Raw genomic sequence first — 56,391 nt, forward strand, 5'->3', positions numbered from 1 at the left:
GCATCGTGCCACGCGTGGCACGATGCCGGAACTGACCCCCAATAAAAAAAACCGGCTAGTAGCCGGTTTTCTATTTTGTGAAACGCTTTACTTCAATTGCTCGTGCAGCAGCGTCAGGATCTTATCAGCGACTGGCGTGGCTTCCGTTTTACCGGCATTGCTCAACACGGTAACGGTGCTGCTATTACCCGCGCCGGCTTTAACCGAAATACGATAGCGCTGCGCTTCCTTATCGGCTTCCGACGACGAACCCCAGCTGAACAGCTTGCCGAAGAAACCCTTGGTTTCGGTGGCATCGTCAACGTAACGCACAAAGTAAGTACCCTGGGTACGGTCGCGGTCCTCGACGGTGAAACCGGCGCGGTCCAGCGCCAGGCCCACGCGGCGCCAGGCGCGGTCGAAGCCCTCGTCCACCTGCACGGCGCGGTCGGCGCCAGCGCCCACCAGCGATGCATGCTGCGGTTGCACAATGGCGGTATCGATGGCGGTCTTGGCTTGCGCCACCTCCGCACCGTTGCCCAGCTTGGTCATCAGACGCGCCAGGAATTCAGCCTCCAGGCCCGGATCGTTGGGACGCGGAGTCCAGGTGGTCGATTCCTTCTGGGCGCCGGTCACCACTTCCTGGGCGCCGCGGTGGCTGATGTAGATCTCGCTGGCGCCGTCGGCGCGGCGTTCGATGCGGGTGCGGAACTTGTCGCGCTCGCCGCTCGAATACACCGAGTCAAACACCTTGCCGATGGTGTTGCGGATGAAATCTTGCGGGATCTTCGCGCGGTTTTCATTCCATTCGGTTTCCATGGTGCCGGCGGTGGCGTTTTCCTTGCCCAGCACAAAGCCCGAATCTTCCCAGAACTGCTTCAGCTGCGGCCACAGTTGCTCAGGCGTCTGCTTGATCACCAGCCAACGCTGGTTGCCGTCGCGCTCGACCTTGATATCGTTGATGCTGGTCGGCACCACGGTACCGGCGGCAGGCGTGCCCGGCATGATGGCGGCAGGACCGCTGACGATGCCCTTGGAAGCGTTGTAGCCGGAAGCGGTGGCGACACCGTTGTTCGAATCAGGCAGCGAGTAGCGGTTATCTTTCTGCAATTGCGTCAGATCCGGCGGCACGTCCAGCGTGCTGGCCTTCTTGGCGGACTTGTAATCCACTTTATCATTACCGACTACGGAGCTGATCATGCCGCAACCGGTCAAACTGGCCATCAATGCGCCAACTACAACGGCGCGCTGCGAGGAAATAGAAGCTGTCTTGCGAATAGTCATGTCGTTACTGTTTAAGAAGCTGAAAAGCAGCAAATCAGGGATGATCCGAACCGAAGTCGGGGCTTGTTGCTAAGGTTTTTACAGCACGCCGGCTTCTCGCAGGGCCGCGCGTACCGCTTCGTGGCATTCGGCCGCCAGCGGCACCAGCGGCAGACGGATGCCGGCTGGCATTTTGCCCATTTCCGCCAGCGCCCATTTGACCGGCACCGGATTCGGCTCGATGAACAGTTTCTGGTGCAGCGGGAACATTTTATTGTTCAGCTCCACGGCCTTGGCGATGTTGCCGGCGATGGCAGCTTCGCACATGTCGGCCATGTCGCGCGGGGCGACGTTGGCGGTGACGGAGATGTTGCCGGCGCCGCCGGCCAGCATCAGGGCCATCGCGGTCGGATCGTCGCCGGAATACACGGCGAACGATTTCGGCGCCAGGCGCAGCAGGTCGTAGCCGCGGCCGATGTTGCCGGTCGCGTCTTTCACACCGACGATGTTCGGGATGTGCGCCAGGCGCAGGATGGTCTCGTTGCTCATGTCGGCAACGGTACGGCCCGGCACGTTGTACAGGATCACCGGCAGGTCCACCGCTTCAGCGATGGCCTTGAAGTGCTGGTACATGCCCTCCTGGGTAGGACGGTTGTAGTAGGGAACCACTTGCAGCGTGGCGTCCGCACCGGCTTCCTTGGCGAAACGGGTCAGCTTGATCGCCTCGGCGGTCGAGTTGGCGCCGGCGCCGGCGATGATCGGGATGCGGCCCTTGGCGTGGGCGACGGTCGCCTTGATCAGCGCGCAATGCTCTTCCACGCTCACGGTGGCCGATTCGCCGGTGGTACCGGCGATCACGATGCTGTCCGTACCTTCGGCGATGTGCCAGTCGATCAGCTGATTCAGACCCTCGAAGTCCAGACTGCCGTCTGCGTTCATCGGGGTGACGATTGCTACTATGCTGCCCTTAATCATAGGTAACCACTGCATAAAGTATTAAAACAACGATTGTAGACGATAGGCCGCTCATATGGTGCATTCAGGGCGACAAATCGGCCGTCAAAATGGCGGTAAAAGTGCCGCCACGCGGGGGAAATCAGGCTTCACGGCGCATAGACGTTGCACCATGGCAGCTTTTGGCGTATCGATGACGCCGTCCTCGAAGGCCACCACCCGCAAACCGTGGGTGAGCGCCCATTCCAGCAGTTCGCCGGCTTGCAGCAAAAAGGTGGGATTCGAGGGCTTGCCGAACTGCGCATTACCGTCCGCGAAGGTCTCGTAGATCAGCACGCCATTCGGCGCCAGGCTGGCCAGCATGTCTGCGATTAGCGGACGATGCAGGTAGTTTGTGACCACGATGCCGGCAAATCGATCCGGACCGAACGGCCAGGCCGCGCCCGCCTCTTCTAGGTCGATGGCGCTGGTGATGATTTCCGGTCCCGCCGCGGCGGCCAGCGCCTCGGCATCGCGGTCCACCGCCACCACGGCGTGGCCCAGCGCCGCCAGGTGGCGCGAGTGGCGGCCGCTGCCGCAGGCGAGGTCCAGCACTTCGCCGCCCGGTATCAGCGGCGCGTAACGCCGCACCCAAGGAGAAGTCAGGTCGCTCATGTGTAGGCCAGCCCCATCGCTTCGCGCACGTCGCGCATGGTTTCCAGCGCCAGCTTGCGGGCCGCGTCGTTGCCGTCGGCGACGATGGCGCGCACCAGCGACGGGTCGTCCAGGTACTGCTGGGCGCGCTCGTGCATGGGCTCCTGTTCCTTGACGATGGCGTCGATCACCGGCTGCTTGCATTCGATGCAGCCGATGCCGGCGGATTTACATCCTTTTACCACCCATTCCTGGGTATCGTTGTTGGAATACACCTGGTGGAACTGCCAGACCGGGCAACGGGCCGGATCGCCGGCGTCGGTGCGGCGCACGCGCGCCGGGTCGGTCGGCATGGTGCGGATTTTCTTTTCCACCGAGGCTTTGTCCTCGCGCAGCGCGATGGCGTTGCCGTAGCTCTTGGACATCTTGCGGCCGTCCAGTCCCGGCAGGCGCGAGGCGACCGTCAGGCGGGCTTGCGGCTCGACCAGGATCAGCTTGCGGCTGCCTTCCAGATAGCCGAACAGACGCTCGCGGTCGCCCATCGACAGGCTCTGGGCGTCGTCCAGCATGGCCTTGGCCTGCTCCAGCGCCTCGTCCTTGCCGTCCTGCTGGTATTCGGTACGCAGTTCGTTGTAGAGCTTGGCGCGCTTGCTGCCCAGCTTCTTGACGGCCTCTTGCGCCTTTTCTTCGAAGCCTTTTTCCTTGCCGTACAAGTGATTAAAACGTCGCGCAATTTCGCGCATCATCTCGATATGCGGCACCTGGTCGTCGCCCACCGGCACCTGGCTGGCGCGGTAGATCAGCACGTCGGCCGCCTGCAACAGCGGGTAGCCTAGGAAGCCGTAGGTGGCCAGGTCCTTGCTGGACAGGTTCTCGATCTGGTCCTTGTAGGTCGGCACCCGCTCCAGCCAGCCCAGCGGCGTGGCCATCGATAGCAGCAGGTGCAACTCGGCGTGCTCCGGCACCCGCGACTGGATGAACAGCGTGGATTGCGACGGGTCGACGCCGGCTGCCAGCCAGTCGACCAGCATCTCCCAGGTACTGCGCTCGATGACGGATGGATCGTCGTAATGCGTGGTCAGCGCGTGCCAGTCGGCCACGAAGAACAGGCACGGCAGCTCGGACTGCATCTTGATCCAGTTCTTCAAGGCGCCGTGGTAGTGGCCCAGGTGCATGGCGCCGGTGGGGCGCATGCCGGATACAACACGATCGGGATACATAGTCAGGCTCAGCTAAGAAGGAAAATAAGGGGGTACAACAGCACGTGGAAAATGCTCTGCAAGATGTGCATGCCGCCGATCAGGAAACCGGTCAGCATACCAAACTGCATCATCAGGATCAGACCGATGAACACATACATGCCATAACGCTCGATCTGCGCGTATTTGCGGGCCAGCGGCAACGGCAGGATGCCGGTGACGATGCGGCCACCATCGAGCGGCGGCAAGGGAATCAGGTTGAAGATGCACATGGCCGAATTGACGCCGATGCCGGCCTTGCTCATCTCGATGAAGAAGTCGTCCTGTGGCACGCTCAGCGCGTAGGTCAGCACCACCCACAGCGCCATCCAGGCCAGGCCCATGGCGAAGTTGGCCGCCGGGCCGGCCGCCGCCACCAGCGCCATCTGCTTTTTCGGATTGCGCAGGCGGCCGTAGTCGACCGGCACCGGCTTGGCGTAGCCGAGCGCCGGCAGGTGCAGCAGGCTGAGGATCAGCGGCAGGATCACCGTGCCGAAGGGGTCGATGTGGCGCAGCGGATTGAGGCTCAGCCGGCCTTCATTGGCGGCGGTGGGGTCGCCAAAATAGCGGGCGACGTATCCGTGTGCGGCTTCATGCAGGGAAATTGCAAAAAGAACAGGGATCAGGTAGACCGCGATGGTCTGGATAATACTGTCGGTTTCGTTCATGAGGGGGATTTTACCAGAGGCTACGGAGTGCTCTTGCTGCGCCGTCGAGGGCCGGCGCACGTGCCCAATTGAAAGCCTGACAATGACAGCCCAGGCTTAGGCCAGGCTTACAGCCCGAACATGGCCGCGTCGCCCCTGCCCTGGCGCACCAGTTCGGCGCCCGTCCCGCTCAGGTCGATCACCGTGGTCGGCTCCAGGCTGCAGGCGCCGCCGTCGATGATCAGCTCGATCTGCTTGCCGAGCCGCTCGCAGATGGTGTCGGCGTCGTTCAGCGCATCGGTCTCGCCCGGCATGATCAGGGTCGTGCCCAGCAGAGGCTGCTGCAATTCTTCCAGCAAGGCGTGGACAATGGCGTCTTCCGGCACCCGCAGGCCGATGGTCTTGCGCGATGGGTGGCTGAGCCGGCGCGGCACGCACTTGGTCGCTTCCAGGATGAAGGTGAACGGCCCCGGCGTGGCCGCCTTGAGCAGGCGGAACTGGCGATTGTCGACCCGCGCGTAGACGCCGATCTCGCTCAGGTCGCGGCACAGCAAGGTCAGGTGGTGCTTCTCGTCGATGCCGCGGATGCGCCGCAGCCGTTCGACGGCAGCCTTGTCGTCCAGATGGCAAACCAGCGCGTAACAGGAGTCCGTCGGCACGGCGACGATGCCGCCGTCGTGCACAATCTGCGCCGCCTGCTTGATCAGGCGCGGCTGCGGATTGACGGGGTGAACCTGGAAAAATTGACTCATATGGCCGCTGCCGGGGCTTGCTGCCGGCCGCTGTTATTAACGGTTAGGATTGTACGCTACGCAGGGCGGCAATACGCTGCTCAAACGGTGGATGGGTAGAAAACAATGCCGTCCAGCCACTACCGGCCGTGATGCCGGACGCAGCGATCGACTGCGGCAAGGCGCCCGGCTCCATGCCGTTCAGGCGCGCCAGCGCGTGTTGCATCGGCACGCTGCTGCCCAGCAGCTTGGCGGAACCGGCGTCGGCGCGGAATTCGCGCTGGCGCGAAAACCAGGCCACGATCAGCGAGGCGGCCAGGCCGAAGATGATTTCGCACACAAACACCGTCACCATGTAGCCGATGCCGGGGCCACGGCGTTCGCTATCGTTATTTTTCAGCAGCATGTTGTCAACGAAGAAGCCGACCACGCGCGCCAGGAACACGACGAAGGTGTTCACCACGCCCTGGATCAAAGTCATGGTCACCATGTCGCCGTTGGCGATGTGGGCGACCTCGTGGCCCAGCACGGCCTCCACTTCGTCGCGGTTCATGTTTTCCAGCAGGCCGGTGGAGACGGCCACCAGCGCCGAATTCTTGAACGCACCGGTGGCGAAGGCGTTCGCTTCGCCGTCGTAGACCGCCACTTCCGGCATGCCGATGCCGGCGCGCTCGGACAGCGCCTTGACGGTGTTGACCAGCCACAGCTCGGTCGACGACGACGGCGTGGCGATCACGCGGGCGCCGGTCGACCACTTGGCCATCGGTTTGCTGATCAGCAGCGAGAAGATGGCGCCGGTAAAGCCGACCACCAGCGAAAACGCCAGCAGGCTGCCCAGCTGCAGCGTGTTGCCCGATCCCGGACGGCCGATGCCCAGCAGCGACAGGACGATGGACAGCACCAGCATCACGGCGAGGTTGGTGGCGATAAACAGGACGATGCGTTTCATTAGAGGTCTCCGGTACGGACAAAATTTGCCCAAATAATAAGGTAGGACCGTGCCAACGCAAATTCAAGATACAAGCTATTACATCGCGCCGGTAATCGACGCGGTAATCTACCGCTTAGAGGTCATTTTCTAAAACCAGTCGTGCCAGACGGGGGTTACGCTGGCCGGCAGCGGCGGCAGCAGAGCGAAATCGACGCGGGACTCGCCCGGCGCATGGAAATCGGTGCCGCGCGAAGCCAGGAAGCCGTAGCTATTGGCCAACTGCGCGTACACCGCATACTGCTCCGGCGTGTGGCTGCCGGTGACCACCTCGATCGCCGTGCCACCCAGCTGCTTGAACTCGTCGAACAACTGGCCCTGGGCCAGTTGGCTGAACTTGTAGCGGCCCGGATGGGCGATCACGGCCACGCCGCCGGCGCCGCGTATCCAGTTGACCGAATCGGCCAGGCTGGCCCAGCAATGCGGTACGTAGCCCGGTTTGCCTTCGGACAGGTACTTCTTGAACACGTCGGGAATATTGGCGCAGGCGCCGATTTCCACCAGATAACGGGCAAAGTGCGTGCGCGACATCAGGTCGGGATTGCCGACATATTTGAGCGCGCCCTCGTATGCGCCGGCGATGCCGACCTTGTCCAGCTGGTTGGCGATCTCACGGCCACGGTTGTCGCGGCCGGAGCGGGTGCGGGCCAGGCCGTTGACCAGCCCGGCATTGTTTTCATCGATCTGCAGGCCGACGATGTGCACGGTTTCGTTGGCCCAGGTAATCGAGATCTCGACCCCGGTCACGAAGCGCATGCCCTGCTCCTGCGCGGCGACGCGCGCGGCCGGAATGCCGCCCACTTCGTCATGGTCGGTCAGCGCCCACACGTCCACCCCCGCCTTGCGCGCGTGTTGCGCCACGGCGGCCGGCGCGAGGACGCCGTCGGAAACGTTGGAATGGCAGTGCAGATCGACTTTCAACATATGGCTCTATGGTTACGGCAATGAAGTGATCATTGTACGCTGCCTGCGCAAAAGCCATCCATCGCCACATCAAGGCCGGTGCCACGGACCCGCGCGCCGCGCGCCAGCAGCTCGGCGAAGCGCACCGGATCGATGTTCGAGCCGCACACCAGCAGCGCCACGCGCTTGCCCGCCAGCCGCTCGCGCAGCGGTCCGAACAGAGCGGCCGTCGCCACCGCGGCGGCCGGTTCCGCCACCAGCTTGGCGTCGCGGAACAGATGCAGCATGGCCAGGCAGATCTCGTCGTCGGTCACCCGCACCACCTCGTTGACGAAGCGCCGGCAGACGCCAAAGCTGTAGGCCATCGCATACGGCGCGCCCAGGCTGTCGGCCACGGTGTCGACCCGCTCCAGCGCTTCCGGCTGACCAGAGGCGAAGCTGCGGTAAAGCGCGTCCGCGCCGAAGGGCTCCACGCCGTACACCGCGCAGGCCGGATTGATCTGCTTGACGGCGGCGGCGATGCCGGCGCACAGACCGCCGCCGCCCACCGGCACCACCACCGCGTCGAGCTGAGGCACCTGCGCCATCAGCTCCAGGCCGACCGTCGCCGTGCCTTGCGCCGTCAGCGGTCCCTCGTAGGGATGGAGCATGGTGCGCGCCTCGTCGCGCTCGATCTCGCGCCCGCGCGCGAACGCCTGGTGTACGTCGGGCATCAGCAGCACTTCGGCGCCCAAGTCGCGGCACGCCGCGATGCGGGCCGGGCTGGCGTGCTGCGGCATCACCACCTTGGCGCTACACCCGGCCAGCTTGGCGGCGTAAGCCGCGGCGATCGCGTGGTTGCCGGCGCTGACGGCGACGATGCCGCGCTGCCGCGCCGGCTCATCCAATGCTTCGATGCAGTTGATGGCGCCGCGTAGCTTGAAGGTGCCGGTCTTTTGAAATAGCTCCAGCTTGAGCCAGACTTCGCCGCCGGCAAACTGCTGTTCGACGACGCCGGTCTGCCAGCGCCACACCGGCGTTTCAAGGATTTTGCCTTCCAGACGACGGGCGGTAGCGCGGATCTCGGCCAGCGAAGGATAGAGTTGGGTCATGGTGCTGCTCCATAGAATATTCGAGGGAATGCGGCTCAGCCGCGTGATGGGCTGGGGGCGCCGAGCACCGGCGCAGCCGCAGCTCAGCGACCCTGAATAATTCGAATAATGGAGACGGCGGACAGGCTCCGACCGGCAAACGCGGCAGCGCCAGCGTCGGAAGCGACGTGGCGGCGGGTTGGCAAGATGGTCGGATAAGAGGTCATGTGTTTAATCATGCCAAATACGCAAAGCCTTGGCAAGCGTTTCCTGCCGATTCCTCTGCTAGCGCGCCAGGAAGGCTTCGATCAGGTGCGCCAGTTCCTCCGGCTGGTCGTGGTGCAGCATATGGCCCGCATCGGCCAGTACTTTGCACTCAACGTCGCGCAAATGACCAAGGCGACGTTCCAGCTCGGCGCGCCCTTCCTGCTCGCCGCCCATCCAGGTCCACATATTGGTCTGTTCGGCCTCCACCCACAGCGTCGGCGCCGTGATGGCGCTCCAGCAAGCCATGATGTCCTCGACGTGGTAGGGCAACGGACCAGGTTGCTTGTGGGCGGGATCGCCGAGGATTTCCCATTCGCCCGCATCGTTCTGCGCCGACCAGTGTTGCGCCAGGAAGGCAGCGCGCTCATCGCTCAAGCGCGGATTGGTCTTTTGCAGGCGCGCGGCGACGGCGGCCTGCGACGGATAGTTGCGCATTTCCTGTTGCTCCAGCAGCGCGTCCATCCACTTGGCGTAGCGGCCCGGCGCCTGCTCCGGCTTGCTGGAACGCAGGCCGCCGCCTTCCAGGTTGATCAGCTTGCGGATGCGCTCCGGCCGCGCGCCGGCGTAGATGCCGACCACGTTGCCGCCCATGCTGTGGCCCAACAGGTTGACCGCCTCGTCCGGCGAGTAGTGGCGCAGGATGGCGTCCAGGTCGGCCAGATAGTCGGGGAACCAGTAGGTATCGGTGCCGCAGCGCTGCGACAGGCCGAAGCCGCGCCAGTCCGGCGCGATCACGTGCCAGTCGCCCTGCAAGGCGTCGACCACGAACTGAAACGAGGCGCCCACGTCCATCCAGCCGTGCAGCATGAAGATCTTGGGCGCGCCGTCCCGGCCCCAGTGGCGCAGGTGGCAGCGCAGGCCGCGGATGGTCAGGAATTCGGAACGAGACGAAGTGAAGGTCATGATGGTCCTTGAAAATGCGTAAGCCGGCGCAATATCAGTTGCTTGCTGGCGATGAAGTAAAATAATAGCACGACCGTTCGATAGCCGCTCAAGCGTAAAATAGCACCATCCCACCGCTCATCAGCGCTGCATTCAGCACTTTCAGCTCAACTAAGCAAGGTTTCCAATGTCTATATATCAACTGGGCGAACATGCGCCCGAAATCGATGCATCGTCATTTGTTGCCGACACTGCCACAGTGATCGGCAAGGTCAGCCTGCACGCCAACACTTCGGTGTGGTTCGGTGCGACGCTGCGCGGCGATAACGAACGCATCACCATCGGCGAAAACAGCAATGTACAGGAAGGCACGGTCATGCACACCGACATGGGCTACCCGCTCACGGTGGGCAAGAACGTCACCATCGGCCACCAAGCCATGCTGCACGGCTGCACCATCGGCGACGGCGCCCTGATCGGCATCCAGGCCGTGATCCTCAACGGCGCCAAGATCGGCAAGGGCTGCCTGGTCGGGGCCGGCGCGCTGGTCACCGAAGGCAAGGAATTCCCGGACAACTCGCTGATCATCGGCTCTCCGGCCAAGGCCGTGCGCACGCTGACGGACGAAGACACGGCGCGCCTGCTCGCCAGCGCCGACAGCTACGTCAAACGCGGCCAACTGTTCAAGACGCAACTCAAAAAGATTGGATAAAACATGAGCATCACCCCCATCATCGGCCAGGACACCCTGCAAAAATTCATCTTCGATAACGCCTCCGTGCGTGGCGAATTCATCGACATTTCCGCCACCTGGCGCGAGGTGCTGTCGCGCCATGCCTACCCTGCCCCGGTCAAGAAACTGCTGGGCGAGATGGTGGCCGCCGCCGCGCTGCTGTCGGCCAACCTGAAGTTCAACGGCACCATCATCATGCAGATCCACGGCGACGGTCCGGTGAACCTGCTGGTGGTCGAGTGCGACGCCGAGCTGCATCTGCGCGCCACCGCCAAGCTCGCCTCCGACGCGGTGATCGCCGACGACGCCACGCTGCCGTCGCTGCTGAACGCGAGCGGCAAGGGCCGCTTCGTCATCACGCTCGACCCGGCCGACAAGATGCCGGGCCAGCAGCCGTATCAGGGCATCGTGCCGCTGGACGGCGACGACGTCAGCACCGTCATTGAAAACTACATGCTGCGTTCGGAACAGCTGGACACCAAGCTGTGGCTGGCGGCGGACGACAACGTCTCGCGCGGCCTGCTGCTGCAAAAGCTGCCTTACCACGGCGGCACGACCGCCGTCGAGACGACGCCGCTGACCGAGGACGAAGCGCTGGAAACCTGGAACCGCGCCGTGATCCTGGGCTCGACCCTGAAGCAGGAAGAGATCCTGTCGACCACCATCGACGTGCTGATGGAGCGCCTGTTCTGGGAAGAGACGATCCGCGTGTTCGAGCCGCTGCACCCGTCCTTCCACTGCACCTGCACCCGCGAGAAAGTCGGCAATATGCTGAAGATGCTGGGCCGCCCGGAAGTCGACAGCGTGCTGGAAGAGCTCGGCCACGTCGGCGTCAACTGCGATTTCTGCGGCCAGCACTACGACTACGACAAGGTCGATTGCGCCCAGCTGTTCGCCACCGACGCACCGGTCGAAGCGCTGATCCCGGCCGGCGAAGTAAAACACTAAACCGCCTACTACTCCTCAAAAAACGCGCCCGACGATCCCGTCCGGCGCGTTTTTTAACAGTGGGGGTCAAGTCTGACATTCGGACACGAAGTCATCCATTTCGGAATCTACAGTTAAGCTCGTGTCCGAATGTCAGACTTGACCCTCGCACCTCAGAACTTGGTGCAACGGATTTCCATCACATCGATCGCACCCAGCGTCTGCGTGGACGTGGCGCTGCGCACCAGGTCGACCCGCTCCAGGCATGAACCGCGCAGCAAGCGCTCCTGGTTGCGGGTGCAGATCGTCACCGATCCGGCCGAACTGGTATTGCAGTTGAAGTCCTCGGCGCGCATGCGCACCAGCGCCTGGTCCAGCGGCATGCCCGGCTGTACGGTCTGCGTGATGAAGTTGCCCAGCCCCGCCTGATTCACCGTGTAGCAACCAGCCAGCTGGGCTAGCAAGCCCAGCAGCGCCAGCATCAAAAGTTTGCGCATCGCGATCCTCTCATTATTTCCAACCAGCAGTGTATCGCACCGGCGTCATCACCCGGTAACACTCGGTACCTATCATGCGCAAAGTTTCCAATTCCTCCAACTGGTATCCAAGGCAGATCATGAACAAGAAATTATCCGCAGTGTGCTTCGCCGCGCTGAGCTTCCCTATGCTGGCGATGGCCGCCAACGTCGCCGCCGCCGTGGCCGACATGGCCGCCGATGCGCCCGCGGCCGCCGCGCAAGGCCACGCTACGGAAGCCGAAGCGGCCGCCGCAGCGCCGGTCGCCACGATTGAGATCGCCACCCGCAGAACCCGCTCGTCGGTCGCGCTGACCAAGGGCGATATGCAGAAAATCCTGCCAGGGATTAATCCTTTGAAAGCCTTGGAAACCTTGCCAGGCGTGAGCTTCCAGACCGCCGACCCTTGGGGCAACAACGAGCAGAACCTGTCGCTGTTCGTGCACGGCTTCAGCGGCCCGCAACTCGGTTACACCATGGACGGCGTGCCGCTGGGCGACCAGCAGTACGGCAACTACAACGGCCTGTCGCCGCAGCGCGCCGTCATCAGCGAGAACGTCGGCAGCGTGATCCTGTCGTCCGGCGCCGGCGATTTGTCGACCGCCTCGACCAGCAACCTGGGCGGCACCATCGAGACCTTCTCCAGCGATCCGCAGCGCAGCCGCAACCTGGCCGCGCAGCAGACCGTCGGCAGCCACAGCACCTCGCGCACCTTCCTGCGCTACGACACCGGCGACTTCGGCAACGGCAACAGCGCCTACATCTCGGCCGTCCACCACGAGCAGAAGGCCTGGGACTTCAACGGCCGCCAGGGCGGCGACCAGGTCAACGCCAAGTACATCAACCAGGGCAACGCCGGCAAGCTGACCTTGTACTTCAACTATTCGGACAAGATCGAGCCGAACGAAGACGCCACCGTGCGCTCGGCCGCCGAGAAGTACCAGCCCTACACCCGTCCGTTCATGTACCCGAACTTCCAGACCGCACTGGCCTACCTGTCGCCGACCGGCGCCACGCCTGCGGCCGAAGGCAACAACTACCGCAACTACTACAGCGACGCCCAGCGCAAGGACTACCTGACCTACGCCAAGTACGACATGAACATCGGCGAGTCGACCACCTGGTCCAACCAGGTCTACTACCACAACGACGACGGCGTCGGCGTGGTGGCCGGCCCGATCGGCGTGGCCGGCCTGCCTGGCCTGTTCGCGGTCTACTTCCCTGGCCAGAACCTGAAGCAGGTGTTCGGCAACTCCGGCTACGCCACCCGCACCACCGAGTACGCGATCAACCGCAACGGCTGGCTGTCGACCCTGACCAGCGAGTTCGGCAACCACAAGCTGCAAGGCGGCCTGTGGCTGGAGCATAACCGTTCGTCGGCCTACCGCCGCTGGTACGCGCTGGACGTGAACAATCCAAGCTCGCCATACGACCGCCCGAGCAATCCGCTGATCACGCAGTACGGCAGCGAGATCGACAACAAGGTCGTCCAGTTCCACGTGCAGGATGAATGGCACCTGCGCAACGACCTGGCGCTGCAGGCGGGCTTCAAGTCCAGCCTGCAATTTGCCGACGGCCAGTTCCCGGTCCAGCCGGCCAAGGGCGCGATCGCCAACGGTTCGCTGGCCCTGCCGGTGGGCGAGATCATCACCAAGAAATGGTTCCTGCCACAGGTCGGCGCGCGCTGGGACATCACCCCGCAAGACCAGATGTTCGTCAACGTGCAGAAGAACATGCGCCAGTTCGTCACCTACGGCGGCGGCGGTGCGTCGCCGTGGAGCCTGGCAAGCCAGGCAGCGTTCGACCTGTTCAAGAGCAGCGCCAAGCCTGAGACCTCGATCACCTACGAACTGGGCATGCGCACCAGCCACCAGCTGGACCTCGGTCCGCTGAAGGCCATCGACGGCCAGGTCAACCTGTACCACGTCGACTTCAAGGACCGCCTGCTGACCATCAGCCCGACCCCGGTGATCACCTCCATCATCGGCGGCAATCCGGTGCTGGCCAACGTCGGCAGCGTCAAGACCGACGGCATCGACATCTCCGGCACGCTGCATTTCGGCCGCATGTTCTCGTTCTACGATGCGCTGTCGTTCAACCGTTCGACCTACTCGGACAACTACAGCAACGGCAAGGACATCGTGCAGACCGCCGGCAAGGCTGTGCCGGGCAGCCCGGAGTGGATGAACAAATTCGTCGCCACCGCGACCGTGGCCGACACCGAGTTCCAGCTGATCGGCGACTACGTCGGCAAGCGCTACGCCACCTACACCAACGACCTGGACGTGCCGAGCTACTTCCTGATGAGCCTGGGCGTATCGGGCAAGCTGCCGTTCCTGAACAACAGCTGGGTGAAGAATGCGCGCTATCGTTTGAACGTCAGCAACCTGGCCAATCGCGTAGGCAGCCTGAACGTGGTGGTCGGCGCGGCCAGCGGGACTTACAATACCTTCCCGATCGCACCACGTCAGGGCTTCCTGACTTTGATGGCTGACTTCTGATGAACAATCTTTATTTGCCTAAACGCCTGTCGCGGCGCGGCTTCATCCAGGCGGCGGCGCTGACCGCCGGCGCTACGCTAATCCTGCCGGGTTCGGTGCTGGCGGCGGCCACGCCCGACCTGTCCGGCATGCCGGGCGTCGGCCCGGTCGGCGCCGGCCCGAAAACCCCGCTGGTGTTCGGCCACCGCGGCGCCAGCGCGCTGCGTCCCGAGCACACGCTGGGCTCGTATGCAAAGGCCATCGCCGACGGCGCCGACTACATCGAGCCGGACCTGTGCAGCACCAAGGACGGCGTGCTGGTCGCGCGCCATGAAGCCTTCCTCAGCGAAACCACCGACGTCGCCAGCCATCCCGAATTTGCCAGCCGCAAGACCCGCAAGACCATCGACGGCGAAACCCACGAAGGCTGGTTCGTCGACGACTTCACGCTGGCCGAACTGAAGACCTTGCGCGCGGTCGAACGCCTGCCGCAGTTCCGTCCCGGCAGCGTGCAGTACAACGGCATGTTCCAGGTGCTGACGTTTGAAGAGATCATCGACTTCACGGCGGCGGAAGCGGCGGCGCGCGGCCGCATCATCGGCCTGGTGCCTGAGCTGAAGCATTCGACCTACTTCGCCAGCGTCGGCCTGCCGCTGGAGGACCGCTTCCTGTCCATCCTGGCCGCGCACGATTACACGCGCCGCAATCCGGTCGAGATCCAGTCGTTCGAAGTGGCCAACCTGAAATACATGCGCGGCAAGCTGGGCCAGCGCGCCAATCTGCGCCTGATGCAGTTGGTGATCGGCGAGAACGTGCGGCCGATGGATGTGGCCAAGGCCGGCGGCACGCTGACCTTCGCGCAGATGTGCACGCCGGCCGGCCTGCGCGACATCGCGCAGTACGCCGACGTGGTGGCGCCGCCGACGCGCTCGTTGATTCCGCTGAAGAAGGATGGCAGCCTGGACCAGCCAAGCTCGCTGGTGGACGATGCGCACAAGGCGGGCTTGCGGGTGGAGCCGTGGACCTTCCGTCCGGAGAACCATTTCCTGGCGGCGGACTTCCGCAACAACGCCGGCGACGCCGCGCGCAACGAGGCCGGCTCGATCGCCGAAATCAAGCGCTACATCGCCACCGGCCTGGACGGTTTCTTCACCGACGATCCGGCACTGGGCCGGGCCGCGCTCGCTTAACCCGGCACTACTGATTTTCCAGCAGCAGGGTCTGGATGTCGCGGTAGATCAGCTCGGGCTGCAGGAAGGCCGGGCTATAAATCTCGCGCACCCGCCCCTGCCGGTCGAGCAGGAACAGTTTGACCTGGTGGTAATACAGCCGTGTGGGCTTGCCTTGGTTGTCGAGCTGGACCGAGGTGCTCTGTCCCAGTTCGTCGAGGATGGGTTGCAACTGGCCCACCGAGCGCGACGTTAGGAAATGCCAGCGCAGCGGCTGGCTCGGGAGCGCCAGCGCGCCGCCGTAGCTTTTCATGGCTTCCGGCGTGTCGTTGACCGGGTCGAAGGAGATGCTGACGAACCGCACCCCGTGCGCCAGCGCGGGAGTGGCCAGCATCCGCTCGCGCAGATCGTGCAAGGCTGAGAACAGCGCCGGGCAGCCGACCGGATCGCTGCAATAGGTGTACATGAAGTTGAGCAGCGTGACGCGGCCAGTGGTGTAGCGTTCCAGCGGCACATCGCGGGCGTCGCTATCGAGCACCACGCCGCGCGGCCCCGGCTGGATCACCGGCAAGGTGTAGCTGCCGGCCGCCGGCACGATCAACTGCGACGGCGCGGCCACCGGCGGCGCCGCATCGGTACCGCTCAACAGCAGCGGCGCCAGCAGCAGCGGCCAAAAATCAGCGCGACGACGCCACATTGGGGGCCGGCTTGGCGCTGAATTTCATGTGGTGCGGACGGCCCAGCTTCTCCTTGTAGAAGTCGATCTTCCATTGCTGGGACAGCTCCTTGCCATCCCAATGGAAGAGCTTGATGAAATGGTCGTCGTTGTCCAGGTCCCAGTGTTCCAGCAGGCTGGTGGTGATGTACAGGCGCTTGCCGTCCCAGCTCTGGCTGACCATGTTGACGTGTTTGCCGGTGACTTTTTCATAGACCTGGCGCGGCGCTTCCGGATTGCTCAGGTCGAACAAGCGGGTCTTGCCGTCCATGAAGGTGTTGACCCACAAGCCCTTGCCGTCGGCCGTGATCGACATATCGACCGGCAGCGGCGTGCTGGCCGGATCGCCGATCGGGCCAACGTCGCGCGCCTGCCAGCGGCCGCTGGCGTCGGGCTTGACCAGCCACAGCTTGGAGGTCAGCGCGGTGGCGGTGATCGCCCAATTGTCGCCGGGCGCCTGCGACCAGCGCACTTCCAGCGGCGCACCGGGGGTGCTGAAGATCTGCAGCGGTTTCATGGCCTTGAAGTCCCACAGCACCATGGTGTTGCCGAATTTTTGCATCGCCGCCGGGTCCTTGATCAACTTGCCCAAGTCGGTGCGGTAGTTGTTGTAGCCGGTGAAGCTGGAGCTCAGCATGGCGTTGCGGGCGGGATTGATCGCCAGGTCGTAGCCGTAGCCGTCGCCCTGCACGTCGCCGATCTTGCCGGTCGGGTTGGGATAGCTGGCCACCACGTCGCCCTTGTTGTTGTACACCGCCATGCCGGTGGCGCCGCCCATGTCGTGCGGGTTCGACAGGAAGCCGACCAGCATCCGGCCCGGCAGCGCGTAGAAGGTGTGCGGGCCCACGAAGCCGCTCTTGTCGACCACGTCATTGATGGTCTTCACCAGCTTGGGGTGGGCTGGATCGGTGCCGACGTCGAACACGAAGATCTTGCTGTCCTGCAGGCGGCCGGCCCACAGGTATTTGCGGTCTTCGGTGAAGCCGACGTGGTGGGCGTCGCCACGGCCCGGCACCGACAGCTTGTTGATCACCTTGCCGTAATGTGGCGAGGCCGGGTTGACGTCGATCGTGACCAGCTTGTCGTTGCCGTCACCGATGCCCTTGATGCCCAGCGTCCAGACCTGGACGTAGTCTTCCTGGCCCTTGATCAGGTTGGACATGTAGGGCGAGTTGCAGGTTTCATCGGCGCCGGCCGGGCCGGCCAACAATGCGGCGACGAGCAGACTGGCGATAGGCAGCAATTTCATGCCGGGCTCCGTATAGATTTATTAATATATTCAATTTGACATCGTCCGGTTGAAAAATCAACCGTTACTTTTGTCCGGAGCGAAAAGCAACACGTCGCTTTTGGCATGCAAGTTCCGCCAAAGTTTGCTCATTTGTCGAGATCGACAACGCCTGCTACACCACCGCGCTGCTGTGGACCATCACCAACTGCCACTGGCCGTTGTCCGCCTGCCGCCAGATGCGGGTGAAGCGCAGCAGGGCTTCGAAGTCCTGTCCGCCGTATGAGCCGTCGAGCTTGACGCAGATCGAGGTCATCGGCAGCGCCGCATTGCCCAGCACTTGCAGCTCGACCGTTTCAACGCTGCGGAAGCGCAGCGTGCCGGAGCGGTGCAGCTCCAGGTCCTGTGGCTTGCTGACGATCTGCCCCATGTGGTTGGTGAACAGCAGGTCGTCGGCCAGGATCAGGTCCAGCTCTTGCACGTCCGAGGCCAGCATGGCCAGCCGCAAGCGTTCTTCCGCCGCAGGGATTTCAAGGTGGCGCTTCAAGGCGTTCAATACTTCGGGAAAGTCGCCCACCACCATCGGCCCGAACTCGGCCTCCTTCGGTCCGCTGATCTCGGTGCTGTAGCTGACGCGCGTCCGGCCCGACGGCAGCGCTTCAATGCGATGAAACACCAGCACGCGATTGCCGTCGACAACGGTCTCGTCGGTGAACTCCTGGTTCTCGCGCACCGCCCGCAGGGTGCTGGTGAAGATGTCGTCGCCCGGCACCTGCATCGTGAAGCTGGTACCTTCCGCGAACTGGCCGTGCAGTTCGATGTTAACGATGCCGGCGTTCCAGCGCTTCCAGCCGGCGACATCCGAGAACATCGCCCAGACCTGCGCCGGCGTGGCGCTGGTTTCTATGCTTGATACATGGGTCCACATGAAATTCTCCTGGTTTTCGATGGAGACCCAGCATAGCGAAACATTAATAATAAAGCAATCAGCGGCTGGCCTGGCGTGCGGCACTATCCGGCTTGGGCAGCGCGGCCGTCATGTCCACCCAGCTTTGCGGCTGCGGCTTGTTACGCTCGCGCACGCCGAAGAAGCTCACCACCAGTTCGCCGTTCTGGTCGAAGAACTCGACCGACGTCACGCCGGCGCGCTTGATGACGTAGCCGCTGTTGAAGGCCTGGTCGCGCAGGTGCAGATTGAAGTCCGGGTCCAGCACGTTGAACCAGCCGCCCGCCTCCTGCACCTTGTTGACCTTGCCGCTGTAGATCTGGATCGTCGATTCATTGCCGAGGAAGGCCATGATGTCCAGTTTCTGCTTGGCCGATTCTTCCAGCAACTGGCGCACCGCCAGCGGCGTGACGCGCTGCACCGCGCTGGCCGGCGCCAGCCGCATCGCCTGCTCGCGCGAGACGCCGAACTCGGTCAGCAGGCGGTTGAACTGGTGCACATCGCTCAGCTCGTTCCACGCCAGCTGGAATTCCTTGATGTCGACCGCGCTGTCCGGCTTCTCGGCCGCCTTGGCTGGCGCGGGCGCCACCTTTAGTTCAGCACTCTGCACCGGGTTGCGGAACTCGGCCACCAGCTGGTCGAACACCGGCACGCCGGCCTCGCTCTTCACGTAGATCTTGTGGGCGGCGTTGCCATGCGTGTCGAAAAATTGCAGGCTGCGCGTGAGCACGCCATCCTTGCCCGGCTGGACCACGGCGAACGCGTACTTCCAGTTCTTGAAGGTGAAGCGCAGGTCGATCTCGCCGCCCAGGTAGCCGCCGGCGATGTTGCGCAGGCGAGCTTCGCGTTCCTTTTCCTTGTCGGCGTCGAGGCCGACAATTTCCTCTTGCGGCTTGAGGCGGGTGGCGACGCCGGTGCGTTCCAGCACGCCGTTGTCGTTGCGCGTCAGCGCCATGACGGTGCCCAGGTCCAGCGCGCGGCGCATGATTTCGCGCGGCACGTTCTCACCTTCCCGCAAGCGCGTGACGGACTTGCCGATGCCGACCGCCAGCAGCTCGGCCTCGGACACATTGAGCGTCCTGGCGGCGTCGCGCAGTTGCAGCTTGGGTTGTTCGGCGCGCAGCGCGTCGTAGCGTTCGGCCAGGCTGGCGGCGTTGGCCGGCAAATTAGTGAGCAGCAAGGCGCCGGCCAGCGCCAATGCGAAACGGTGATGAGCTTTCATGTGGATTCCTTAGTAGATCACTTTGAGGTTGACCGCGTAGTTGCGGCCCGGACGGACATTGCGTTCGATATCGGCCAGCGTCGCGGCGGTGGTGCCGGCCGGCAGGCCGCGCGCCGACGCGTAGTCCCAGTACTTCTTGTCGCCGAGGTTGTAGACGCCGGCGTTGAGGACGGCGTGCTTGCCGAGGTTCCAGTAGGCGGTGAAATCCATCACTGTCGAGCCGGGCACGGCGAAGCGCGCGACGGCGGCGTCGGCGATGATGTCGTCGCCCGCTTGCTTGCCGCGCACGGTGCTGACCGTGAAGGCCGCGCCGCCGCGCAACGCCGGATCGTCGTAGCCGAAAGTGGCGTTGGCCTTGTACGGCTGGATCGACGACAGCTCGCCCTGCTTGCCGGTCAGGCGGTTCTCCGCCGTGCCGCGCGACACGCCGCCGGCCAATGCTACGCTGTAGCCTTTCATCTGCTCGATCCACTGGCCCAGCACGAAACGGCTGCTGACCTCGCCGCCCCAGGTGCTGGCCTTGCCGACGTTTTCCGGACGGTACAGGCCGAAGGTGACGGTCGGGTAGTTGACCGGATCGGGCGCTTGCGCGGCGTATTCGATCAGGTTGCTGTAGCGGGTGTAGAACACCGAGGCGCTCAGTTCGACGCCGCTGCGGGGTGCGCCTTTCAAGCCCAGCTCGAAGGCGTTGCTGGTTTCCTTTTTCAGGTTCGGATTGCCCAGCACCGCGTAGCCATTGCCGGCGCCGGTGTAGCTGAACGAATCGTAGGTGCCGGTGCGTTCGGCCGAAGTCGGCAGGCGGGTGCCGCGGCTGTACTGTCCGTAGGCGCTGAAGCCCGGCGCCAGTTCGACCGACAGGTTCAGGCTGGGCGTGAAGAAGGCATCGGTGTCCTCCTTGATTTCCTTGGCCGCGCCCGGCACGGCGATCAGGTAAGCCGCCAGGTTGTTCGGCGTCAGCTTGCGCTGTTCGCCGCGCAGGCCGGGCGTCAGCGTGGCTTGCCGGCCCAGCAGCGTGAAGCCGAACTCGCCGCGCACATAGGCGGCCAGCTGGTCGGTGTCCATGTCGGCCATGCGGTTCTTCATCGTGAGCTGGTGCGCGCCGGTCTTGAGGACGGTGCGGTCCTCCAGCCAAGGACGGCGCGATGCCTGCTGCTCGTAGCTGATGCCGTAACTGAGCATGTCCGACGGATCGAGCTGCCTGGTGGCGTCCAGCGCCAGGCCCTTGCTGTTGTTGTAGAAGCCGGTCGAGATGTTGCGCAGATAGGGTTGGCCGCCGGTCAGGTAGCTGGCGCGGGTCAGGTCCGCCACCGACGAGTTCTGCGTGTAGGCGCGGGTGTCCAGCGTGTCGAACAGCAGGCTGGAACCCGGCGTGTAGCGATGCTCGATGCTGTAGCGGGTGCGCTCGGTGCGCGAGTCCTGGGTCGCGCCTTCCGGATAGGAGGCGCCCAGCTTGTTGGCGAAGAGCCGGTCATGCTGGGCCTTGTAGTTGTCGACGGCGAAGTTGAGTTGCTGGTCGCGCGCCAGCTTCCAGTTCAGCTTGGCCAGCACGGCGTCGGAGCTCCAGTCGTCCGGGTTTTGCGGCGTGCCGCCCTTGCTCTTGCTTTGTTCGCCTTCGCGGTGGACGCCGACGATCAGCGCTTGCAGGTTGTCGCCGAGCTTGGCGGCGGCGGTCACCGCGTGCATGCGCTGCGCATGGTCGGAGGTGTAGCCGAACTTGTAGTCGGCGTAGAGATTGCGCGTGCTCAGGTAGTCTTCCGGCGCCTTGGTGATGAACGAGACCGAGCCGCCGATGCCGGGCGTGCCGGCGCCGGCCGGGCTGCTGCCGGACCCGATGCGCACTTCGCGGAAGGTCTCGGGGTCGAAGTAGTCGCGGCCGATGCCGAAGGCGTTGGTGCTGGTGCCGTCCGGTTTCGGCGCGGCGTCGGGCAACGCGATGCCGTCCAGTTCCAGGCTGACGCGGTTGCCTTCGGCGCCACGGATATTGAAGCCGGTATTGCCGGCGCCGTCCCAGATATTGCCGGAGCCGCTGGCGGCGGCGGGCACGCTGATCAGCGGCGAGTAGCGGGCGATGTTGGCCATGTCGATGGCGTTGTTCCGGCTGATCTGCTCGGCGCCGATGACCACGCTGGCGCCGCTGCGGGTGTTGCCGCTGTCATCGCGCTTGGCTAGCACCAGGATCTCGCCCAGCGCAGTGGCGGCGGGCGCATCGGCGGCGGCGTGGGCGGGCAGCAGCGCCACGCCCAGCAGGGTCAGCAAGGCGGATCGCACCGCCAGCGTGACGGCGTGGAGGGACGAAGGCGCGGCCGTATGCCGGGCGCCCGAAGTGATAGCGGCCATAGAGTTCCAGGAGTGAGGTGACGGCTGGCTCTCGGAACTACGGCGATTGCTGGCAAAAACACATCTTAACAATAATGATTCTCATTTACAAGCAAAATGGGCCGCCCGGATTGCTTAATAAAAGTTAAAAATTATTCTTCTTGCATCCATCGATTCTTCGGGTATCTTGATAAGGCTCAATAAGCTTCCATGAGGCGCCCGCAGAATACCGCTTCTACGCGAAGACTCAACCCCACCAGGAGGTCCACGATGGTTGCAAATGCAAACGGGAAAATTGTCCAACTCGGATCGTACAAGGCGTCGAAACAAAACAATTCCATCTCCGGCCTGTCGTCCGGGGCCTTCATGACGGTGCAGCTGCACCTGGCGCGCTCGGCCAGCTTTGCCGGCGCGGGCATCATCGCCGGCGGGCCGTTCCGCTGCGCCGAGACCTACCAGCCGAGCGGGCTGGTGACGCCGGAAGATTCCCGCATCGAAAACTCCCTGTACATCTGCATGAATCCGCTGACCCCGCAAACCGGCCCGGATGCGCGGCGCCTGGTCGCCATGGCCAAGGACACGGCCGAGGCGGGGCTGATCGACGACATCGGCAATCTTGCCGACGACCGGCTCTACATCTTCACCGGCAGCAAGGACGACGTGGTGTATTCCGACGTCGTGGAGAGAACCCGGCAGTTCTACGAAATGCTGGGCGTGCAGCAGCAAAATATCACCTACCGTGACGACGTGCCGGCAGGCCACAGCATCATCACGGACAACCCGGAGGATTCGGAGCTGGAGCTCAATCAGCCGCCCTACATCAACAACGGCGGCTTCATGCAATCGCACGACATCCTGCGCCATATTTATGGCGACCTGAAGGCTCCCGCCGAGCAACTCACCGGGAAGTTGCTGTGTTTCGACCAGCGGGAATTTCTTGGCACGGATGCGCCGTGGGCCAGCATGAGCCACTACGGCTACGCCTATATTCCGTCCAGGGTGCTGGCCGGCAGCGTGAAGGAACCGCGCGTGCATATCGCCCTGCACGGCTGCAAGCAAGGCTACAACTACACCGACTACGTCAACGGCCGCGCCGACACCGCCAACCAGCCGCCGTACGGCAACCGCTACATCACGACCACCGGCTACAACCACATCGCCGAAAGCAACGACATCATCGTGCTCTATCCGCAGGCCGAAGGCACGGACAACGGCCAGATCCAGAATCCGGACGGCTGCTGGGATTGGTGGGGCTACAGCAACAAGGATGAAAACTCACCCTACTATTCGCGCGATGCCGTCCAAATCAAAGCGATCCACGCCATGCTTGACCGCCTTTGCGCTTGAGCGACCAAGGAGTATGCAATGAGCAAATTTCCCATTTCTGTCGGATCGACATCCGTTGAGAAAAAAGATGGTGTCGTCGCCGAAACCATGGCGCTGGCGTCGAACACGATGGCGCCGCTGGCGCATGCAATGACCGCGCAAAGGCTGGTGCAAAAAGACGCCACCCACCTGGTCAACAACGGCGCCATGACCATGGCCTTGGCGTCCAAGCTGTGGGACCCCGTGGTCTGGAGCGAGTGGACGCAGCTGCAGGCAGCCATCGTGCAGCGCCTGTACACCCAGAACCAGGACTGGCACAAGGGTTGTGCGATCCTGGTCGACGACTATGGGCAGCTGCGTCAAGCCAACACCATGTCCAAGCTGATGGAAAAGCAAGGCAATCTCATCTCGCAATCGGCCGCGCTGCTGACCAGCCAGACCACGAATTTCGTGGCGCTGCTGGAAAACATCGACGTCGATTTCGGCTACTGGGCCAGCCAGAAGCTACAGCAGGATCAAGCAGCCAGGTAGTTGTTCTTCACGCGCACGTAGTGCTCCGCCGAGTACTTCAGGTAGGCGATCTCCTCGTCGGTGAGCGCCCTCACCTTCTGCGCCGGGCGGCCAACGTACAGGTGGCCGCTCTCCAGCACCTTGCCCGGCGAAACCAGGCTGCCGGCGCCGACCATCACGCGGTCCTGCACGACGACGTCGTCCATGATGATGGAGCCCATGCCGATCAGGCACTCGTTGCCGATGGTGCAGCCGTGCAGCAGCACCGAGTGGCCGATGGTGACGTAGTCGCCGATGACCAGCGGCGAGCCGTCCGGCTTGGCGGCGTTCTTGTGCGAGACGTGGCCCATGGCGAAATCCTGCACGTTGCTGCACGCGCCGATGACGATGCGGTTGACGTCGCCGCGCAGCACGGTGTTGCACCAGACCGAGCTGTCGCGGCCGATGCGCACGTCGCCGATCACTTGCGCCGAGGCGTGCAGATAGATGTCCTCGCCGAGGACGGGACTGGTGTTCAGATAGCTGGAAACTGGCATGGCGTCAGGCGACATAAGTGCTGTCGCCATGCGGCGCAGCGTGGAAGGCAGGCAATGCTTCAGCCTGGCGCGAGAATTCAACTTGCAGCGGATAGCGCGACGCATCGACCACTTCCGGCAGCATCTGCTGCATGAAGTGCCAGGTCACGGCCGTCATCACGCCGGCATGGTCCATCGCCGCCGCCGACAGCGGATGCGCGCGCAGCTCGGCTTCCAGCGCATCGAAGGCCGCCAGCATCTGCACGGTCACGCGCTCGGCCCACGGCTGGTGCACGGTCGGGCGCACCATGCGCTCGTACACCAGCTGCACGCCCTTGTCGCAGGCGGCCAAGGCCAAACCCAGCACGCGCAGCGAGCGCAGCAGCTCGGTCGGCATCGACGGCGTCATGCGGCTGGCCGGCATGGCCAGCGCTTCCGCGTACTGTACGATCAAGGTCGAGTCCATCAGCACGGTGCCGTCGTCGGCCACGAAGGTCGGCGCCTTGACCACCGGATTGAGCTGGCGGAACTGCTCGAAGGTGCTGAACACCGACAGCGACTGGTGCTCGAAGCGCAGGCCCATCAACTGCAGGGTCACCGCCGCGCGGCGGACGTAAGGGGAATCGAGCATGCCGATTAATTTCATATCTTTCTCCAAAAGTTAGGCCAGCGCCCACTCGGCGGCCTTGCGCGCGTGGATGGCGGTGGTGTCGAACAGCGGCACGTCGGCGTCCGGCTGCGCAACCAGCAGTGAGATCTCGGTGCAACCCAGGATGATAGCCTGCGCGCCCTGCGCCACCAAGCCGGCGATGATGCGGCGGTACTCGTCGCGCGAGGCGTCGACGATGCGGCCCAGGCACAGCTCCTCGTAAATGATGCGGTGGACGATGTCGCGGTCGTGCTGGTCCGGCACGATCACGTCGAGGCCGTGGCGCTCGCGCAGGCGGTCCTTGTAGAACGCCTGCTCCATCGTGAAGCGGGTGCCCAGCAGGCCGACCTTGGCGTGGCCGGCGTGCTTGATTTCAGTGGCGGTGGGGTCGGCGATGTGGAATAGCGGAATGTCCACCGCCGCCTCGATCGCGTGCGCCACCTTGTGCATGGTGTTGGTGCACAGCACCAGGAAATCGGCGCCGGCGGCGCGCAGCGAGCGCGCGGCGTCGGCCAGCAAGGCGCCGGCGGCATCCCAGTCGCCGGCATGTTGCAGGCGCTCGACTTCATGGAAGTCCACGCTGTACAGCACCACCTTGGCCGAATGCAGCCCGCCCAGATGCTGCTTGACCGTCTCGTTGACCTGACGGTAGTAAGGCACCGTCGATTCCCAGCTCATGCCGCCTATCAGTCCGATTGTTTTCAACTGCGCTCCCTCCAGAAATCCGGCCGTGCGATCCGCGGCCCCTGGACGCAAGCATACACGGCGCTGCGCTTTTGCGCTGCGGTCGCGGTCTGAGGTGGCAGGCGCAAGATAGTCAGGATTGGCGGATGGAGGCCTGCGGCGGCGCGGCCTGCTGGCGCGGCCGATAGTTCGGCGCCAGCAGCTTGTATTGCTGACGGCGTTTGAATTCCGCGTCGCGCTGCTGCCAGGTCGGGCCGCTGGCGGGCGGTGCAGGCAGCACGGTCGGCTCGCCGTTCATTTTCAACTCGGCGATCGGCGCGTCGCCGGCATCATCCTTGTTGTCGGTGTAGTGGATGCGCCCTTGGGCGTCGGCCCATTTGTAGATCTGAGCGTGGCCGCTGGCGCAGGCGCACAGCAAAGTGACAATGAGTAGTGTGCGGAACATGGAGGATTGTTCTCATGAAGAATCGACCCGCCGATTGTACAAAAAATTACTATTCAGAAATCTATTGAAATGTCACCACTATTGCAACAACACCACCGCACCGCGCGCGATCGAGCGCACCACCGCCATCACGTCCCAGTTGGTGAGGCGGATGCAGCCGTGCGACTGGGTCTTGCCGATGTTGCCCGGCTCGGGCGTGCCGTGGATGCCATAGTGTTCCTTGCTCAGCTCTATCCACGCCAGGCCGACCGGATTGTTGGGGCCGGCCGCGAGGCGGGCATTGGCGTCGCCGGCCTTGGCGTCCCAGAACAGCTTGGGGTTGTAGCGGTATTCGGGATTGGTGGCGACGCCGCGCACCTGCCAGCGGCCCTCGGGCAGCGGATCATGCTTGCTGCCGGTGCTGGCGGGGAACTGCGCGAACGGCATGCCGCCGGCGTCGAGCAGGGTCAGCGTGCCCTCATGCGCATCGACCAGGATGGAGCTGGCTTTCGGCAGCGGCCTGGCGGCGGCCACGTTGGGCACGGTCAGCTGGGTGCCGGCGCGGGTCAGCGGCTTGCCGGGATTGAGGCGGCGCAGCAGGTCGGGGCTGCAATGGAAGCGTTCGCCCAGCGCCTCGGCCAGGCTGGCGTAGCCGAGCGCGGGCAGCTTGGCCTTGGCCATCATGCCAGTAGGGACCGGCGTGTAGGGACCGGCGACGTCTTGCGCGGTGATGGTGTAAGTGTCGAGCACCGGCGCCTGGTCGCGTTCCAGCTCGGTCCATGTCGCGGCATCGACCACGCCGGTCAGCGGCAGCTGGTGCAACTTCTGGAAGCCGCGTATGGCCTGGCGCATATTGCTGCCGTAGGCGCCGTCCATTTCGCCGGACGAAAAGTGCGCGCGGTCCAACAACACCTGCGCCCGCAACACCTGATCGCCCTTGGCGCGCGGCCCGATGGTGGCCGCGTTGGCGATGCCGGACAGCGCCAGCGCTGCCGCAAAAAATAAGACTCTCAAACCAAAACTCGCAGGACGATGGGGGCGCCTATTCTAGCCTAAGCGTGCTCGCTGCGGCGCTTGTAAAAGCGCAGGATGGCGTTGGCGGAATCGTCGACCAGCACCCTGCCCCACCAGGCGGCGTACCAGTTGAAATTGGTGCTGACGCGATAGCTGACCACGATGTCGAGCCGGGTGCCGCCGACCTCGGGTTGCAGGCGGTACGAGGTGTCGGCCAGGTCGAAGTAGCGGCCGCCGATCAGCACGTGGTCGTCCAGCGCGCCGGGCGGGAAGGAGTCGGGCTTGAAGTCGTAGGTCCATTGGATGTAGCGGTTTTCTTCCCAGGCCGTGATCGGCTCATCGAAGCGCACATCCTTGGCCCAGCGCAGCTTGCGCACGCGGCCGCTGGCGGTGGGCTGGGTCACGGCTCCGATCGGATACGGCACGCCGATCATATAGGCCAGGCCGCCGCTCATCTCGGCCGGCTGGATGTCGACCGCGTGGTTGATCAAGCCCCATACCACTTCCGGCTTGGCGGCGATGTGGATGGACTGGGCCGACTGGCTGATTTCCTGTGGCAGCGCGATGTGCGTTTCGGCGTAGCCGGTCAGCAGCGGCAGCATCAACAGCGCGTTCATCGAGCCGGCTTTGAACTTGACGTTGCGTATCAGGACCAGCCCGATCAGGCCGCCCACCGACGCGGAAATCATAAAGATCGGCAGGGCCATGGCGATGCAGATCGAACCTTCGATCATCAGCAAGGCGGTGCCGCCGACAAAGGCAAACATCGGCGCCCACGGCGCGATGATCGCAAAGCGGTAACCCGGCGCCTGGTCGCGTGCGCCGTAGACAGTGTAGATGCCGAGCATCAGCGGCACCAGCACGACGAAAGAAGTCAGCATCGGCCCGCTTCCCGCATTCCGGTATTCGAGGCTGAGGAAAGGCGCCAAGCCGAACACCAGGCGCATCAGCAAACCGTAGGCCGTGCCAAAAGCGAATAGATACATTTTTTTCATGGCATTAATCAATGAGACTTACGATACTTGTTCACAAGGTGGCCTTCTCGTCGATGACAGCGACAGTCTCGATCAGTTTGAAAACCGATTCCAGTTCATCCTTGGTCGGTTGGACCACTGAGACGTGCAAATCAGCCCACTTGCCATTCTTCACAAACAAGTAGTACAGATTAAATGCGCGCACTTTGTTCTCGCCAACCGGCACCTCGATCAGATACGTCACTTGGACACCACCAGCCACAGTGTTGGCCCTAACCGAGTTGCTGACAATATAGGGGAAGTTCTGCATTCTCTTGACGAAGCATTTATAGCGGTTGTCATCGCTGTCGCCACCTTCGCACAAGGGCTTGCTGACATGCAGAGATAAATTCAGCTTGCCGGCATTGCCGGTATAGACGTGGCCTTCGCGTAATGCCGGGACTTCGTTCATAGCCGGCGCGTCTAGCTTCAGTGTCCATCCTTCTCCCGGAACGGGGATCTTCAATTCGTCGGCAAACGCCGCCTGCGCACAGCAAAAAATCCATAGCGCGAGCGCCCCCTTAACCGTCATCGCGGACTCCCATTGATGACCGCTTCGATACGATGACCATCCGGATCGACCAGGAAGGCGGCGTAGTAATGGTCGCCGTAGTCGGGGCGCGGGCCCGGGGCGCCGTTGTCGCTGCCGCCGATGCGCAACGCGTCGGCATGGAAGGCGTCCACGGCGGCGCGGGTCGGCGCGGTGAAGGCCATGTGGAAGCCGGCGCCCGGCGCGGCGGCGTCAGGGCGCAGCTTCAGGCACAGCAAGTCTTTGTCGTCCTCCAAGCCGTAGCCGATGGCGTCATCGTCCTCGAACACGCGACGAAAGCCCAGCGCGCCCAACGCGGCGTCATAGAAAGCGCCGGCGAGCGCGAGGTCGCGCACGCCGAATGAAATGTGATGCAGCATATTAGGGGTCCAGTTGTTGTGCGATTTCCCAGCTGTGGCCAGCAGGGTCGACGAAGTTTGCAGTGCGCATGCCCCAAGGGCGGTTGACGGGACCGGCCAGCACGGTCACGCCGCGCTGCTGCAGATGCGCGCAGACCGCGTCCACATCCGGCACCCAGATGCTGATCTGGAAGCGCGAACCGGCATCGCGCGGCGCCACCACGCCCGGCGCGATAATCTCCGGCGCGCTGCCCGTATGCAGCAGGTTGACGATCAGGTTGTCGAATTTGAGCGCAGCCGAAACTGCGTCTTCGTACACGACCGGCACGCCGAACACGTCAAGATAAAACGCCTTGGCCACCGCCACGTCTTCGACGAACAGGCTGATGGCGCTCAGATGATGCAGCAGGGGTGTCATGGCATTACTCCGGCTTGCGGTATTTTTGCATCACGTCGCCGAGGCGGCCGCGGTGCGAGTCCAACCAGCTCCACAGCGCTTCGACCTGCTCGCGATGGGCGCGATAGTAGTTGGCGTTGAAGGCCAGCCACAGCCGTGTGTTGATCAGCGGCTGCGGCAGCTGCACCACCGCGCCGCGATAGCGCTTCAGCGTGGCCGCCAGGTGCTCGGGCTTGACCAGGTTGACCACCACGCCGTCCACCCGGCCCAGCTTGAGCTTCTCGATATTGCGCTCCAGGTCGCGGGCGCCGTCGTCCAGCGTCAGGCCGGACTCGCGCAGGCGGGCGTTGTAGCCCAGGCCTTGCGATGACCCCAGCACCTTGCCGCGAAAGTAGTCGTTGGGATTGGTGCCGGCCGGGAGCTTGTCTTTGGCGCGCACCAGCACCACCAGCGTGTTGTGCAGCGCGCGGTTGCGGTCGACGTTGCCGTCCTTGTCGCGTGGCAGCGCGATCTCGGCCGCGTAGCTGGGCTGCTCGCCGAGCGGCGTCATGTCGATGTCGCCCGCCTCCAGCGCCACCCGCAGGCGCGCCACCGGCAGGCGCACCAGCGTCGGCAGGCAGTTGAAGCCGGAACCCATCACCGCGTTGCGGATCAGGTCGACCGCCGCGCCCGGCGGTTCAGGCACTTGCTCGCCCTCGCCTATCCAGTACGGCGGCCGGTTCTGGTCCATATAGCCCACCCGCAGCGGCGTGCAAAGGCCCGCGCCATGCGCAAGCGGGACAAGCGTGGCCAACATCAGCAGTATGCCAGCACGTGTCGTCATGGATGACTCAGTTTTCGGGAGGTTTGGGCGCCAGCGGCGGCGGCGCGGTGGCCTGTCCCTTGCCGACGATCTGGATGAAGATTTCGTTTTGCTTGATCATGCTGAGCTCGTAGCGAGCACGCTCCTCCACCGCGCCGGTGCCGTCCTTGAGGTCGCGCACTTCGGAGTCGAGCTTGGCGTTGCGGGCGATCAGTTCCGCGTTTTTCTTGTGGGAGGCGTCGACCTGGCCTTCGAAGTCCTTCACGCGCAGCCAGCCCCCCTTCCCCAGCCAGAGCGGGTACTGTATCAGCAGCAGCAGGGCTGCCAGTGCGAGGGTGATCAAACGCATGGAGTCGACAGCGGCCGGAGCTAGCCCGGCCGCGCTTGCTTAATTACTTCAGATTATAGAACGCGTCGCGGCCTGGGTAGGAAGCGATATCGCCCAGATCTTCTTCAATACGCAGCAGCTGGTTGTACTTGGCCATGCGGTCCGAACGCGACATCGAGCCGGTCTTGATCTGCAGGGCGTTCATGCCAACGGCGATATCGGCGATGGTCGAATCTTCGGTCTCGCCCGAACGGTGCGAGATCACGGCGGTGTAGCCGGCGCGCTTGGCCATTTCGATGGCGGCGAAGGTTTCGGTCAGGGTGCCGATCTGGTTGATCTTGATCAGGATCGAGTTGGCGATGCCCTTCTGGATGCCTTCTTTCAGGATCTTGGTGTTGGTGACGTACAGGTCGTCGCCCACCAGTTGGATCTTCTTGCCCAGTTCCTTGGTCAGGATCGCCCAGCCGTCCCAGTCGCCTTCGTGCATCGCGTCTTCGATCGAGATGATCGGGTACTTGTCGCACCAGGTCGCCAGCAGGTTGGTGAACTCGGTCGAGGTCAGGCTCAGGCCTTCGCCTTCCAGCTCGTACTTGCCGTCCTTGTAGAACTCGGAAGCCGCGCAGTCCAGGCCGATGGCGATCTGGGTGCCTGGCTCGTAGCCGGCTTCTTCGATCGCCTGGATGATCAGCTTGATCGCTTCCTCATGGTTGGCCAGCGATGGCGCGAAACCGCCTTCGTCGCCCACCGAGGTGCTCAGGCCCTTCTTGTGCAGGATCTTCTTCAGCGTGTGGAACACTTCGGCGCCGTAACGGACCGCTTCCTTGAACGACGGGGCGCCGACCGGAATGATCATGAATTCCTGGATGTCCAGGTTGTTGTCGGCGTGCGCGCCGCCGTTGATGACGTTCATCATCGGCACCGGCAGTTGCATCGCGCCCGAACCGCCGAAGTAGCGGTACAGCGGCAGGCCGGCTTCCTCGGCGGCGGCCTTGGCCACGGCCATCGACACGGCCAGCATGGCGTTGGCGCCCAGGCGGCCTTTGTTTTCGGTACCGTCCAGGTCGATCAGAGTGCGGTCCAGGAAGGCTTGCTCATTGGCGTCCAGGCCCATGATGGCTTCCGAGATTTCGGTGTTGATGTTTTCGCAGGCTTGCAGCACGCCCTTGCCGAAGTAACGCTTCGGATCGCCGTCGCGCAGCTCGATCGCTTCGCGCGAACCGGTCGATGCACCCGACGGTACGGCGGCGCGGCCCATGACGCCCGATTCCAGCAGCACGTCGCATTCGACGGTAGGATTGCCGCGCGAGTCAATGATTTCACGTCCGATGATGTCAACAATAGCACTCATGTCATTCTCCAAAGTTAGGCGATGCGAAGTCGCTACGCGTTCTGATGCGCGTTGCGGACGAAATAACGGGGATTGTACCCGGCGCAGGAGCGCCACTCATACGAAAACTCGTACGCCAGGTATCTTGCATTAGTTGAAGCTGTTTTCCAGGAAACCAGCTTTCTTGGTGATGCGGTCCAGCTCGATCAGCGTGGACAGCAACTCCTTCATGCGACCCAGCGGCACGGCGTTCGGGCCGTCCGACAGGGCTTCTGCAGGGTTGGGATGGGTTTCCATGAACAAGCCAGCCACGCCGACCGCCACCGCCGCGCGCGACAGCACCGGCACCATTTCGCGCATGCCGCCCGAAGAAGTACCGTTACCGCCCGGCAGCTGCACCGAGTGGGTCGCATCGAACACCACAGGGCAGTTCGATTCGCGCATGATGGCCAGCGAACGCATGTCCGATACCAGGTTGTTGTAGCCGAAGGAAGCGCCGCGCTCGCAGGCCATGAAGTTGTCTTCGTTCAGACCCTTGGCCTTGGCGGCCAGGCGGGCTTTGTCGATGACGTTCTTCATGTCGTGCGGGGCGAGGAACTGGCCCTTCTTGATGTTGACCGGCAGGCCGGACTCGGCGCAGGCGACGATGAAGTCGGTCTGGCGGCAGAGGAAGGCCGGGGTTTGCAGCACGTCGACCACCGCCGATACTTCGGCGATTTCGTCGATCGAGTGCACGTCGGTCAGCACCGGCACGCCCAGCTCGCGTTTGACGTCACCCAGGATCTCCAGGCCCTTTTCGCGGCCGGGACCGCGGTAAGTGGTACCGGAGGAACGATTGGCTTTGTCGAACGAGGACTTGTAGATGAACGGGATGCCCAGCGCGGCCGTCATTTCCTTCAGCGCGCCGGCGGTGTCGAACGCCATCTGGCGCGATTCGATCACGCAGGTGCCGGCGATCAGGAAGAACGGCTGGTCGAGGCCAACGTCAAATCCGCACAGTTTCATGCCGCATCTCCTTGCAAAGAATCAGTCACAGCGTGCAGGCGGGCGCCGCCGGCGGCCTTGTGGGCCAGTGCTGCCTTGATGTAGGACGTGAACAGCGGATGGCCGTCACGCGGGGTCGATTTGAATTCTGGGTGGTACTGCACGCCCATGTACCAAGGGTGCGAGTTCTCGCCGGTACGCGGCAGTTCCATGATTTCGCACAGGTCTTCGGTCGGGGTACGGGCCGCGACCACCAAGCCGGCCGCTTCCACGCGCGGCAGGTAGTGGTTGTTGGCTTCGTAGCGGTGACGGTGACGCTCGGTGACCACCGCGCCGTAGATTTCCGACGCCAGCGTGCCCGGCTTGATGGCGCAGGTTTGCGCGCCCAGGCGCATGGTGCCACCCATGTCGGAGTTCTCGTCGCGCTTTTCAACCTTGCCGTCCTGGCCTTGCCATTCGTCGATCAGGGCGACGACGGGCTGCGAGGTTTCCAGGTCGAACTCGGTCGAGTTGGCGGTGGTCAGGCCGGCCTTGTGGCGGGCGTATTCGATCAGCGCCACCTGCATGCCGAGGCAGATGCCCAGGTAAGGGATCTTGTTTTCACGGGCGAACTGGGCGGCCATGATCTTGCCTTCCACGCCGCGCTTGCCGAAGCCGCCCGGTACCAGGATGGCGTCGTACTTGCCCAGCGCGGCGCAGCCGGTGGTCTCGATCTCTTCCGAGTCGATGTACTCGATGTTGACCTTGGATTCGTTGTGGATGCCGGCGTGGCGCAGCGCTTCGGTCAGCGACTTGTACGACTCGGTCAGTTCCACATACTTGCCGACCATGCCGATCGACACTTCGGTCTTCGGATGCTCGAGCGTGTAGATCAGGCGGCTCCAGACCGACAGGTCGGCCGGGGCCGGGTTCAGGTCCAGCGCTTCGCAGATGATCGCGTCCAGGCCCTGGTCGTGCAGCATCTGCGGTACTTTGTAGATGGTGTCGACGTCCCACACGGAGATCACTGCGTGCTCTTCGATGTTCGAGAACAGCGAGATCTTGGCGCGCTCGTCGTCCGGGATCGGGCGGTCGGCGCGGCACAGCAGCGCGTTCGGCGAGATGCCGATTTCGCGCAGCTTCTGCACCGAGTGCTGGGTCGGCTTGGTTTTCAGTTCGCCGGCGGAGGCGATGAACGGCACCAGCGTCAGGTGGACGAAGGCGGTGTTCTTGCGGCCAGCGCGCAGGCTCAGCTGACGCGCCGCTTCCAGGAACGGCAGCGATTCGATGTCGCCCACGGTACCGCCGATTTCGCACAGGGCCACGTCGTAGCCTTCGGCGCCACGACGGATGTAGTCCTGGATTTCATTGGTGATGTGCGGGATCACCTGCACGGTCTTGCCCAGGTACTCGCCGCGGCGTTCCTTGCGGATCACCGATTCGTAGATCTGGCCAGTGGTGAAGTTGTTCACCTTTTTCATGCGGGTGGAGATGAAGCGCTCGTAGTGGCCGAGGTCGAGGTCGGTTTCGGCCCCGTCGTCGGTGACGAAGACTTCACCGTGCTGCATAGGGCTCATCGTGCCAGGATCGACGTTGATATACGGGTCGAGCTTGAGCATGGTGACTTTGAGGCCGCGCGATTCGAGGATCGCGGCGAGAGAGGCGGCGGCTATCCCTTTACCAAGGGAAGACACGACGCCACCGGTGACGAAGACAAATTTGGTCATTGCAGATGGTGCCGAACGGCACGTGCGGGAAATTGAAATTATACCCTAAAACGTCCGATTCTTCACCTTCCTGCCCGGAAAAATCCGCAACCGGCAGGGAAACTCCTATGAAGGAAAGTACAAAAATTGCCAGTTTGCCTATCCGTCAGCACTGTGTTGCACCGTACAGACCGGCGCCTTCAACAAGACAAAAATGACAACTCACTCATTCAAGGAGATCACGATGAACTATGAAGAACTCGATGCCTTGGGCATGTATGTCGACCACGGCCACAAAGGCCCCGGTCCGGAACTGATGGGCGCCGATACGCTGATCGGCAATCACGTGCACAACCTGAAAGACGAGCACCTGGGCGAAATCAAGGAAATCATGCTGGACATGCGCACCGGCAACATCGCCTATGCGGTGATGGCCTTCGGCGGCGTGTTCACGCTGGGCGAAAAGCTGTTCGCCGTGCCTTGGGAGGCGCTGACGCTGGACACCGTCAACAAGCGCTTCACGCTGAACCTGGAGAAGGAGCGCATCGAAGACGCGCCCGGCTTCAATAGCGACCAATGGCCCAATATGGCCAACCAGACCTGGGCCAGCCAGATCCACACCTATTACGGCACCAGCGGCAACCGCAGCGCGGGTCTCCGATAATGTACGCCGCCATCATCGTTGTGGGCGGAATGGCGGTCGGCGCCGGCATTGCCGCCGGCTGGCTGTTCCACCACCATTTTCGCCGCCCGCAGCAGCCGCAGGCCGGCGTGCCCGTCATGCTCAGCAGCTGGTCCGGCCGACACGAATCGACGGTGGCGGTCCATCTACGGCGCGGACAGCGCTAGTCAGCAGAAATCGCGGCTGATGGTCGGCAGCCGTCCCAGCAGGTGGGACATGTCGACCAGCCGCTTGGCGACCAGGTGGCGCACGATGCCCTCCTGCTGCCACACGCCATACACGCCCAGCAACGGCGCCCCCAGCACCTCGCGCCGCTGCTGTTCCACCAGCGCCGGCCAGATGATGACATTGACGTTGCCGGTCTCATCCTCGATGGTAATGAACAGTACGCCCTTGGCCGTGCCCGGACGCTGCCGCACGGTCACCATGCCGCAGGCGCGCGCCAGCATGCCGTTGGTGTAGGTGTTGAGCGTGGACGCCGGCAGGAAGCGGTGCTCCAGCAGCTTGGGGCGCAGCAGCGCCAGCGGATGCCGGCCCAAGGTCAATCCCTGCGAGCGGTAATCGCCCAGGATCTCCTCCCCTTCCGTCGGCGGCTTCAGCAGCGGGATTTCCTCGTCCGGCGTGGTCGGCCGCAGCAAATCCTTGTCCGGCGTGGCGCCGACCGCCTGCCACAAGGCTTGCCGCCGGTTGCCGGCCAACGCTTGCAGTGCATTGCCGCCGGCCAGCACTTGCAGGTCATGGCGGTCCAGGTCGGCTCGGCGCGCCAGGTCGGCCACGCTGGCGAACGGTTGCGCGGCGCGCGCCTGCTCGATGCGTTCGGCCGCTTCGGCGCGCATACCCTTCAGCAGCGACAGGCCCAACCGCACCACCGGCTGGCCGCGCCTGCCCACCCGTTCTTCCAGCGAGGAATCCCAGCCGCTGACGGCGACATCGATCTCGCGCACCTGCACGCCGTGGCGTTTGGCGTCCTGCACCAGCTGCGACGGGCTGTAGAAACCCATCGGCTGGCTGTTGAGCAAGGCGCACAGGAAGGCGGCCGGCTCGTGGCACTTGAGCCAGGAACTGGCATAGGTCAGCAGCGCGAAACTGGCGGCGTGCGATTCGGGAAAGCCGTATTCGCCGAAGCCCTGGATCTGGCTGCAGATGGCGGCCGCGAACGCTTCGTCGTAGCCGCGCTCGCGCATGCCGTCCATGATGCGCTGCTGGTATTTGTCGACCCCGCCCTTGCGCTTCCACGCGGCCATCGCGCGCCGCAGCTGGTCGGCCTCGCCCTCGGTGAAGCCGGCGGCGATGACGGCGATCTGCATCACCTGCTCCTGGAAGATCGGCACGCCCAGCGTGCGGCCCAGCGCCTCCTCCAGCCGCGGCGGGAAGTGGACGTCCTCGCGCCGCATGCGCCGTTGCAGATAGGGATGGACCATGCCGCCCTGGATCGGTCCCGGACGCACCAGCGCGACCTCGATCACCAGGTCGTAAAACACCCGTGGCCGCAGGCGCGGCAGCATGCTCATCTGCGCGCGCGATTCGATCTGGAACACGCCGATGGTGTCGGCCTCGCACATCATGTCGTAGGTGGCGGCGTCCTCGGCGGGGATGTCCTGCATGCGGAACGGCGCGCCGCGCTGCGCGCCCACCAGCGCCAGCGCGCGCCGCAGCGCCGATAGCATGCCCAGCGCCAGCACGTCCACCTTCATCAGTCCCAGCTCTTCCAGGTCGTCCTTATCCCACTGGATCACGCAGCGCCCTTCCATGGTCGCCGCCTCGATCGGCACCAGCCGCGACAGCTTTTCGTGCGAGATGACGAAGCCGCCGGGGTGCTGCGACAGGTGGCGCGGGAAGCCCAGCAAGGTCACCGCCAGCGCGGCCCATTGCTGGGCCAGTTGCGACTCCGGGTCCAGCCCGCACTCGGCCAGCCGGCCCAGCAGGTCGTCGCGGCCGTCGAACCAGTGGTGCGCCTTGGCCACCTTCTCGACGATGGCCAGGTCCACGCCCAGCGCCTTGCCGCTGTCGCGCAGCGCGCTCTTGGGCCGATAGCTGATGACGACGGCCGCCAGCGCGGCCCGGTCCGCGCCGTATTTCTTGTAGATGTACTGGATCACTTCCTCGCGCCGCTGGTGCTCGAAGTCGACATCGATATCCGGCGGCTCGTCGCGCTCCTTGGAAATGAAACGCCCAGTCAGCATATTGCTGCGCTCGGGATCGACCTCGGTCACGCCGAGGCAATAACAGACCACCGAGTTGGCCGCCGATCCCCTGCCCTGGCACAGGATGTCCTGCGAACGGGCAAAGCGGACGATGTCGTAGACCGTGAGGAAGTAAGGCTCGTATTTCAGCTCGCGGATCAGCGCCAGCTCCTTCTCGATCTGCCCGCGCACCTTGTCGGACAGGCCGGCCGGAAAGCGCCGCTGCGCGCCGGCATACACTTCCTGCCGCAGATAGCTGCCCGGCGTGTGGCCCGGCGGCACCAGCTCGTGCGGATATTCGTAGCGCAGCTCGCTCAAGTTGAAGCGGCACTGCCGCGCGATGTTCAGCGTTTCCGCCAGCGCCTGCGGCGGATACAGGTTCGCCAGCCGCAGCCGCGAGCGCAGGTGCTGCTCGGCGTTCTGCGCCAGCGCGTAGCCGCACTCGGCCACCGGCTTGCCGACCCGCACCGCGCACAAGGTGTCGAGCAAGGGCTTGCGCGAGCGCACGTGCATGCACACATGCCCGAGCGCCACCACCCGCATGCCGTGCTGCAGCGCCACCTCGTCGATGCTGAGGCGGTGCGCCTCGTCCAGCGCGCGCTGCAACAGGTTCAGGCCCATCCAGCTACGGCCCGGAAACGTCACCTCCATCCACGCCGCCTGCGCGTGCAGGCGGTCGACGTCGTCCGGCTGGAACGCCGGGTAATGCGGCAGCAAAATCATCAGGCAGCCGGGCAAGCCTTTCAAGTGGGCGTAGGCCGGCGGCGGCGCGGCCAGGTCGGCCGGCGTCAACAGGTAGCTGCCCTTGGCGACCCGGTTGCGCGCTATCGTGATGAGCTCGCAGAGATTGCCGTAGCCCTCGCGGTCCTGCGCCAGCGCGATCAGCGACAAGGCCGGGCTGCCGTCGGGATGCTTGAGGTGGAAATGGCTGCCGATCAGCAGCGGCAGGCCGGCCTCCCTGGCTTGGGCGTGAGCGCGCACTACGCCGGCCAGCGAGCATTCGTCGGTGATGGCCAGGGCGGCGTAGTCCAGCTGCACGGCGCGCGCGACCAGCTCCTCGGCGCTGGAGGCGCCTTGCAGGAAGGAGAAGTTGGTCAGGCAGAACAGCTCGGCATAGGCCGGCAAGCCCTGCATGGTCGGCGTGCTAATAGATGTCATGACTTGATACTGTGTTTTTATACAGTATAGTACATCCTGCGCCGGATGCCAGCTGATAGATGAAGCAATAATTGGCTAAAACTATGGCGCTACGTAGCATTACGTAGTGCCGGCGTCACTCTGGCGCGACAAAACAACAGTAAATAAAGTTTGAATGTAAAATTGTCAAAAAAGTCATGTGCTCATGAGCTATTTGACTAGAATCAGTTTTTTCACGGGAGAGAAAACTTGTTCGCCAATACGCCATTACGTCATGCAGTACTGCTCAGCCTTTACGGCGCAGCCGCCCTCAGCCTCGCACCATCCGCTTTCGCGCAGTCCGCACAGGAAGCCAAGCCAGACACCCCGATGCAATCGGTCAGCGTGGTCGGCTCGCGCCGCGCGACCACCTCGTCCACCGACACCGTGGTGCCGGTCGATATCATCCCGATGAGCAAGTCCACAGAACAAGGCGGCCAGTTCGACCTGGCGCAAACGCTGACTTACATCTCGCCATCGTTCAACTCGACCCGCCAGAGCGGCTCCGACGGCGCCGACCTGGTCGACTCCGCCGCGCTGCGCGGCCTCGGTTCCGACCAGACCCTGGTGCTGGTCAACGGCAAGCGCCGCCACACCACCGCGCTGGTCAACCTGTTCGGCGCGCGCAACCGCGGCAACACCGGCACCGACATGAACACCATTCCGCTGCTGGCGATCAAGGACGTGCAGGTGCTGCGCGACGGCGCCGCCGCCCAGTACGGCTCGGACGCCATCGCCGGCGTGATCGACATCGGCCTGAAGAAAAGCAAGGGTTGCGAAGCCGTCGCCGGCTTCAGCGAATACTCCAAGCGCGACGGCAAGAACTACATGACCTCGGCCTACTGCGGCTTCGAGATCGGCAACGGCGGCACGCTCGGCATCACCGGCGAATACCTGGACCGCGGCCGTTCCAACCGCGCCGAGGCCGACAACCCGCGCATCATCGGCGACACCAAGACCAAGAACCAGACCATCTACCTGAACGGCGAACTGCCGACCACCGGCACGGGCAAGCTGTACTTCACCGCCGGCGGCCAGACCCGCAACGCCTCCAGCGCCGCCTTCGCGCGCGGCGGCATCGGTTCCGACGACATCCCGAGCCGTAACTCGGCGGCCATGTACCCGAACGGCTTCGTGCCGTTCATCAACGCCGACATCGACGACCAGTACGCCATCCTCGGCCATCGCAGCACGGTGGGCGACTGGAACCTGGATGTGTCGCAGACCTATGGCTACAACAAGATGCGCTACAACATCAGCCATACGATCAACGCCTCGATCGCCAACAAGGACTTGCTGGCCGGCGGCAAGGGCATCAGCCCGGACCGCTTCGACGCGGGCGGCTTCTCGTTCCAGCAACTGACCACCAACCTCGACCTGAACCACTACTACGACGGCCTGGTCGGCGACGGCCTGAACGTCGCCTTCGGCGGCGAGTACCGCAGCGAGAACTACAAGATCTTCGCCGGCGAGCCGGGTTCATACAACGACGTCGACGGCATCGGCTTCGGAGGCAACGCCGGCAGCCAGGGCTTCCCCGGCTTCCAGCCGGCCGACCAGGTCAACGCCAAGCGCCACAGCACCGCCGCCTACCTCGACCTGGAAGCGGACCTGAGCAAGATCGTCAAGCTGCAGGGCGCGCTGCGCTACGAGAAGTTCAGCGACTTCGGCTCGACCGTCACCGGCAAGCTGGCCGGCAGCGTGCGCGTGGCCGACAGCGTGCTGCTGCGCGGTTCGGGCAGCACCGGCTTCCGCGCGCCGTCGCTGCAACAAGTTTATTTCTCGTCGACCTTCACCGACTTCATCGGCGGCGTGCCGACCGACGTGGTGCTGGCGCCCAACGGCGGCGCCGTCGCCAACGCGGCCGGCATCCCGAAACTGAAGGAAGAAAAGTCGACCAGCTTCACGCTGGGCACCACCTGGACGCCGAACGCCGCCGTCTCCGTGACCGCCGACCTGTACAACATCAAGATCAAGGACCGCATCGTGCTGTCGGGCCGCTTCAACGCCGACACCTATCCCGACCTGGCCGAGCGCCTGGCCAAGCTGGGCGTGGGCGAGGCGCAGTTCTTCGTCAACTCGGTCGACACCAAGACCCAAGGCCTGGACCTGACCGCGTCGCACAAGACCAACTTCGGTTCCAACAAGCTGACCACCTTCCTGGCGCTCAACGTCAGCAAAACGGAAGTGACCGGCATCCACCCGCCGGCCTCGCTCAAAGGCTTCGAGGACGTGCTGCTGTCGGAGAAGGAACGCCTGTACATCGAGCAAGGCGCGCCGCGCTCGAAGGCCACGCTGGGCTTCGACTACGTGACCGGCCCGTGGGAAAGCGACCTGAAGATCATCCACTTCGGTCCGCAAACCCTGGGCACGTTCAGCGGTACGGCGGCCGGCGTGCCTAACCAGCACTACGAGTCGAAGACCTCGGCCGACCTGAGCTTCACCTACAGCATCAACAAGAACATGAAGTTCACCTTTGGCGGCAACAACATCTTCAACGTCAAGCCGACGTCGCAGAACGCCGACGAGACCGACAACGGTTTCAAGTATGAAAGCGTGCAGTTCGGTTTGAACGGCGCTTCCTACTTCGGCCGCCTGTACGTCAAGTTCTAAGCTCCCGCTCGCGGAAGCTGCCGCGCGTGTAGACTGAACCCCGAAAGTTGCCGGCAACTTTCGGGGTTTTTTTCATGTCACGAAAGGTAGAAAATGTTCGAGATCAGCCAGCTGCGCTGTTTTGTCGCCGTGGCCGAGGAGCTGCACTTTAGCCGCGCGGCCGAACGGCTGAATATGACGCAGCCGCCACTGAGCCGTCAGATCCGCTTGTTGGAACACAATGTCGGCGCCGAGCTCATCGAGCGCAATAGCCGCGTGGTGCGGCTGACCGTCGCAGGTAAGGCGTTCCTGCCGGAGGCCACGCGCATCCTCCGGCTATCGCACGAGGCGGTGCTCACGGCGCGCCGAGCCGCCAAGGGCGAGCAGGGACATCTGGCCATCGGCTTCACCTCCGCGTCGGGCTATAGCTTGCTCCCCGAGGTGGTCCGGCGGCTACGGGAGCGCTGCCCCGGCATCTCCCTGACGTTGAAGGAACTGGTCAGCACGGCGCAGGTCGAGGCGCTCAATTCAGGCGAGCTGGACCTGGGCCTGATGCGCCCGCACACACTCAACGCGGAACTTGAAACCACGCTGCTGGTGACCGAGTCGCTGATGTTGGCCATCCACGAGGACGACGCCGGCAACTGGCCGCTGAAGCCTACGCTGCAGAGCTTGCACGGCAAGCCTTTCGTGATGTACTCGCCGTTTGACGCGCGGCCGTTTCATCAGATGCTGAGCGAGCGCTTCGCCAGGGCGGGTGTGGAACCAGACATTATCGAACACGTCGGCCAGGTGCACACCATGCTGGCCCTGGTCCGCGCCCGTCTGGGCGTGGCCTTGATTGCCGAAGGCGCGGGGCGACTCAGGTTCGACGGCCTGGTGATGAGAAAGATGGAGACCGAACCGGTGCAGATGGTGTGCGTCCACCGGCGCGACAACGAAAACCCCGTATTAACTGTCTTTAAACGAGAGGTATTGCCGACGTTTCACGCTGACTGATTTCGCAGCGATTCATTATTTGAATCGCTGACGACACTCTTTGGTTTGGTGATGCATAGATGCCAGCCCTATGATTGATTTGCAAGTCAATCATAAAAAATACATCAAGGAGACAGCATGAAACAAGCGGCAGCTATAGTCCTCGCCCTGGGCGCAGCCACGGCGCAAGCCCAGTCCTCGGTCACGATCTACGGTATCGTCGACGCCGCCATCATCGGCGAGCGCGGCGGCAGCGCCGGCAACCTCACCAAGGTCACCAGCGGCGCCGGTTCCGCCTCGCGTCTCGGCTTCCGTGGCACCGAGGAGCTGGGCGGCGACATGTCGGCGTTCTTCACGCTGGAGGCCGGCACCAAGATCGACACCGGCGAAATCGACGCGGCCGGCACCATATTCAACCGCCAGGCCTTTGTCGGACTGAAAACCGCGATCGGCTCGGTCGCCCTCGGCCGCCAGTACACGCCTTATCACACCACGCTGGTCAATATCGTCGACCCGTTCAATACCGGTTACGCAGGCAGCTCCAAGAACGTGTTCCCGGACTCCGGCACGAATATCCGTACCAGCAATACGATCAGCTATGCGTCGCCGCGCCTGAACGGTGTCGATGGCGAGGCGTTCTACAGTGCCGGCGAGCAGTCGACTATCCGAGCCGGCCGCCAGTTCGGCGGAGCGATCGGCTACGCCACGGGTCCGTTGACTGTGCGCCTGGCCTACAACAGCAAGAATTCCGACGTGGCGGCCAACGGCGCTACCCCGGCGGTCAACCGCTCCCTGGGGCGCAACACGCTGCTGGGCGCGAACTACAACTTCGGCTGGATCAAAGTCAATCTCGGCTACGGCGTCGACAAAGGCGATAACGCCGCGCCGTTGGGCAACCCGAACAATCCTTATGGCGGCGTCAAGCCGACGGCGTCGACCGATGGCCGCGACTACCTGCTGGGCTTCAGCGCGCCAGCCGGCCTGGGTACCGTGTTGGGCTCGGTGATGCACAAGGACGACCGTACCGGCTTCAACCAGGATGCCAATGCCTGGGGTATCGGCTATCTGCATCCACTGTCGAAACGCACCTCGCTCTACGCCGCATACGGCCATATCCACAACAAAAACGGCGCCGGCTACACGGTCGCCAACAACACTGAAAGCGGCACGGGCAACACTGGCTACAACCTCGGCATGCGTCACACTTTCTAAACCGGCATAACAAAGTACAGGACACACCGTGGAACAAGCTCAAGTCACCCAGGTCATCAGCATGGCCCAGCCGCAGACACGCAAACGCTGGGTCATACTGGCCATGCTGTTTGCGATTACCACCATCAACTACGCGGACCGCGCGACGATTTCGATCGCCGGGCCGGAAATCAAAAAAGCACTCTCCCTGGATGCGATCCAGATGGGCTTCGTCTTCTCGGCGTTTGCCTGGTCGTACGTGCTCGCCCAGCTTCCGGGCGGCTGGCTGCTCGACCGTTTCGGATCGAAGATCACCTACTTCTTCAGCATCTTCCTGTGGTCCACCTTCACGCTGTTCACCGGCGCGGCGGGATTCGTGACCGGCGGGGCGGCGGTGGTGCTGCTGTTCGTGCTGCGCCTGCTGGTCGGCGCCGCCGAAGCGCCTTCGTTCCCGGGCAACAGCCGCATCGCCTCGTCGTGGTTCCCCACCCACGAACGGGGCCTTGCCGCCGCGGTGTTCAACTCGGCGCAATACTTCGCCACCGTGCTGTTCGCGCCGATCATGGGCTGGCTGGTGCATTCCTTCGGGTGGCAAAGCGTTTTCTTCGTCATGGGCGCCTTGGGCATCTTCATGGCTTTCGTCTGGCTCAAGACGATCTACGGCCCCAAGGATTACCCCGGCATCAGCGCTGGAGAGCTGCAGTACATCCAGCAAGGCGGCGCGCTGGTCGACCTGGAGAGCGGCGCGCGCGCCCACCAGCCCGCGCAGGTGAACACCTTGGCTTGCATTAAGGAGCTGCTCAGCAGCCGGATGCTGCTGGGCGTGTACATCGGCCAGTATTGCATCACCACGCTCACCTATTTCTTCCTCACCTGGTTCCCCGTGTACCTGGTGCAGGAGCGTCACATGACGATCCTGAAGGCCGGCTTTGTCGCCTCGCTGCCCGCCATCGCGGGCTTCCTGGGCGGCGTCAGCGGCGGCTGGCTGTCGGATCGCCTGAACAAGGCGGGCTATTCCCTGTCGGTGTCGCGCAAGCTGCCTATCGTGATCGGCATGCTGCTGTCGATGAGCATGATCGCCTGTAACTACATCGAGACCGATATGCTGGTCGTCGCCATCATGTCGCTGGCTTTCTTCGGCAAGGGCATCGGCGCGCTGGGCTGGGCGGTGGTATCGGACACGTCGCCCAAGGAAGCCGGCGGCCTGAGCGGCGCCCTGTTCAACACCTTCGGCAATACCGCCGGCATCACGACTCCCATCGTCATCGGCTACATCGTCCAAAACACCGGTTCGTTCTCGGGCGCGCTGGTGTTTGTCGGCGCCAATGCCGCGATGGCCATCTTCTGTTACCTGTTCATTGTCGGCGATATCAAACGCGTCACGCTGACCACTTCGCTGAACCCAATATCTCAACCACGCTAGAGCCCATATGAATCACAAAGTCACCAACGCCCCCGTCGTCACCGACATGCGCGTCGTTCCCGTCGCCGGCCAGGACAGCATGCTGCTCAATCTGAGCGGCGCCCACGGTCCGTGGTTTACCCGCAACATCGTGATCCTGACCGACAGCGCCGGCAATACCGGCCTGGGCGAGGTTCCCGGCGGCGAGAAAATCCGCCAGACCATCGAAGACGCACGTCCGTTTGTCATCGGCAAAACGCTGGGCGACTACAACAGCGTGCTCAACACGATGCGCGCCGCCTTCGCCGACCGCGACGCCGCCGGCCGGGGCCTGCAGACCTTCGACCTGCGCACCACCATCCACGCGGTGACGGCGATGGAGTCGGCGCTGCTCGACTTGCTGGGGCAGTTCATGAACGTGCCGGTCGCGGCGCTGCTGGGCGATGGCTTGCAGCGTCCAGCGGTCGAAATGCTGGGCTACCTGTTCTACGTGGGCGATCGCAGCAAGACGCCGATGGCCTATCGCAGCGAGCCCGATGCCGACGATGCGTGGTTCAGGCTGCGCAACGAGGAAGCGCTGACGCCGCAAGCCATCGTGCGCCTGGCCGAAGCGACGCATGAGCGTTACGGCTTCAACGATTTCAAACTGAAGGGCGGCGTGTTGTCCGCCGACGAAGAGATGGAGGCGATCGTCGCCTTGCATGAACGCTTCCCGCAGGCCCGCGTGACGCTGGACCCGAACGGCGGCTGGCTGCTCAAGGAGGCGATCCGCGTCTGCCGCGACAAGCATGGCATCCTGGCGTATGCGGAAGATCCATGCGGTGCGGAGAACGGCTACTCGGGCCGCGAAGTCATGGCCGAGTTCCGCCGCGAGACGGGGCTGCCGACCGCCACCAACATGATCGCGACCGACTGGCGCCAGATGGCGCATGCGATCCAGCTGCAATCGGTCGATATCCCGTTGGCCGACCCGCACTTCTGGACCATGCAAGGGTCGGTACGCGTCGCCCAGCTGTGCCAGATGTTCGGTCTGACCTGGGGCTCGCATTCGAACAATCACTTCGATATTTCGCTGGCGATGTTCACCCACGTCGCCGCGGCGGCACCCGGCAAGGTGACCGCGATCGATACCCACTGGATCTGGCAGGACGGCCAGCGCCTGACCAGGGAACCATTGAAAATCGAGGGCGGGATGATACATGTCCCGTCCCGGCCCGGCCTGGGTATCGAACTGGATATGGTTGAGCTGGAGAAGGCCCATCAAGCCTACAAGAACCTGGGGCTCGGGGCCAGGGACGATGCCGCAGCGATGCAGTTCCTCGTTCCTAACTGGCAGTTCGACAACAAGCGCCCTTGCCTGGTGCGATAAGGCTGGATGGTCGCAGGCCGTCGATGTGTAACGTTTGCTTACACATCGCTAACGCCATTGAACCCGGCGCCGTTCTACACTGCCTGCATCTTAGGCACAGGAGCACCTTATGCGCCGGGCATTCTTACTCATACTGCTAGCATCGCTGCTACAAGGCACACTGGCCTATGCGGCGCTGGGCAGCGCACCCTCTAATTTCGGCGCCGCGCCCGTCAGGCAGGGCGGACGCAGCCTGGCGGCGGCCAGCGGCGTCGGCACGGCCGTCTACACCGTCAGCCAGAGCACGCTCGACAGCGGCACGGTGGTGCGCGAATACGTCAACAACGACGGCACGGTGTTCGCGGTCAGCTGGAGCGGCCCGGCCCTGCCCGACCTGCGCACCCTGCTGGGCGACAAGTTCGCCGTGCTGACCGGCGCCGCCGCCCAGCGGCCCAAGGCGGGCCACTCGCAGCTGGCGCTTGAACGACCGGACGTGGTGATCGTCTCCGGCGGCCACATGCGCGCCTATGCCGGCCACGCGTGGATACCGGGCGCGCTGCCGGCCGGCTTCGACACCTCTGTCATCGAATAAGGAGTCGCGCATGTTCCGCTCCCTCTTTGCCGGCGCCCTGCTCGCGCTGACGCTCGGCGCCTGCGGCGGTGGCGGCAGCGGCGCCGCCACCGCCGCAAGCGCCACGCAGACCACAAACCAGGCCGCCGCCGTCACGCCGGTGGTCAGCATCAGCGCCACGCCGACCGCCACCACCGTCGGCCAGGTCATCACGCTGAGCTGGAACGTCAGCAATCCCAGCGCGACCGGCTGCACCGCCTCCGGCGCGTGGAGCGGCAGTCTGGACAACAGCGGCTCGCAGACCGTCACGGCCGGCGCGGCCGGCACCGCTTTCTACACCGTCACCTGCAGCGGCGTCAGCAAGACCACCAGCGTGGTCGTCAGCACGCCGGCGCCCTCGCCCACCGTCAACCTGACGCTGGCGCCGGCCAGCATCACCACCGCGCAGAGTTCGGTGCTGAGCTGGTCGTCGGCCAACGCCAGCAGCTGCACCGCCAGCGGCGCCTGGAGCGGCGCCAAGGCCGGCTCGGGCTCGATCAACGTCGTGCCCAACGCGGCGGGCAATTTTGTCTACACCCTGTCCTGCAGCGGCGACGGCGGCAACGTCAATGCCAGCGCCGCGCTCAGCGTGACTGCGCCGCTGAGCAACAGCACCGCCATCGTAGTCGACAGCGGCCCCACCGGCATCAACGGCTCGATCAATATCCCGTATGTCAGCGTGACGGTGTGCCAGCCCGGCACCACCACCTGCCAGACCATCGACCACGTGCTGCTCGACACCGAGTCCTACGGCCTGCGCCTGCTGGCCCCGCTCGATGCGGCGCTCAAGCTGCCGGCCGTGAAGACGCCGTCCGGCGCCGACGCCGGCGAATGCGCCAAGTTCATCAGCGGCTACACCTGGGGCGCGGTGCGCCAGGCCGACGTCAAGCTGGCGGACGAAACGGCGGCCGGCATTTCGATCCAGGTGATCGCCGACAGCGGCGCCAACTACGCGGCCACGCCTTCGAGTTGCAGCAGCGCCGGCAGCAGCCTGGGCACGCTGGCGGCGCTGGGCGCCAAGGGCGTGCTCGGGGTGGGATTGTTCAAGCAGGACTGCGGCGACAGCTGCGCCAGGTCGGCGCTCAGCGGCGCCTACTACGCTTGCACCAGCAACGGCTGCACCGCCAGCAGCATGGCGCTGGCGTCACAGGTCAGCAATCCGGTGGCGTCGTTCGCGGTCAACAACAACGGCGTGCTGGTGGTGCTGCCCAGCGTCGGCACGGCCGGCCTGACGTCGGTCAGCGGCACGCTGATCTTCGGCGTCAACACCCAGGACAACAACGGCATCGCCGGCGAAACGCTGTACAAGACCAACAGCAGCGGCGACTTCAACACCACCTACAAAGGCCAGACCTACAACGCCAGCTTCATCGACAGCGGCTCGAACGGCTACTTCTTCAGCGACAGCACGATACGCACCTGCTCGGGAGGGGATTTCTATTGTCCGGCGTCGACGCTCTCGCTGAGCGCCACCAACGCGGCCGCCGACGGCAGCGCCAGCGGCGTAGTCAACTTCAACGTCGCCAACCTGGTGCAACTGGCGTCGACCATTTCGGCGGCGCAGGTCGGCGGCACCGTGGGCAGCACCGGCGCCAGCGCGGGCAATTACTTTGATTGGGGATTGCCGTTCTTCTACGGCCGCCGCGTGTTCGTGGTATTTGAAGGAGGCGCCGTCAACGGCAAGACCGGGCCGCTGTGGGCCTATTAGGATCGCACAACGCCCGCCGTTGCCGGCAGCGCCCGATAAGCGCTGCCGTCAGAGCCGCTGTTGTGGTCCATCTTTTGGGTAGTTGCCTACCTTCTCTCCGTGGGTGTCTGGTCGAAGGATGATGCATCTCTGCGCGCGCCGGCGTTTGTAACCCCGGCGCGACTTGCCAGAATAGCGGCCGCCGCCCGTGCGGTATCGCGAAATCACGACAAATCCCTGTTAAATCGCGCCACGCACCGCCCCCCTGCAATTGTTTGCGTTTTGTCACGGCCATGTCATGTGCGTTGGGTACAGTCGCCACCTTGAATTTTCCTAATTTTGAGGGTGCAATGAAAACAAATCTGGTGATGTTGGCTGCGTTGACGGCGGCGGGTCTGGTTGGCTGCGGTGGCGACTACACGCCGCCGCCGGCGATCGCGGAAGGCACGACCGTCACGCTGGCGCTGATGGAGACCACCGACATCCATGCCAATGTGATGAGCTACAACTACTACTCACTGGCGGAAGACACCAGCCTGGGCCTGGAACGCACCTCGACCCTGGTCAGCGCGGCCCGCGCGGAAAACCCGAACAATGTCCTGCTGGACGACGGCGACGTGATCCAGGGCACCCTGCTGGGCGACATGCAAGCGGTCACCAAGCCGATCGCCTGCACCGACACCATGGCCGTGCACAAGGCCATGAACGCCATGAAGTACGACGGCGGCGGCTTCGGCAACCACGAGTTCAACTACGGCCTGCCGCTGCTGAGCCAGATCACCAATACCGACTTCGGCATTCCGGGCGTGAGCAAGCCGACCGGCAGCTGCGGCGCGCCGGCCTTCCCGCTGGTGCTGACCAACGTCACCGGCGTGGCCAGCAACAAGCCCATCGTGCAACCGTACACGCTGCTGCCGCGCACCTTCAGCGCCACCAAGCTGGACGGCACCAAGGTCGATGTCAAGCTCAACATAGGCATCATGAGCTTCGTGCCGCCGCAGATCCTGGACTGGGACCAGAAGAACCTGGCTGGCAAGGTCGCCGTGACCGGCGTGCAGGAAGCGGCCAAGCAATACGTGCCAGAGCTGCGCGCCAAGGGCGCCGACCTGGTGGTGGCGCTGTCGCACGGCGGCCTCGACCCGAGCGCCTACAGCCCGAAAATGGAAAATGGCAGCTATCACCTGACCAGCACCGGCATCGACGCGCTGCTGATCGGCCACTCGCACCTGATCTTCCCGAAAGGTAAAGAGACCGGCGCGGCCGCGCTCGATCCATCGTTCGCCGCCTTCCCGGCCAGCGCCAAGATCGACGCCGTCAACGGCTTCGTCAACGGCGTGCCGACCGTGATGGCGCAAAGCTGGGGCCGTCGCCTGGGCATCATCAAGATGACCTTGGTCTTCACCGGCGGCAAATGGGTGGTGCAGCAGGACAAGACCAGCGTGGAATCGCGCGGCTTCAAGTACACCGACGGCGCCACCATCGTCAAGGCCGATCCGGCCATCGCCCCTATCGTCGCCACCGAGCACGCGGCCACCATCGCCTACGCCAAGCAGCCGCTGGGCGTGAGCACCGACTTTGAAATGTCGGCCTACTTCTCGCTGGTCGGCGACGTCAGCGCGATCCAGCTGGTCAACCAGGCGCAGCTGGACTACGTGAAGAAATTCATCGCCGCCAGCACCGACACCACCATCGCCGGCTACAAGAACATTCCGGTGATCTCGTGCAGTGCGCCGTTCAAGGCGGGCCGCAACGGTCCTTCCGACTTCACCGACGTCGCGCCGGGCGCCAGCGCCGCCGCACCGGTCGGCCTGCAGGTGCGCAATCCGGGCGACCTCTACCTGTACAGCAACAACAACCTGCAGGCGGTGAAGATCAAGGGTTCCGACCTGAAGGCCTGGCTGGAAACCGCGGCCAAGCAGTTCGGCCAGATCGACCCGGCCAAGACCACCGAGCAGGACCTGGTACCGTCGTACGGCACGATCTACAACTACGACGTGTTCTACGCCGAGAACAACGCGCTGACCTACCAGATCGACGTGACCAAGCCGGTCGGCAGCCGCATCGTCAACCTGACTTACCTGGGCAAGGCCGTGGCCGCCGGTGACGACTTCATCGTCGCCACCAACGACTACCGCGCGGGCGGCGGCGGCGCCGTGCCTGGCATCGATGGCAGCAAGACTATCATCAAGTCGCCGGACGCCAACCAGACCGTGGTCAGCAACTACCTGACGGCGCAAGGCGCGGCCAGCGGCAAGGTCACGCTGGCCGGCAATGGCAGCGCGCGCAGCTGGAGCTTCGTCAAGGTGGCGACCGCCGGTCCGGTGATCCTGCGTTCGGCGCCCGGCCACCTGGCCTTGGCGAAGAGCAGCGGCATCACCGCCGTCACGGCCGAAGGCGCGCTGGACGCCAGCGGCTTCGCCAAGTACTCGGTGGATCTGAGCAAGTAATTCAAGCGTGGTGCGCGGGGCCGGTGAAGGCCGGCTCCGCTTGTCGTGAGGTCACTGAATTATGCAAAATAATATGCAAGTTAAAAATTATCCCGGTGTCGCGTTGGTCGGTCTGCTGGCCGGCGTGTTCCTGTTCGGCTGCCAGCTGCAACAGGAAAAGCCGAACTCGGCGCAAATCGAGACGGTGGGCATGAAAGCCATGCAGCAGGCCGACGCCGGCGCCGAGCGCAAGCTGATGTCATGGTCGGCGCAGAACCTGCCGGTGGCGCAGCGCGAGCTGGCGCTGCTGTATCAAACCCGTCCCGGGCAACGGACAGAATCGTTGAAGCTGTTCGAGCAGGCCGCGCGCGGCGGCGACGTCGATGCTGCCTACCAGCTGGGCGAGATGCTGCGCGTGGGCGTGACCGGCGTGTCGGCGGCGCCGGCTGCCGCGGCGCCGTGGTACGCGATGGCGGCCCGCCAGCATCACGCGCGCGCGGCGCTGATGCTGGGCCTGCTCTACAAAAACGGCGACGGCGTCGCGCGCGATGACGCGCAGGCCGCGCACTGGCTGAACGTCGCCAGCGGGCTGGGCAATCCACACGCCATGTTCCTGCTGTCCTACATCTACCGCGAAGGCCGCGGGGTTGCGCAGGACAGCGCCCAGGCCCGCCACCTGCTGGAGGAAGCCGCCGAGCACGAATATCCGCCGGCGATCCAGGAACTGGCGATGACGGTGCAACTGGGCGACGCCCTCAGCCCCAAGGACGAACGCCGCGCCGGCTACCTGCTCAAGGAAGCCGCCGAACACCGCCACAACAACTGGAATCGCTTTTGACAACAGGCTTGATGCGCACCGAACCCGGCCTGGCGCGCGATGCTAGAATCAAGTCTCGCATCTGGAGATTGCCATGCCTACGATCACCATTCATGTTTCAGAGGAACTCAACGAGCGTTTGGCCAATGCCGTTGAAGCTAGCAAACTGACAGCCGAAGATTTCATTCTGCTGTCTATCGCCGACAAACTGGAACGACCAGCTGCCCCCGATGTTTTGGACGCCCAGACAAGTGCCAGCTACGCCGAATATTTACGATCGGGAGAATCTGTCCCGCTAGCCGAAGTACGCGAATACTTCGAAAGCCGAATTGCCGGCAAGACCGCGCAAAAACCCGCATTCAGGAAAACCAAGGTGTAGCGATGCCGCGCGTCGACCTGACTCACGACGCCGACAACGATCTCGAAAAGATCTTTGACTATCTAGCCCAGTTCGCCCCAAAAACCGCCGCCGCCAAAGTCCGGGAAATTCACCGCGAGCTCAACGTGCTGGCGCAAAGCCCCATGATAGGCCGCCCGCTCTCCGGCGATATTCGAGAACTCTTAATTGGAAAACGTCCGCACGGTTATGCAGCACGCTATCGCTATACTCGCGGTGGCATCGTCTTGATTCTTTCCATTCGCAGTCAACGGCAAGGTTGAACAACGCACAGACCGTCATTGATCGCGCTCCTAGACTGGGGAAGCTGTTCCCCCATTCATTCGCAACGCAAGGAGCCGACATGAAAAGCACCACCCACTCGCAGGACAAAATCCCCAAGCCTATCCCCACCGAAACCGATCCCCAGGATGCGATCACGTTGCTGACGGAAGACCATGAGCACGTCAAGTCGCTGTTCGAGCAGTACGAGGAGTTGGGCGAGCGCGCGCATGCCACCAAGCAGAAGCTGGCCTTGCAGATCTGTACCGAGCTGACCAAGCACGCCACGGCCGAAGAAGAAATCTTCTACCCCGCCGTGCGCGCCGCCACCAAGGCGGATGACATCATGGACGAGGCCGCCGTCGAGCACGCCTCGGCCAAGGACCTGATCGCCCAGATCATCGCGATGGAGCCCACCGACGACCTGTACGACGCCAAGGTCAAGGTGCTCTCCGAGTTGATCGACCATCACGCCAACGAAGAAGAGACCGAGATGTTTCCCAAAGCCCGCAAGGCCAAGCTCGACCTCGATGCGCTAGGCGCCCAGATCGCCGCGCGCAAGGAGCAAGTCGAGCTGCCGCCGCACTAACACCGGTTCAGCGACACTTCACTTCGCCGCCAGCCGTTCCATCTCGCGCTGCATGTTGTCGATGGCGCGCTCGTTGTACTGGTCGGCAAAATACGCATTGCCGAACAACTGGCCGGCGTCGGCCTTGCGGCACAAATGGGCCAGTGCGCCACCGCGTTGTTCGCGGTACTTGGCGTCCGGCAGGTGGATGTATTCCTTGCGGATGGCGCGCGCATAGTTCTGGTAGACCTCGTCGTCCTGCCCCAGGATCGCCAGGTCGACGCTGAGCAGCGTGTCCTTCAGGCGATGGGTGATCGAGGCTTCCTGGAAATGGTCGGTGGCGCGTATCAGCTCGGCCGCGTCGCCCATCTCCTGGCCCAGATGGCTGCCCAGCCACAGCTGGGCGCTGGCTTCCTCGTTGGTCAGCGCGCCCGGCTCGCCGCTGTGGCCGTACTCGGCGTCGTGGAACCAGAACGCCTGCTTGACGATGTCGACGTCGGCCGGATCGGGCCGGGTGTTGGCGGCCCACACGCGGATCTCGCACAGGCCGTGCACCAGGTGGTCGAGGTTGTGATAGTGGCGCGCCGGACCGCCGTAGGCCGTGGCCCCGGTCAGCTGCACGAACCACTGGTCGGCGTGGGCGATGGCGGTGGCGTCGCGGTGCTCGTAGTCCCACAGCGTTTCCCACTCCTTGCGCAGCCAGCTCAGCACCCAGGCGTGATAGGCCGGGCCGGGTACGAACTTCTTCATGATCCAGTTCCAGCCGATCGGCCCCTCCAGCGCCTTGACGAAGCTGGAGCTGACCGAACCAAGGTCGCGCGGCGGCATGACGAAGATGGTCTTGGCGCCTTGCAGCACGTCGACGTTGGTTTGCTGGATCAGGTTTTCGTAGTCGAAATCGGCGGTGGTGCGGATGCCGCGTATCAGGCAATGCACGCCCTGCTTCTTGGCGGCGCGCGCCGTGTAGTCGCCCTTGACGATGACCACCTGCACATTGTCCCAGCCCTGCTCGGCGCAGCTGAGGGCGATGATGCTCTTGCGCTCCTCGGCCGAGAACTTGGGCTTCTTGGCCGGATTTTCAGACAGGAAGACCACCACCTCGTCCGCCAGCGAACGGGCTTCGTTCATCACCCACATGTGACCGTTGGTGATCGGGTCCAGGGTGCCCGAAAAGCCGATTTTCTTCATACGCCACTCCAACGTCATGTCAAAGTGGCATTTTAGACCGGAGTGGCCCTTGCAGTCTCAGGAAAATCGACTTTGATCAGCAAGCCGCCCAGGCGCTCGGACTGGCCCAGGGTCAGCGCGGCGCCGTGGCGCTCGGCGATCGACCTGATGATCGCCAGCCCCAGCCCGCTGCCGCCGGCCGGGCTGCCCGGCACGCGGTAGAAGCGGCTGAACACGCGTTCGCGCTCTTCCGGCGGGATGCCGGGGCCGGAATCCTCGACCGTGAGGACCACCCGGCCCGGCGCGGCTTTTGTGGCGCCGGCGCTACGGCGCAGCTCGATATCGACGGTGCCGCCGGCCGGCGTGTACTTGGTGGCGTTGTCGATCAGGTTGCGCAGCAGGATGATCAGCGCATCCGGCTGGCCGTCGACCGAGGCCTCGTCGGCATGGTGCAGGCCGAGGTCGATCTGGCGCGACTGCGCCAGCCCGGCCATGTCGCCCAGCGAACGCTTGACCAGCTCGGCGAGATTGACCGGTTCCAGCTTGACGTCGTTGACCGAGCCTTCCTGCCGCGCCAGCACCAGCAACTGTTCCACCAGCCGCGTGGCGCGCTCGATGCCGGCCGTGACGCGGCCGACGGCGATGCTGCGCGCCGCCTCGTCCTGCGCCCGTTCCAGGCTCAGCACCTGCAATTTGAGCGCCGCCAGCGGCGAGCGCAACTCGTGCGCGGCGTCGGCGACGAAGTGCTGCTGGGCCTCGAAGGCGGTGCGCACGCGGCCGAACAGCAGGTTCAGCTCGTGCACCAACGGCCGCACTTCGTCGGGCAAATCGTTTTCCGAGACGGGCGACAGATCGTCCGCCTGGCGCGCCGCCACCTGCCGCTTGACGCGCGACACCGGCGCCAGCGAGCCGCTGACCACCCACCACACCACCAGCATCAGCACCGGCGCCATCACGGCGATCGGGCCGACCGTGCGCAGCGCCAGGGTGCCGGCCATGCGCTGGCGCACCGCCATGTCCTGCGCCACCTGCACGGTCTGGTTGCTGGTCTGCACCGAGAAGATACGGTAGGTGGTGTTGTTGGCCTTGACGTTGGAGAAGCCCAGCACCGCGCGCTGCGGCAGCGCCGCGCGCGACAGCGAACGGAACACCTGGGCGCCGTCCGGCGTCCACACCTGGACCACCAGGTCGTCGTTCTCGGGATCGGCCGCCGTGTCGGCGGCCTTGTTGGTCAAGGTGGCGCTGGAGCGCAGCGACATCGCCATCTGCTGCATGTGATAGTCGAAGATCTGGTCGGCGTCGCTGAGCGCGCTGCGGTAGGCGATCATCGCCTGCGCAATGGCCGCCATCGTGATGGCGGCCAGCAGGAACCACAGCAAACGTCCGCGCAGCGAGTGCGTCACCACGGGCACCCGCGGCAGCGACGGCATCTTCACCTTCATAGTTTCGGCACCATGTATCCCAGGCCGCGCACGTTTTGGATCAGTTCCGCGCCGAGCTTCTTGCGCAGGCCGTGGATGTAGACTTCGACCGCGTTGCTGTTGACTTCATCCTTCCAGCTGTACAGCTTTTCTTCCAGCTGATGCCGCGACAGCACGATGCCGGGCCGCGCGATCAGCGCCTCCAGCACCGCCCACTCGCGCGCCGACAAGCTGACGGCCTTGCCGTCGGCCAGCACCTCGCGGGTTTGCGGATTGACGCTGACGCCGCCGTGTTCGAAGATCGGCTCGGCGCGGCCGGCCGAACGGCGCAGCAAGGCGCGGATGCGCGCCAGCAGTTCGTCGAGGTCGTAGGGTTTGAGGACATAGTCGTCGGCGCCGGCGTCGAGGCCGGCGATGCGCTGTTCCTTGGCGTCGCGCGCGGTGGCCACCAGCACGGGCGTGAGCTCCTTGCGGGCGCGCATCGAACGCAGCACTTCAAGACCGTCCTTGCGCGGCAGGCCCAGGTCCAGCAGCACCAGGTCGTAGGTCTGGGTTTGCAGCGCGGTGTCGGCCATCGCGCCATCCTTGACCCAGTCGACCGCGTAGTGCTCGGCCCTGAGCAGGTCGAGCACGACCTCGCCGATCATCGTATCGTCTTCTACCAGCAGAAGTCGCATATTATTTCCTTTCTGTTTTTGTGTTGCGTTCTGCCGGCCCGCGGGCTTAGCCCAAACGCACCGGTATGAAGATTTTATCGTCGCCGCGCTGTATCAGCAATGCCACCGACTTGCCGGACTTGCCCACCACCTCGCGCACCTGCTCGATCGAGTTGACCGGACGGCCGTTGACGGACAGCAGCACATCGCCCGGCTGCACGCCGGCATCGGCCGCCGCACCGCGCGCATCCTCGATCAGCAAGCCGTTGGCGATGCCGGACTGGCGCTTCTCCATGCTTTCCAGCGGACGCAGCGACAGGCCCAGCTTCAGCTTGGTGCTGGCCTGGTCGCTGCGTTCACCCTCGGCCGCCGCGACCTTGTCGTTGGCATTGCCCAGCGTGGCGCTCAATTGTACGGCCTTACCCTGGCGCCAGACTTCCATCGTCACTTTATCACCTGGCGAGGCCAGGCCGACGA

Annotated in this window: 55 protein-coding genes (1 of these 55 only partly in view); 20 read left to right on the forward strand and 35 right to left on the reverse strand. The window is 64.0% G+C overall.

What is annotated here, in order from left to right; all coding sequences use genetic code 11:
* Positions 1-87: 87 nt before the first annotated feature.
* The 10 genes from bamC to AC07OK_RS25260 all read right to left on the reverse strand — a co-directional run bounded on the left by bamC (position 88) and on the right by AC07OK_RS25260 (position 9,576).
* Entirely contained in the window at positions 88-1,203 is a 1,116-nt protein-coding gene (gene bamC / locus AC07OK_RS25215) for an NlpB/DapX family lipoprotein (RefSeq protein WP_494692839.1), read from the reverse strand.
* Positions 1,204-1,341: 138 nt separating this feature from the next.
* Complete coding sequence (dapA, locus tag AC07OK_RS25220) at positions 1,342-2,217, reverse strand: 4-hydroxy-tetrahydrodipicolinate synthase (protein WP_494692840.1); 876 nt, start codon at positions 2,215-2,217, stop codon at positions 1,342-1,344.
* Positions 2,218-2,301: 84 nt separating this feature from the next.
* Entirely contained in the window at positions 2,302-2,850 is a 549-nt protein-coding gene (locus AC07OK_RS25225; protein ID WP_494692841.1) for a class I SAM-dependent methyltransferase, read from the reverse strand.
* The gene (locus AC07OK_RS25230) at positions 2,847-4,049 is read right to left on the reverse strand and encodes a tryptophan--tRNA ligase (RefSeq protein ID WP_494692842.1); all 1,203 of its coding nucleotides are present in this window, start codon (positions 4,047-4,049) and stop codon (positions 2,847-2,849) included. The genes AC07OK_RS25225 and AC07OK_RS25230 overlap by 4 nt, the downstream gene beginning before the upstream one ends.
* A gap of 8 nt (positions 4,050-4,057) precedes the next feature.
* The gene (locus AC07OK_RS25235; protein ID WP_494692843.1) at positions 4,058-4,735 is read right to left on the reverse strand and encodes a site-2 protease family protein; all 678 of its coding nucleotides are present in this window, start codon (positions 4,733-4,735) and stop codon (positions 4,058-4,060) included.
* A gap of 107 nt (positions 4,736-4,842) precedes the next feature.
* Positions 4,843-5,466, reverse strand: coding sequence for an L-threonylcarbamoyladenylate synthase (locus AC07OK_RS25240; protein WP_217941910.1), 624 nt, complete (start codon positions 5,464-5,466; stop codon positions 4,843-4,845).
* A 43-nt stretch (positions 5,467-5,509) separates the two neighbouring features.
* Complete coding sequence (htpX, locus tag AC07OK_RS25245) at positions 5,510-6,394, reverse strand: protease HtpX (RefSeq protein WP_494692844.1); 885 nt, start codon at positions 6,392-6,394, stop codon at positions 5,510-5,512.
* Positions 6,395-6,523: 129 nt separating this feature from the next.
* A complete protein-coding gene (locus tag AC07OK_RS25250) occupies positions 6,524-7,357 on the reverse strand; it encodes a 3',5'-nucleoside bisphosphate phosphatase (protein ID WP_494692845.1) in 834 nt (277 codons plus the stop codon).
* A gap of 29 nt (positions 7,358-7,386) precedes the next feature.
* Complete coding sequence (locus AC07OK_RS25255) at positions 7,387-8,427, reverse strand: threonine ammonia-lyase (RefSeq protein WP_494692846.1); 1,041 nt, start codon at positions 8,425-8,427, stop codon at positions 7,387-7,389.
* Positions 8,428-8,691: 264 nt separating this feature from the next.
* Positions 8,692-9,576 (reverse strand): alpha/beta fold hydrolase, encoded by an 885-nt coding sequence (locus AC07OK_RS25260; RefSeq protein WP_494692847.1) that lies wholly within the window; start codon positions 9,574-9,576, stop codon positions 8,692-8,694.
* A 166-nt stretch (positions 9,577-9,742) separates the two neighbouring features.
* On the opposite strand from AC07OK_RS25260, the gene AC07OK_RS25265 reads away from it, so the two are divergent.
* On the forward strand, positions 9,743-10,267 hold the full coding sequence (locus tag AC07OK_RS25265) for a gamma carbonic anhydrase family protein (protein ID WP_494692848.1): 525 nt from the start codon (positions 9,743-9,745) through the stop codon (positions 10,265-10,267).
* Positions 10,268-10,270: 3 nt separating this feature from the next.
* A complete protein-coding gene (gene hslO / locus AC07OK_RS25270) occupies positions 10,271-11,236 on the forward strand; it encodes an Hsp33 family molecular chaperone HslO (protein ID WP_494692849.1) in 966 nt (321 codons plus the stop codon).
* Between the two features lie 152 nt (positions 11,237-11,388).
* Here the strand turns inward: hslO and AC07OK_RS25275 are convergent, their stop codons facing one another.
* The gene (locus AC07OK_RS25275) at positions 11,389-11,712 is read right to left on the reverse strand and encodes a hypothetical protein (protein ID WP_217941917.1); all 324 of its coding nucleotides are present in this window, start codon (positions 11,710-11,712) and stop codon (positions 11,389-11,391) included.
* 119 nt (positions 11,713-11,831) lie between these two features.
* Here AC07OK_RS25275 and AC07OK_RS25280 point away from each other — a divergent pair, with 119 nt between their 5' ends.
* Entirely contained in the window at positions 11,832-14,231 is a 2,400-nt protein-coding gene (locus AC07OK_RS25280) for a TonB-dependent receptor (RefSeq protein ID WP_494692850.1), read from the forward strand.
* Positions 14,232-14,359: 128 nt separating this feature from the next.
* Positions 14,360-15,400 (forward strand): glycerophosphodiester phosphodiesterase, encoded by a 1,041-nt coding sequence (locus tag AC07OK_RS25285; RefSeq protein WP_494692917.1) that lies wholly within the window; start codon positions 14,360-14,362, stop codon positions 15,398-15,400.
* A 7-nt stretch (positions 15,401-15,407) separates the two neighbouring features.
* Here the strand turns inward: AC07OK_RS25285 and AC07OK_RS25290 are convergent, their stop codons facing one another.
* The 5 genes from AC07OK_RS25290 to AC07OK_RS25310 form a co-directional block, all read right to left on the reverse strand.
* A complete protein-coding gene (locus AC07OK_RS25290; RefSeq protein WP_494692851.1) occupies positions 15,408-16,076 on the reverse strand; it encodes an SCO family protein in 669 nt (222 codons plus the stop codon).
* Positions 16,057-17,343, reverse strand: coding sequence for a methanethiol oxidase (mtoX, locus tag AC07OK_RS25295; protein WP_494692852.1), 1,287 nt, complete (start codon positions 17,341-17,343; stop codon positions 16,057-16,059). The genes AC07OK_RS25290 and mtoX overlap by 20 nt, the downstream gene beginning before the upstream one ends.
* 154 nt (positions 17,344-17,497) lie before the next feature.
* Positions 17,498-18,250, reverse strand: coding sequence for a DUF4440 domain-containing protein (locus tag AC07OK_RS25300; protein WP_494692853.1), 753 nt, complete (start codon positions 18,248-18,250; stop codon positions 17,498-17,500).
* 58 nt (positions 18,251-18,308) lie between these two features.
* Entirely contained in the window at positions 18,309-19,490 is a 1,182-nt protein-coding gene (locus tag AC07OK_RS25305) for a hemin-degrading factor (RefSeq protein ID WP_494692854.1), read from the reverse strand.
* A 9-nt stretch (positions 19,491-19,499) separates the two neighbouring features.
* Positions 19,500-21,827, reverse strand: a complete 2,328-nt coding sequence (locus AC07OK_RS25310) for a TonB-dependent receptor domain-containing protein (RefSeq protein WP_494692855.1) — start codon at positions 21,825-21,827, stop codon at positions 19,500-19,502.
* 249 nt (positions 21,828-22,076) lie between these two features.
* Here AC07OK_RS25310 and AC07OK_RS25315 point away from each other — a divergent pair, with 249 nt between their 5' ends.
* Both AC07OK_RS25315 and AC07OK_RS25320 read left to right on the forward strand, forming a co-directional pair.
* Positions 22,077-23,153 carry an extracellular catalytic domain type 2 short-chain-length polyhydroxyalkanoate depolymerase gene (locus AC07OK_RS25315; protein ID WP_494692856.1) on the forward strand — a complete coding sequence of 359 codons (1,077 nt, stop codon included), beginning with the start codon at positions 22,077-22,079 and terminating at the stop codon, positions 23,151-23,153.
* Positions 23,154-23,171: 18 nt separating this feature from the next.
* Positions 23,172-23,663 carry a hypothetical protein gene (locus AC07OK_RS25320; RefSeq protein ID WP_494692857.1) on the forward strand — a complete coding sequence of 164 codons (492 nt, stop codon included), beginning with the start codon at positions 23,172-23,174 and terminating at the stop codon, positions 23,661-23,663.
* Here the strand turns inward: AC07OK_RS25320 and AC07OK_RS25325 are convergent.
* The 14 genes from AC07OK_RS25325 to pyrG form a co-directional block, all read right to left on the reverse strand.
* Positions 23,648-24,178: a gamma carbonic anhydrase family protein gene (locus AC07OK_RS25325; RefSeq protein WP_494692918.1), complete on the reverse strand. Its 531-nt coding sequence runs from the start codon at positions 24,176-24,178 to the stop codon at positions 23,648-23,650. The genes AC07OK_RS25320 and AC07OK_RS25325 overlap by 16 nt on opposite strands.
* Positions 24,179-24,182: 4 nt before the next feature.
* A complete protein-coding gene (locus AC07OK_RS25330; protein WP_494692858.1) occupies positions 24,183-24,803 on the reverse strand; it encodes a glutathione S-transferase in 621 nt (206 codons plus the stop codon).
* A 15-nt stretch (positions 24,804-24,818) separates the two neighbouring features.
* A complete protein-coding gene (locus tag AC07OK_RS25335) occupies positions 24,819-25,511 on the reverse strand; it encodes an aspartate/glutamate racemase family protein (RefSeq protein WP_494692859.1) in 693 nt (230 codons plus the stop codon).
* Positions 25,512-25,623: 112 nt separating this feature from the next.
* Positions 25,624-25,935, reverse strand: a complete 312-nt coding sequence (locus AC07OK_RS25340) for a DUF4124 domain-containing protein (RefSeq protein WP_494692860.1) — start codon at positions 25,933-25,935, stop codon at positions 25,624-25,626.
* A 78-nt stretch (positions 25,936-26,013) separates the two neighbouring features.
* A complete protein-coding gene (locus AC07OK_RS25345; RefSeq protein WP_494692861.1) occupies positions 26,014-26,928 on the reverse strand; it encodes a L,D-transpeptidase family protein in 915 nt (304 codons plus the stop codon).
* 38 nt (positions 26,929-26,966) lie between these two features.
* Entirely contained in the window at positions 26,967-27,914 is a 948-nt protein-coding gene (locus AC07OK_RS25350; RefSeq protein WP_494692862.1) for an SRPBCC family protein, read from the reverse strand.
* A 40-nt stretch (positions 27,915-27,954) separates the two neighbouring features.
* Positions 27,955-28,473 (reverse strand): hypothetical protein, encoded by a 519-nt coding sequence (locus tag AC07OK_RS25355; protein ID WP_494692863.1) that lies wholly within the window; start codon positions 28,471-28,473, stop codon positions 27,955-27,957.
* Complete coding sequence (locus AC07OK_RS25360) at positions 28,470-28,850, reverse strand: VOC family protein (RefSeq protein WP_494692864.1); 381 nt, start codon at positions 28,848-28,850, stop codon at positions 28,470-28,472. The genes AC07OK_RS25355 and AC07OK_RS25360 overlap by 4 nt, the downstream gene beginning before the upstream one ends.
* Before the next feature lies 1 nt (position 28,851).
* Positions 28,852-29,247: a VOC family protein gene (locus AC07OK_RS25365; protein WP_494692865.1), complete on the reverse strand. Its 396-nt coding sequence runs from the start codon at positions 29,245-29,247 to the stop codon at positions 28,852-28,854.
* Positions 29,248-29,251: 4 nt separating this feature from the next.
* Positions 29,252-30,049 (reverse strand): hypothetical protein, encoded by a 798-nt coding sequence (locus tag AC07OK_RS25370; protein WP_494692866.1) that lies wholly within the window; start codon positions 30,047-30,049, stop codon positions 29,252-29,254.
* Between the two features lie 7 nt (positions 30,050-30,056).
* On the reverse strand, positions 30,057-30,377 hold the full coding sequence (ftsB, locus tag AC07OK_RS25375; protein WP_217941932.1) for a cell division protein FtsB: 321 nt from the start codon (positions 30,375-30,377) through the stop codon (positions 30,057-30,059).
* 43 nt (positions 30,378-30,420) lie between these two features.
* Positions 30,421-31,704 (reverse strand): phosphopyruvate hydratase, encoded by a 1,284-nt coding sequence (gene eno / locus AC07OK_RS25380; RefSeq protein ID WP_332855572.1) that lies wholly within the window; start codon positions 31,702-31,704, stop codon positions 30,421-30,423.
* Between the two features lie 129 nt (positions 31,705-31,833).
* Positions 31,834-32,688: a 3-deoxy-8-phosphooctulonate synthase gene (kdsA, locus tag AC07OK_RS25385; RefSeq protein ID WP_116990293.1), complete on the reverse strand. Its 855-nt coding sequence runs from the start codon at positions 32,686-32,688 to the stop codon at positions 31,834-31,836.
* Positions 32,685-34,373 carry a CTP synthase gene (pyrG, locus tag AC07OK_RS25390; RefSeq protein ID WP_494692867.1) on the reverse strand — a complete coding sequence of 563 codons (1,689 nt, stop codon included), beginning with the start codon at positions 34,371-34,373 and terminating at the stop codon, positions 32,685-32,687. The genes kdsA and pyrG overlap by 4 nt, the downstream gene beginning before the upstream one ends.
* 223 nt (positions 34,374-34,596) lie before the next feature.
* On the opposite strand from pyrG, the gene AC07OK_RS25395 reads away from it, so the two are divergent.
* The gene (locus AC07OK_RS25395; protein WP_494692868.1) at positions 34,597-35,016 is read left to right on the forward strand and encodes a PRC-barrel domain-containing protein; all 420 of its coding nucleotides are present in this window, start codon (positions 34,597-34,599) and stop codon (positions 35,014-35,016) included.
* On the forward strand, positions 35,016-35,201 hold the full coding sequence (locus tag AC07OK_RS25400; RefSeq protein ID WP_494692869.1) for a hypothetical protein: 186 nt from the start codon (positions 35,016-35,018) through the stop codon (positions 35,199-35,201). Before AC07OK_RS25395 ends, AC07OK_RS25400 begins: the two co-directional genes overlap by 1 nt.
* Here AC07OK_RS25400 and AC07OK_RS25405 read toward each other — a convergent pair whose 3' ends face one another.
* Positions 35,202-38,375 carry an error-prone DNA polymerase gene (locus AC07OK_RS25405; protein ID WP_494692870.1) on the reverse strand — a complete coding sequence of 1,058 codons (3,174 nt, stop codon included), beginning with the start codon at positions 38,373-38,375 and terminating at the stop codon, positions 35,202-35,204.
* Positions 38,376-38,723: 348 nt separating this feature from the next.
* Between AC07OK_RS25405 and AC07OK_RS25410 the strand changes: the two genes are divergently transcribed.
* The 12 genes from AC07OK_RS25410 (at position 38,724) to AC07OK_RS25465 (ending at position 52,691) form a co-directional block, all read left to right on the forward strand.
* Complete coding sequence (locus AC07OK_RS25410) at positions 38,724-41,006, forward strand: TonB-dependent receptor plug domain-containing protein (protein WP_494692871.1); 2,283 nt, start codon at positions 38,724-38,726, stop codon at positions 41,004-41,006.
* Between the two features lie 93 nt (positions 41,007-41,099).
* Entirely contained in the window at positions 41,100-41,984 is an 885-nt protein-coding gene (locus AC07OK_RS25415) for a LysR substrate-binding domain-containing protein (protein WP_494692872.1), read from the forward strand.
* A gap of 117 nt (positions 41,985-42,101) precedes the next feature.
* The gene (locus AC07OK_RS25420; protein ID WP_494692873.1) at positions 42,102-43,175 is read left to right on the forward strand and encodes a porin; all 1,074 of its coding nucleotides are present in this window, start codon (positions 42,102-42,104) and stop codon (positions 43,173-43,175) included.
* Positions 43,176-43,236: 61 nt separating this feature from the next.
* Positions 43,237-44,577 (forward strand): MFS transporter, encoded by a 1,341-nt coding sequence (locus AC07OK_RS25425; RefSeq protein WP_494692919.1) that lies wholly within the window; start codon positions 43,237-43,239, stop codon positions 44,575-44,577.
* A 7-nt stretch (positions 44,578-44,584) separates the two neighbouring features.
* Positions 44,585-45,925, forward strand: a complete 1,341-nt coding sequence (gudD, locus tag AC07OK_RS25430; protein ID WP_494692874.1) for a glucarate dehydratase — start codon at positions 44,585-44,587, stop codon at positions 45,923-45,925.
* A gap of 109 nt (positions 45,926-46,034) precedes the next feature.
* Positions 46,035-46,496, forward strand: coding sequence for a DUF2844 domain-containing protein (locus tag AC07OK_RS25435; protein ID WP_494692875.1), 462 nt, complete (start codon positions 46,035-46,037; stop codon positions 46,494-46,496).
* Between the two features lie 10 nt (positions 46,497-46,506).
* The gene (locus AC07OK_RS25440) at positions 46,507-48,222 is read left to right on the forward strand and encodes a DUF3443 family protein (protein WP_494692876.1); all 1,716 of its coding nucleotides are present in this window, start codon (positions 46,507-46,509) and stop codon (positions 48,220-48,222) included.
* 329 nt (positions 48,223-48,551) lie between these two features.
* The gene (locus AC07OK_RS25445; protein ID WP_494692877.1) at positions 48,552-50,648 is read left to right on the forward strand and encodes a bifunctional 2',3'-cyclic-nucleotide 2'-phosphodiesterase/3'-nucleotidase; all 2,097 of its coding nucleotides are present in this window, start codon (positions 48,552-48,554) and stop codon (positions 50,646-50,648) included.
* Between the two features lie 73 nt (positions 50,649-50,721).
* On the forward strand, positions 50,722-51,465 hold the full coding sequence (locus AC07OK_RS25450) for a tetratricopeptide repeat protein (protein ID WP_494692878.1): 744 nt from the start codon (positions 50,722-50,724) through the stop codon (positions 51,463-51,465).
* 73 nt (positions 51,466-51,538) lie between these two features.
* Positions 51,539-51,823: a hypothetical protein gene (locus tag AC07OK_RS25455; RefSeq protein WP_494692879.1), complete on the forward strand. Its 285-nt coding sequence runs from the start codon at positions 51,539-51,541 to the stop codon at positions 51,821-51,823.
* Between the two features lie 2 nt (positions 51,824-51,825).
* Entirely contained in the window at positions 51,826-52,104 is a 279-nt protein-coding gene (locus AC07OK_RS25460) for a type II toxin-antitoxin system RelE/ParE family toxin (RefSeq protein ID WP_494692880.1), read from the forward strand.
* An 80-nt stretch (positions 52,105-52,184) separates the two neighbouring features.
* Positions 52,185-52,691, forward strand: a complete 507-nt coding sequence (locus tag AC07OK_RS25465) for a hemerythrin domain-containing protein (RefSeq protein WP_494692881.1) — start codon at positions 52,185-52,187, stop codon at positions 52,689-52,691.
* A gap of 18 nt (positions 52,692-52,709) precedes the next feature.
* Here AC07OK_RS25465 and coaD read toward each other — a convergent pair whose 3' ends face one another.
* The 4 genes in view from coaD to AC07OK_RS25485 are tightly spaced (at most 46 nt apart) and all read right to left on the reverse strand, a layout consistent with a single transcriptional unit that may run on beyond the window.
* A complete protein-coding gene (coaD, locus tag AC07OK_RS25470) occupies positions 52,710-53,858 on the reverse strand; it encodes a pantetheine-phosphate adenylyltransferase (protein ID WP_494692882.1) in 1,149 nt (382 codons plus the stop codon).
* Positions 53,859-53,890: 32 nt separating this feature from the next.
* A complete protein-coding gene (locus AC07OK_RS25475; RefSeq protein ID WP_494692883.1) occupies positions 53,891-55,279 on the reverse strand; it encodes an ATP-binding protein in 1,389 nt (462 codons plus the stop codon).
* On the reverse strand, positions 55,276-55,935 hold the full coding sequence (locus AC07OK_RS25480; protein ID WP_020701705.1) for a response regulator: 660 nt from the start codon (positions 55,933-55,935) through the stop codon (positions 55,276-55,278). The genes AC07OK_RS25475 and AC07OK_RS25480 overlap by 4 nt, the downstream gene beginning before the upstream one ends.
* A 46-nt stretch (positions 55,936-55,981) precedes the next feature.
* Positions 55,982-56,391, reverse strand: partial view of a Do family serine endopeptidase gene (locus AC07OK_RS25485; RefSeq protein ID WP_494692884.1) — the end only. The gene runs 1,090 nt beyond the window's last position; 410 of the gene's 1,500 nt are visible here — the last part of the coding sequence; its start codon lies beyond the right edge, outside the window; it ends in the stop codon at positions 55,982-55,984.

It is taken from the genome of Duganella sp. GW821-FHT07G03, from assembly GCF_059418605.1.

Excerpts from the sequence above, each read along its gene's own strand:
- bamC (WP_494692839.1), bottom strand. The coding sequence starts at position 1,203 with ATGGCCAGTTTGACCGGTTGCGGCATGATCAGCTCCGTAGTCGGTAAT.
- dapA (WP_494692840.1), bottom strand. The coding sequence starts at position 2,217 with ATGATTAAGGGCAGCATAGTAGCAATCGTCACCCCGATGAACGCAGAC.
- AC07OK_RS25225 (WP_494692841.1), bottom strand. The coding sequence starts at position 2,850 with ATGAGCGACCTGACTTCTCCTTGGGTGCGGCGTTACGCGCCGCTGATA.
- AC07OK_RS25230 (WP_494692842.1), bottom strand. The coding sequence starts at position 4,049 with ATGTATCCCGATCGTGTTGTATCCGGCATGCGCCCCACCGGCGCCATG.
- AC07OK_RS25235 (WP_494692843.1), bottom strand. The coding sequence starts at position 4,735 with ATGAACGAAACCGACAGTATTATCCAGACCATCGCGGTCTACCTGATC.
- AC07OK_RS25240 (WP_217941910.1), bottom strand. The coding sequence starts at position 5,466 with ATGAGTCAATTTTTCCAGGTTCACCCCGTCAATCCGCAGCCGCGCCTG.
- htpX (WP_494692844.1), bottom strand. The coding sequence starts at position 6,394 with ATGAAACGCATCGTCCTGTTTATCGCCACCAACCTCGCCGTGATGCTG.
- AC07OK_RS25250 (WP_494692845.1), bottom strand. The coding sequence starts at position 7,357 with ATGTTGAAAGTCGATCTGCACTGCCATTCCAACGTTTCCGACGGCGTC.
- AC07OK_RS25255 (WP_494692846.1), bottom strand. The coding sequence starts at position 8,427 with ATGACCCAACTCTATCCTTCGCTGGCCGAGATCCGCGCTACCGCCCGT.
- AC07OK_RS25260 (WP_494692847.1), bottom strand. The coding sequence starts at position 9,576 with ATGACCTTCACTTCGTCTCGTTCCGAATTCCTGACCATCCGCGGCCTG.
- AC07OK_RS25265 (WP_494692848.1), top strand. The coding sequence starts at position 9,743 with ATGTCTATATATCAACTGGGCGAACATGCGCCCGAAATCGATGCATCG.
- hslO (WP_494692849.1), top strand. The coding sequence starts at position 10,271 with ATGAGCATCACCCCCATCATCGGCCAGGACACCCTGCAAAAATTCATC.
- AC07OK_RS25275 (WP_217941917.1), bottom strand. The coding sequence starts at position 11,712 with ATGCGCAAACTTTTGATGCTGGCGCTGCTGGGCTTGCTAGCCCAGCTG.
- AC07OK_RS25280 (WP_494692850.1), top strand. The coding sequence starts at position 11,832 with ATGAACAAGAAATTATCCGCAGTGTGCTTCGCCGCGCTGAGCTTCCCT.
- AC07OK_RS25285 (WP_494692917.1), top strand. The coding sequence starts at position 14,360 with ATGCCGGGCGTCGGCCCGGTCGGCGCCGGCCCGAAAACCCCGCTGGTG.
- AC07OK_RS25290 (WP_494692851.1), bottom strand. The coding sequence starts at position 16,076 with ATGTGGCGTCGTCGCGCTGATTTTTGGCCGCTGCTGCTGGCGCCGCTG.
- mtoX (WP_494692852.1), bottom strand. The coding sequence starts at position 17,343 with ATGAAATTGCTGCCTATCGCCAGTCTGCTCGTCGCCGCATTGTTGGCC.
- AC07OK_RS25300 (WP_494692853.1), bottom strand. The coding sequence starts at position 18,250 with ATGTGGACCCATGTATCAAGCATAGAAACCAGCGCCACGCCGGCGCAG.
- AC07OK_RS25305 (WP_494692854.1), bottom strand. The coding sequence starts at position 19,490 with ATGAAAGCTCATCACCGTTTCGCATTGGCGCTGGCCGGCGCCTTGCTG.
- AC07OK_RS25310 (WP_494692855.1), bottom strand. The coding sequence starts at position 21,827 with ATGGCCGCTATCACTTCGGGCGCCCGGCATACGGCCGCGCCTTCGTCC.
- AC07OK_RS25315 (WP_494692856.1), top strand. The coding sequence starts at position 22,077 with ATGGTTGCAAATGCAAACGGGAAAATTGTCCAACTCGGATCGTACAAG.
- AC07OK_RS25320 (WP_494692857.1), top strand. The coding sequence starts at position 23,172 with ATGAGCAAATTTCCCATTTCTGTCGGATCGACATCCGTTGAGAAAAAA.
- AC07OK_RS25325 (WP_494692918.1), bottom strand. The coding sequence starts at position 24,178 with ATGCCAGTTTCCAGCTATCTGAACACCAGTCCCGTCCTCGGCGAGGAC.
- AC07OK_RS25330 (WP_494692858.1), bottom strand. The coding sequence starts at position 24,803 with ATGAAATTAATCGGCATGCTCGATTCCCCTTACGTCCGCCGCGCGGCG.
- AC07OK_RS25340 (WP_494692860.1), bottom strand. The coding sequence starts at position 25,935 with ATGTTCCGCACACTACTCATTGTCACTTTGCTGTGCGCCTGCGCCAGC.
- AC07OK_RS25350 (WP_494692862.1), bottom strand. The coding sequence starts at position 27,914 with ATGTATCTATTCGCTTTTGGCACGGCCTACGGTTTGCTGATGCGCCTG.
- AC07OK_RS25355 (WP_494692863.1), bottom strand. The coding sequence starts at position 28,473 with ATGACGGTTAAGGGGGCGCTCGCGCTATGGATTTTTTGCTGTGCGCAG.
- AC07OK_RS25360 (WP_494692864.1), bottom strand. The coding sequence starts at position 28,850 with ATGCTGCATCACATTTCATTCGGCGTGCGCGACCTCGCGCTCGCCGGC.
- AC07OK_RS25365 (WP_494692865.1), bottom strand. The coding sequence starts at position 29,247 with ATGACACCCCTGCTGCATCATCTGAGCGCCATCAGCCTGTTCGTCGAA.
- AC07OK_RS25370 (WP_494692866.1), bottom strand. The coding sequence starts at position 30,049 with ATGACGACACGTGCTGGCATACTGCTGATGTTGGCCACGCTTGTCCCG.
- ftsB (WP_217941932.1), bottom strand. The coding sequence starts at position 30,377 with ATGCGTTTGATCACCCTCGCACTGGCAGCCCTGCTGCTGCTGATACAG.
- eno (WP_332855572.1), bottom strand. The coding sequence starts at position 31,704 with ATGAGTGCTATTGTTGACATCATCGGACGTGAAATCATTGACTCGCGC.
- kdsA (WP_116990293.1), bottom strand. The coding sequence starts at position 32,688 with ATGAAACTGTGCGGATTTGACGTTGGCCTCGACCAGCCGTTCTTCCTG.
- pyrG (WP_494692867.1), bottom strand. The coding sequence starts at position 34,373 with ATGACCAAATTTGTCTTCGTCACCGGTGGCGTCGTGTCTTCCCTTGGT.
- AC07OK_RS25395 (WP_494692868.1), top strand. The coding sequence starts at position 34,597 with ATGAACTATGAAGAACTCGATGCCTTGGGCATGTATGTCGACCACGGC.
- AC07OK_RS25400 (WP_494692869.1), top strand. The coding sequence starts at position 35,016 with ATGTACGCCGCCATCATCGTTGTGGGCGGAATGGCGGTCGGCGCCGGC.
- AC07OK_RS25405 (WP_494692870.1), bottom strand. The coding sequence starts at position 38,375 with ATGACATCTATTAGCACGCCGACCATGCAGGGCTTGCCGGCCTATGCC.
- AC07OK_RS25410 (WP_494692871.1), top strand. The coding sequence starts at position 38,724 with ATGCAATCGGTCAGCGTGGTCGGCTCGCGCCGCGCGACCACCTCGTCC.
- AC07OK_RS25415 (WP_494692872.1), top strand. The coding sequence starts at position 41,100 with ATGTTCGAGATCAGCCAGCTGCGCTGTTTTGTCGCCGTGGCCGAGGAG.
- AC07OK_RS25420 (WP_494692873.1), top strand. The coding sequence starts at position 42,102 with ATGAAACAAGCGGCAGCTATAGTCCTCGCCCTGGGCGCAGCCACGGCG.
- AC07OK_RS25425 (WP_494692919.1), top strand. The coding sequence starts at position 43,237 with ATGGCCCAGCCGCAGACACGCAAACGCTGGGTCATACTGGCCATGCTG.
- gudD (WP_494692874.1), top strand. The coding sequence starts at position 44,585 with ATGAATCACAAAGTCACCAACGCCCCCGTCGTCACCGACATGCGCGTC.
- AC07OK_RS25435 (WP_494692875.1), top strand. The coding sequence starts at position 46,035 with ATGCGCCGGGCATTCTTACTCATACTGCTAGCATCGCTGCTACAAGGC.
- AC07OK_RS25440 (WP_494692876.1), top strand. The coding sequence starts at position 46,507 with ATGTTCCGCTCCCTCTTTGCCGGCGCCCTGCTCGCGCTGACGCTCGGC.
- AC07OK_RS25445 (WP_494692877.1), top strand. The coding sequence starts at position 48,552 with ATGAAAACAAATCTGGTGATGTTGGCTGCGTTGACGGCGGCGGGTCTG.
- AC07OK_RS25450 (WP_494692878.1), top strand. The coding sequence starts at position 50,722 with ATGCAAGTTAAAAATTATCCCGGTGTCGCGTTGGTCGGTCTGCTGGCC.
- AC07OK_RS25455 (WP_494692879.1), top strand. The coding sequence starts at position 51,539 with ATGCCTACGATCACCATTCATGTTTCAGAGGAACTCAACGAGCGTTTG.
- AC07OK_RS25460 (WP_494692880.1), top strand. The coding sequence starts at position 51,826 with ATGCCGCGCGTCGACCTGACTCACGACGCCGACAACGATCTCGAAAAG.
- AC07OK_RS25465 (WP_494692881.1), top strand. The coding sequence starts at position 52,185 with ATGAAAAGCACCACCCACTCGCAGGACAAAATCCCCAAGCCTATCCCC.
- coaD (WP_494692882.1), bottom strand. The coding sequence starts at position 53,858 with ATGAAGAAAATCGGCTTTTCGGGCACCCTGGACCCGATCACCAACGGT.
- AC07OK_RS25475 (WP_494692883.1), bottom strand. The coding sequence starts at position 55,279 with ATGAAGGTGAAGATGCCGTCGCTGCCGCGGGTGCCCGTGGTGACGCAC.
- AC07OK_RS25480 (WP_020701705.1), bottom strand. The coding sequence starts at position 55,935 with ATGCGACTTCTGCTGGTAGAAGACGATACGATGATCGGCGAGGTCGTG.